Origin of the sequence: Streptomyces sp. WMMC940, assembly GCF_027460265.1 — a bacterium.
Classification (GTDB): domain Bacteria; phylum Actinomycetota; class Actinomycetes; order Streptomycetales; family Streptomycetaceae; genus Streptomyces.
On the sequence record NZ_JAPZBC010000001.1, the window covers coordinates 3,472,164 to 3,529,834 of the forward strand.

General features: G+C 72.3%; 44 protein-coding genes and 1 pseudogene (2 of these 45 cut by a window edge). 14 read left to right on the plus strand and 31 right to left on the minus strand.

Features of this window, described 5'->3' with window-relative positions; genetic code table 11:
- Positions 1–6,394, minus strand: partial view of a polymorphic toxin-type HINT domain-containing protein gene (locus tag O7595_RS15205; protein ID WP_269729227.1) — the 5' portion only. It extends 434 nt beyond the left edge of the window; the window shows 6,394 of its 6,828 coding nt (coding positions 1–6,394); it begins with the start codon at positions 6,392–6,394; its stop codon lies beyond the left edge, outside the window.
- A gap of 760 nt (positions 6,395–7,154) precedes the next feature.
- Between O7595_RS15205 and O7595_RS15210 the strand changes: the two genes are divergently transcribed.
- Positions 7,155–10,499: a DNRLRE domain-containing protein gene (locus O7595_RS15210; RefSeq protein WP_269729228.1), complete on the plus strand. Its 3,345-nt coding sequence runs from the start codon at positions 7,155–7,157 to the stop codon at positions 10,497–10,499.
- 121 nt (positions 10,500–10,620) lie between these two features.
- On the opposite strand, the gene O7595_RS15215 is transcribed toward O7595_RS15210, so the two are convergent.
- From O7595_RS15215 to O7595_RS15225, 3 genes are all read right to left on the minus strand, one after another.
- Complete coding sequence (locus O7595_RS15215) at positions 10,621–11,271, minus strand: hypothetical protein (protein ID WP_269732495.1); 651 nt, start codon at positions 11,269–11,271, stop codon at positions 10,621–10,623.
- A gap of 386 nt (positions 11,272–11,657) precedes the next feature.
- Positions 11,658–12,338, minus strand: a complete 681-nt coding sequence (locus O7595_RS15220) for a GntR family transcriptional regulator (RefSeq protein WP_269729229.1) — start codon at positions 12,336–12,338, stop codon at positions 11,658–11,660.
- Between the two features lie 293 nt (positions 12,339–12,631).
- The gene (locus O7595_RS15225) at positions 12,632–13,993 is read right to left on the minus strand and encodes an aspartate aminotransferase family protein (RefSeq protein WP_269729230.1); all 1,362 of its coding nucleotides are present in this window, start codon (positions 13,991–13,993) and stop codon (positions 12,632–12,634) included.
- 180 nt (positions 13,994–14,173) lie between these two features.
- Between O7595_RS15225 and O7595_RS15230 the strand changes: the two genes are divergently transcribed.
- From O7595_RS15230 to O7595_RS15240, 3 genes are all read left to right on the plus strand, one after another.
- Positions 14,174–14,824 carry a DJ-1/PfpI family protein gene (locus O7595_RS15230; protein ID WP_269729231.1) on the plus strand — a complete coding sequence of 217 codons (651 nt, stop codon included), beginning with the start codon at positions 14,174–14,176 and terminating at the stop codon, positions 14,822–14,824.
- A gap of 230 nt (positions 14,825–15,054) precedes the next feature.
- A complete protein-coding gene (locus O7595_RS15235; RefSeq protein ID WP_269729232.1) occupies positions 15,055–15,528 on the plus strand; it encodes a MarR family winged helix-turn-helix transcriptional regulator in 474 nt (157 codons plus the stop codon).
- Between the two features lie 521 nt (positions 15,529–16,049).
- On the plus strand, positions 16,050–17,975 hold the full coding sequence (locus O7595_RS15240; RefSeq protein ID WP_269729233.1) for a serine/threonine-protein kinase: 1,926 nt from the start codon (positions 16,050–16,052) through the stop codon (positions 17,973–17,975).
- Positions 17,976–18,174: 199 nt separating this feature from the next.
- Here the strand turns inward: O7595_RS15240 and O7595_RS15245 are convergent, their stop codons facing one another.
- Both O7595_RS15245 and O7595_RS15250 read right to left on the minus strand, forming a co-directional pair.
- On the minus strand, positions 18,175–19,302 hold the full coding sequence (locus O7595_RS15245) for a CapA family protein (RefSeq protein WP_269729234.1): 1,128 nt from the start codon (positions 19,300–19,302) through the stop codon (positions 18,175–18,177).
- Between the two features lie 165 nt (positions 19,303–19,467).
- Positions 19,468–19,848, minus strand: coding sequence for a hypothetical protein (locus tag O7595_RS15250; protein WP_269732496.1), 381 nt, complete (start codon positions 19,846–19,848; stop codon positions 19,468–19,470).
- Between the two features lie 182 nt (positions 19,849–20,030).
- Here O7595_RS15250 and O7595_RS15255 point away from each other — a divergent pair, with 182 nt between their 5' ends.
- Positions 20,031–20,867 carry a helix-turn-helix domain-containing protein gene (locus O7595_RS15255; RefSeq protein WP_269729235.1) on the plus strand — a complete coding sequence of 279 codons (837 nt, stop codon included), beginning with the start codon at positions 20,031–20,033 and terminating at the stop codon, positions 20,865–20,867.
- Positions 20,864–21,106: a DUF397 domain-containing protein gene (locus tag O7595_RS15260; protein WP_269729236.1), complete on the plus strand. Its 243-nt coding sequence runs from the start codon at positions 20,864–20,866 to the stop codon at positions 21,104–21,106. Before O7595_RS15255 ends, O7595_RS15260 begins: the two co-directional genes overlap by 4 nt.
- A gap of 17 nt (positions 21,107–21,123) precedes the next feature.
- Here the strand turns inward: O7595_RS15260 and O7595_RS15265 are convergent, their stop codons facing one another.
- The 3 genes from O7595_RS15265 to O7595_RS15275 all read right to left on the minus strand — a co-directional run bounded on the left by O7595_RS15265 (position 21,124) and on the right by O7595_RS15275 (position 25,862).
- Positions 21,124–22,902, minus strand: coding sequence for a serine/threonine-protein kinase (locus O7595_RS15265; RefSeq protein ID WP_269729237.1), 1,779 nt, complete (start codon positions 22,900–22,902; stop codon positions 21,124–21,126).
- A gap of 192 nt (positions 22,903–23,094) precedes the next feature.
- Entirely contained in the window at positions 23,095–24,639 is a 1,545-nt protein-coding gene (locus O7595_RS15270; protein ID WP_269729238.1) for a hypothetical protein, read from the minus strand.
- A 338-nt stretch (positions 24,640–24,977) separates the two neighbouring features.
- Positions 24,978–25,862 carry a glycoside hydrolase family 19 protein gene (locus tag O7595_RS15275; protein ID WP_269729239.1) on the minus strand — a complete coding sequence of 295 codons (885 nt, stop codon included), beginning with the start codon at positions 25,860–25,862 and terminating at the stop codon, positions 24,978–24,980.
- A 520-nt stretch (positions 25,863–26,382) separates the two neighbouring features.
- On the opposite strand from O7595_RS15275, the gene O7595_RS15280 reads away from it, so the two are divergent.
- The gene (locus tag O7595_RS15280; protein WP_269729240.1) at positions 26,383–27,588 is read left to right on the plus strand and encodes an MFS transporter; all 1,206 of its coding nucleotides are present in this window, start codon (positions 26,383–26,385) and stop codon (positions 27,586–27,588) included.
- Positions 27,589–27,954: 366 nt separating this feature from the next.
- Here the strand turns inward: O7595_RS15280 and O7595_RS15285 are convergent, their stop codons facing one another.
- Positions 27,955–29,238: an adenylosuccinate synthase gene (locus tag O7595_RS15285; protein ID WP_269729241.1), complete on the minus strand. Its 1,284-nt coding sequence runs from the start codon at positions 29,236–29,238 to the stop codon at positions 27,955–27,957.
- A gap of 141 nt (positions 29,239–29,379) precedes the next feature.
- Between O7595_RS15285 and O7595_RS15290 the strand changes: the two genes are divergently transcribed.
- Positions 29,380–30,225, plus strand: a complete 846-nt coding sequence (locus O7595_RS15290) for a diacylglycerol kinase (RefSeq protein WP_269729242.1) — start codon at positions 29,380–29,382, stop codon at positions 30,223–30,225.
- A gap of 114 nt (positions 30,226–30,339) precedes the next feature.
- Here the strand turns inward: O7595_RS15290 and O7595_RS15295 are convergent, their stop codons facing one another.
- Positions 30,340–30,837, minus strand: coding sequence for a GbsR/MarR family transcriptional regulator (locus O7595_RS15295; protein ID WP_269729243.1), 498 nt, complete (start codon positions 30,835–30,837; stop codon positions 30,340–30,342).
- A gap of 93 nt (positions 30,838–30,930) precedes the next feature.
- Here O7595_RS15295 and O7595_RS15300 point away from each other — a divergent pair, with 93 nt between their 5' ends.
- The 3 genes from O7595_RS15300 to O7595_RS15310 all read left to right on the plus strand — a co-directional run bounded on the left by O7595_RS15300 (position 30,931) and on the right by O7595_RS15310 (position 34,062).
- Positions 30,931–31,908: an ABC transporter ATP-binding protein gene (locus O7595_RS15300; protein ID WP_269729244.1), complete on the plus strand. Its 978-nt coding sequence runs from the start codon at positions 30,931–30,933 to the stop codon at positions 31,906–31,908.
- Complete coding sequence (locus O7595_RS15305) at positions 31,905–33,566, plus strand: ABC transporter permease (RefSeq protein WP_269729245.1); 1,662 nt, start codon at positions 31,905–31,907, stop codon at positions 33,564–33,566. Before O7595_RS15300 ends, O7595_RS15305 begins: the two co-directional genes overlap by 4 nt.
- A gap of 169 nt (positions 33,567–33,735) precedes the next feature.
- The gene (locus tag O7595_RS15310) at positions 33,736–34,062 is read left to right on the plus strand and encodes a hypothetical protein (RefSeq protein WP_269729246.1); all 327 of its coding nucleotides are present in this window, start codon (positions 33,736–33,738) and stop codon (positions 34,060–34,062) included.
- Positions 34,063–34,083: 21 nt separating this feature from the next.
- Here O7595_RS15310 and O7595_RS15315 read toward each other — a convergent pair whose 3' ends face one another.
- The 17 genes from O7595_RS15315 to O7595_RS15395 all read right to left on the minus strand — a co-directional run bounded on the left by O7595_RS15315 (position 34,084) and on the right by O7595_RS15395 (position 52,116).
- The gene (locus O7595_RS15315; protein WP_269729247.1) at positions 34,084–35,292 is read right to left on the minus strand and encodes a cytochrome P450; all 1,209 of its coding nucleotides are present in this window, start codon (positions 35,290–35,292) and stop codon (positions 34,084–34,086) included.
- Between the two features lie 305 nt (positions 35,293–35,597).
- On the minus strand, positions 35,598–36,257 hold the full coding sequence (locus O7595_RS15320; RefSeq protein ID WP_269729248.1) for a response regulator: 660 nt from the start codon (positions 36,255–36,257) through the stop codon (positions 35,598–35,600).
- Entirely contained in the window at positions 36,254–37,633 is a 1,380-nt protein-coding gene (locus O7595_RS15325) for a histidine kinase (RefSeq protein ID WP_443071626.1), read from the minus strand. Before O7595_RS15325 ends, O7595_RS15320 begins: the two co-directional genes overlap by 4 nt.
- A gap of 94 nt (positions 37,634–37,727) precedes the next feature.
- Positions 37,728–38,576 (minus strand): NmrA family NAD(P)-binding protein, encoded by an 849-nt coding sequence (locus O7595_RS15330; RefSeq protein WP_269729249.1) that lies wholly within the window; start codon positions 38,574–38,576, stop codon positions 37,728–37,730.
- Between the two features lie 99 nt (positions 38,577–38,675).
- Positions 38,676–39,575, minus strand: coding sequence for an alpha/beta hydrolase family protein (locus tag O7595_RS15335; protein WP_269729250.1), 900 nt, complete (start codon positions 39,573–39,575; stop codon positions 38,676–38,678).
- Between the two features lie 76 nt (positions 39,576–39,651).
- Positions 39,652–40,869, minus strand: a complete 1,218-nt coding sequence (gene kynU / locus O7595_RS15340) for a kynureninase (protein ID WP_269729251.1) — start codon at positions 40,867–40,869, stop codon at positions 39,652–39,654.
- Positions 40,862–41,707 carry a tryptophan 2,3-dioxygenase gene (locus O7595_RS15345; protein ID WP_269729252.1) on the minus strand — a complete coding sequence of 282 codons (846 nt, stop codon included), beginning with the start codon at positions 41,705–41,707 and terminating at the stop codon, positions 40,862–40,864. The genes kynU and O7595_RS15345 overlap by 8 nt, the downstream gene beginning before the upstream one ends.
- 165 nt (positions 41,708–41,872) lie before the next feature.
- Entirely contained in the window at positions 41,873–42,286 is a 414-nt protein-coding gene (locus O7595_RS15350; RefSeq protein WP_093653824.1) for a DUF3151 domain-containing protein, read from the minus strand.
- Positions 42,287–42,547: 261 nt separating this feature from the next.
- Positions 42,548–44,026, minus strand: coding sequence for an MFS transporter (locus O7595_RS15355; protein WP_269729253.1), 1,479 nt, complete (start codon positions 44,024–44,026; stop codon positions 42,548–42,550).
- Between the two features lie 172 nt (positions 44,027–44,198).
- Positions 44,199–45,362 carry a MalY/PatB family protein gene (locus tag O7595_RS15360; protein ID WP_269729254.1) on the minus strand — a complete coding sequence of 388 codons (1,164 nt, stop codon included), beginning with the start codon at positions 45,360–45,362 and terminating at the stop codon, positions 44,199–44,201.
- A 100-nt stretch (positions 45,363–45,462) separates the two neighbouring features.
- Positions 45,463–46,485: a class II fructose-bisphosphate aldolase gene (gene fbaA, locus O7595_RS15365; RefSeq protein ID WP_269729255.1), complete on the minus strand. Its 1,023-nt coding sequence runs from the start codon at positions 46,483–46,485 to the stop codon at positions 45,463–45,465.
- 177 nt (positions 46,486–46,662) lie between these two features.
- Entirely contained in the window at positions 46,663–47,202 is a 540-nt protein-coding gene (pyrE, locus tag O7595_RS15370; RefSeq protein WP_269729256.1) for an orotate phosphoribosyltransferase, read from the minus strand.
- Positions 47,203–47,403: 201 nt separating this feature from the next.
- Complete coding sequence (locus O7595_RS15375) at positions 47,404–48,210, minus strand: aldose epimerase family protein (RefSeq protein WP_269729257.1); 807 nt, start codon at positions 48,208–48,210, stop codon at positions 47,404–47,406.
- Between the two features lie 65 nt (positions 48,211–48,275).
- Positions 48,276–49,325 carry an SRPBCC family protein gene (locus tag O7595_RS15380; protein ID WP_269729258.1) on the minus strand — a complete coding sequence of 350 codons (1,050 nt, stop codon included), beginning with the start codon at positions 49,323–49,325 and terminating at the stop codon, positions 48,276–48,278.
- Between the two features lie 70 nt (positions 49,326–49,395).
- The gene (locus tag O7595_RS15385; RefSeq protein ID WP_269729259.1) at positions 49,396–50,928 is read right to left on the minus strand and encodes a polyamine aminopropyltransferase; all 1,533 of its coding nucleotides are present in this window, start codon (positions 50,926–50,928) and stop codon (positions 49,396–49,398) included.
- Positions 50,929–51,012: 84 nt separating this feature from the next.
- Positions 51,013–51,531: a DUF2617 family protein gene (locus tag O7595_RS15390; protein WP_269729260.1), complete on the minus strand. Its 519-nt coding sequence runs from the start codon at positions 51,529–51,531 to the stop codon at positions 51,013–51,015.
- Between the two features lie 369 nt (positions 51,532–51,900).
- Entirely contained in the window at positions 51,901–52,116 is a 216-nt protein-coding gene (locus tag O7595_RS15395; protein ID WP_269729261.1) for a hypothetical protein, read from the minus strand.
- A 124-nt stretch (positions 52,117–52,240) separates the two neighbouring features.
- On the opposite strand from O7595_RS15395, the gene O7595_RS15400 reads away from it, so the two are divergent.
- Positions 52,241–53,434 carry a pyridoxal phosphate-dependent aminotransferase gene (locus tag O7595_RS15400; protein ID WP_269729262.1) on the plus strand — a complete coding sequence of 398 codons (1,194 nt, stop codon included), beginning with the start codon at positions 52,241–52,243 and terminating at the stop codon, positions 53,432–53,434.
- Positions 53,435–53,529: 95 nt separating this feature from the next.
- Here the strand turns inward: O7595_RS15400 and O7595_RS15405 are convergent, their stop codons facing one another.
- On the minus strand, positions 53,530–54,084 hold the full coding sequence (locus O7595_RS15405) for a Uma2 family endonuclease (RefSeq protein ID WP_269729263.1): 555 nt from the start codon (positions 54,082–54,084) through the stop codon (positions 53,530–53,532).
- A 147-nt stretch (positions 54,085–54,231) separates the two neighbouring features.
- On the opposite strand from O7595_RS15405, the pseudogene O7595_RS33855 reads away from it, so the two are divergent.
- A pseudogene (locus tag O7595_RS33855) lies at positions 54,232–54,330 on the plus strand (aminotransferase class I/II-fold pyridoxal phosphate-dependent enzyme); the annotation flags it as partial.
- 337 nt (positions 54,331–54,667) lie between these two features.
- A complete protein-coding gene (locus O7595_RS15410) occupies positions 54,668–55,843 on the plus strand; it encodes a hypothetical protein (RefSeq protein WP_269732498.1) in 1,176 nt (391 codons plus the stop codon).
- Positions 55,844–55,910: 67 nt separating this feature from the next.
- Here O7595_RS15410 and O7595_RS15415 read toward each other — a convergent pair whose 3' ends face one another.
- Positions 55,911–56,456 carry a YbjN domain-containing protein gene (locus O7595_RS15415; protein ID WP_269729264.1) on the minus strand — a complete coding sequence of 182 codons (546 nt, stop codon included), beginning with the start codon at positions 56,454–56,456 and terminating at the stop codon, positions 55,911–55,913.
- A gap of 77 nt (positions 56,457–56,533) precedes the next feature.
- Positions 56,534–57,671, minus strand: partial view of an ATP-dependent chaperone ClpB gene (gene clpB, locus O7595_RS15420; protein ID WP_269729265.1) — the 3' end only. It continues 1,454 nt past the right edge of the window; the window shows 1,138 of its 2,592 coding nt (coding positions 1,455–2,592); its start codon lies off the right edge, out of view; it ends in the stop codon at positions 56,534–56,536.

Here is a 57,671-nt window from a genome sequence, read left to right on the forward strand (position 1 = left end):
GGGTGGCCGTGACAGAGACCGTGGAGCCGTCGTCCGTGCGCAGGGTCATGCCCGGCTCGAGGTCCCCGGCATCGAGCCAGGCCTGTTCCGACTCGGACCAGAAGGGGTGATGGTCCGTCGTGACGATGACCTCTGCGCCGTCTTCCGTGGAGACCGTCAGGTCCACGTAGGACTTGTCGTCCTCCGTCAGGATCGTGGCGGTGACCGTCTTGAGTGCCGTCTGGCCTGATACGGGGTCGGTGGCAACAACCGTGTCGCCGATTTCCAGATCCTCGATGGGCTTGGTCGCCCCGTCTTCCATCAGGACCTCGGTGCCCGCGACGAAGCTGTGCTTGCGAGCGATGCAGGGAGGGGCAGACATGATCCAGTCAAGGAACTTGCCGCCCTTACGGCTGGCAGCAACGCCGTCTCCGAACACGGGGACCAGGGCGACCAGGCTCCAGCCGGCCTCGCTCCAGTTGCCCTCGGTGGCATAGAGGACGGCGTTGCCGACGTCGGCTGCGGCTCCGAGCCCGGGTGCGAAACCGGCCGCGTCGAGGGCGCGATGGGCCTCGGCCCTGTCCCAGTCCCTCTCCTGCTTCGGAACCCACTGGCAGCCGACGTCGTCCTTTCGGCTCGCGCACTTCATCTGCTCCTGCTGGACCCTGGCGTGTCTCTCGTTGACGCCGCCGCCGTACCTGGTCTTGACCGTGACCGTGGTGCGCCTGTTGTGACCCGTCGTGATCTGCGTCTTCGTGGAGTTGTAGATCCATGTGCCGTTGGGGCCCATGGTCATGTAGTCCCGGGTGTAGCCCCCCTTTCCATCGCTGCAGCCGTGCTCACAGTCGGTGGCGGGGCGCAGACCCGTGGGGTCGGAGTACGACACCGGACTGCCGTTGGCGTAGGTGTACCCGTTCATCTGCATCGGGTCGGTGATGTCGATGAGCGGGTCCGCGCTGATGAAGCGGCCGGTGGTGGAGTCGTACTCGCGGGCGCCGATGTGGGTCAGGCCCGTGGCGGGGTCGTCGATGCCGACGCCCAGGTAGGTGTGGCGGTCGGGCCAGTTGGCGGGCTCGGTGCCGCGGGGGTTGCCGTACGGGTCGTACTTGCGGCGCAGGATTCCCTGGCCGGCGGTCTGGTCGACGGAGTTCGTGGCCGTGTTGTGGTGGTCGGTGAGCAGGACGGTCAGCTTGTGGCCCGTGGTCTTGCCGCCCGTGGTGCGGACCGTGGTCGGGGCGCCCGGGTGGCTGTAGTAGCGGCGGGCGTCCATGGCCTGGCCGGAGGTGTTGACGGTGATCTCGGCTTCGCCGAGGTAGAGGGTGCGGGTGGTGCCGTCGTCCTCGATCAGGCGGTTGCCCGACGCGTCGTACAGATAGGTGACGTTGGGTGTGCCGTTGTTGTCCGTGTCGACCGATGTGAGCTTGTTTCGGCGGTCCCACGTCAGGGCCTGGGTGTCGCCGCCGATCACCCGCTGGGTGGTGTTGCCGAAGCTGTCGTAGGCGTAGGTCTGCTGCGAGTCCACCGTCGAGCCGGGCTCGCGCACGGTCGACTCGACCTTGGTGAGGGTGTGGGGCTGGACCGTGGGTGCGGGCTGGGAGCCGCCGATGGTGGTGCCGTGGGTGTAGGTGTGGACGTCGTCCAGGTCCGGGTCGGCGAGGTCGTGGACGGTCATCCGCGTGCGGTTGCCGATCGCGTCGAACGCGTACGACTGCCAGTAGCCGCCGCCGTCGACGCCCGGGGACAGCTCGGCGCGGTCAGGGCCCGAGCCCTGTGCGCCCGAGGCGGTCGGGCAGCCCGTGGTGCCCGTCCAGGCGTGGACCAGGCGGCCCATCGGGTCGTAGGCGAAGCACTGGCGGTCCACGCGTGACGACGACTGGGTGTCGGTGATCGAGGTGATGTTGCCGACGGTGTCGTAGCCGTACGTCAGTGCCGAGATCCGGGACGGGTTGAGCGTCTCGCGATCCGTGACCGACTGGTGGATGCGGCCGGTGTTGGCGTTGTAGATGTTGGTCGTCCACACACGCCGCGGCGCCTCCCCGGAGACCGTGCGCAGCACCTCTCCGTAGGGGCTGTAGCGGGTGTCGGCCGTGTACCAGGCGAGTCCCGACGTGGTGACCGGCGCGCCCTCGCCGTTGTAGCGGGTGATCACCTTCTCCGCCGCCAGACCACCGGGCGTCGCCGGGAGCTGGACCGACTGGAGCCTGCCCGTCTCGGTGTAGGAGTGGGTGTAGGCGTAGGTGCCCGCCAGGCCCGTCGTCACCGACGTCGACGGGACCGTGGTCTTCGAGCCCGTCGGCCGGTACTCGCTGTCGTAGCCGGTCACCTCGCTCGTGAACGCGGCACCGCTGTGGTAGCGGGTGGAGGCGACCGGGTGGCCCTTGGCTCCCGGCAGCGAGTCGAACGTCCACTTGGCCACGAGGGGCCCGGTCGGTGAATCGTCGCGGAGCTCGGTCTGCCGGCCGAGGACGTCGTAGAGCGTGTGCTGCTCGCGGCCCTGGCCGTCCTTCGACCAGACCCGCTGGTCGAGGGCGTTGTAGCCGAACGTCGCCGATCCCATGTCCGGGTCCGTCGACGCCGTGAGCCGGCCGCGCGCGTCGTAGGTGTACGTCCAGTCGTTGCCCTCGGCGTCCGTGACCTGGGCGAGCTTGCCGCGCGGGTCGTACACGTACGAGGTGTCGGTCTCGGTCGTGAGGTCGGTCGCGGTGTAGTGCTGGATCAGGGAGGTCCGGCCCAGCGCGTCCGTCCAGGTCTTCGCCGCGCGGCTCCCCGACAGCGGCGCCGTGCCGTCGGCAGACATGCCCGTGCGGGTCAGCGTCCAGTCACCGGAGTACTGGACCGTGGCCGAGTGCTGCGGCACGTCCTCGTGGAGCGTCGTCGTGCGGATCGCCCGGCCGAGGCCGTCGTACGCGGTCTCCGTGGAGTTGGGCACCTCGAACACGGTTTGCGGGAAGAAGAGCAACGCCTCCGGCTCGCCCTCCGCGAGGTAGCCGTTGTTGGTCTGGCGGACCGTGCCGCCCGCGTTGTGCAGGGTGTCGGTGACGATCCGGCCGCCGCCGAGCGCCTCCGCCTGGGTCTGGCGCGGGCGCAGCAGACCGTCGTAGATCGCGACCGTGTCCTCGTACGTGCCGTTGTCGCGCAGGGTGCGGGTGGTGACGGCCGGCGGCTTGTTGTCCGCGATCTGGTACGTGAAGAGTGCCGACGCGCTGTCCGTGCCCTGGGTGCGCGACGGGGTCCAGACACCGCTGACTCGGCCGAGGTTGTCGTAACTGCTGCTGGTCTTGCGGCCGTTGGGGTCGGTGACGGACAGCACGGTGCCGCGGGCCGGATCCGAGACCGAGGTGGAGGCGTGTCCGAGCGCGTTGGTGACGGTGACCTCGAAGGCCGGGCCGGTGACGGGGCCGTAGGCGGTGGTGGTGGAGTTGCCCGCGGCATCGGTGACCTTGGTGACGCGGCCCAGCGCGTCGTACGTCGTCCGCCGGGAGGTGATCCAGCCGGTTCCGGCGGCGTCGACCGTGTCGGCCTGGAACGGCAGGCCCTTGACCGGGTTGGTACCGAAGGCACCCAGCGCGTCGTACGAAGTCCGGACGTCGGAGACGACCTGGTCGCCGGTCGCGGAAGCCGCCGCGGCGCAGTCGCCCACCGTCGTGCGGGACCGCTCGGGCAGGCCGATCAGATGCTTGCCGATGTTGTGGACGTACGAGGTCGTCGCGCACGTCCGGTCGCCCGTGGTCCAGCCGCCCGAGCCGTTGGGGGTGAGGCTGCGGGTGTGCGTGGTGACCGGGAGGTCGTGGGTGGACTCGTACGTCGTCGTCGCCCGTACCGTCCGGGTGGCACCACCGCTGACCGTCTGGATCGAGTCCGTCCGGGTCGTGCCCGTGCGGTACGCCTCCAGCGCCGGCAGGCCCTCCCGTGCCCGGGAGGCGGTCTTCCTGCTGTACGGCCAGGTCAGTTCGCGCGCGACGACGCTGCCACCCGCCTTGGTGTAGGTGACGGTCTCCGCGACCCGGCCCTGGTGGGCGGGCAGGTCCTCGCCCAGGGTCTCGGTGCCCGTGGAGTCCTTCACGGTGACCGCGGGGCGGCCGGCGTCGCCGGACATGCCGCGGAAGTAGCGGGTTCGGGTCTGGGACTGCTCGGTCGCGTCGGACTGGCCCGCGTTGGCGGTGACGCCCTTCTTCACGACCACGCCGGCGTAGCCGCGCCACTGGTCGTACGTGCGCAGCTCCGGCTTGGTGAACTCGTCGGTGCCCTTGGCCCAGGCGGCGCCGCCCTCGTAGGTGTAGGTGGTGACGACGTCGGGCTGCCGCGCGACCCGGTCCTTCTCGGTGACGCTGTCGACGACGTACTTGTTGAACCACTCCAGTGGCGGTGTCTCCAGGTCCGGGTCGGGCGACCAGTGGACCGGGAAGCAGCGGGAGGTGTTGACGGAGGGGGCGGGGTGGGTGGTGCCGACGGGGCACGGGTCGGAGTAGTCGACGTATATCTCGGCACCCGTCTCCGTGCGGATCGTCTCCACCCGCAGCCGGTCGAAGTCCGGGGTCTGGTCGGTGGTTCCCTTCGCGACGCGGTTGGGCATGTCGACGACGTTCGCCAGGAACGAGACCGGCGGGAGCGAGCTGCTCAGCTGGTTGCCGGCCTCGTCCCGGGCGGTGCCGTAGCCGGTGCGGGTGATCGACTCCAGCCAGAGCGGCGGGTGGGTGTCGGTGCGCTGCTTGGGGAACGACTGGTGCAGGTTCCAGCGGTCGACCAGGGACATCGACGTCGTGCCGGGAGTGCGCTGGCCGTAGGTGGTCACCGCCGTCAGCCGCATCCGGCTCCAGAAGGTGGGGGCGGAGATGTAGCAGTTGGCGGCGCCGACCTTGCAGTGCAGCGTGGAGGGGGTGTCCCACCAGGGCTGCTTGTCCTCGTAGTTCTTGGATTCGAACTCGGTGTCCGAGCAGTCCGTGGCGCCTTCCCTGATGCAGCGCTCGTCGGCGGTGAAGACGACCTTGCCGGCGGGGGTGCCGGTCAGGTTGTCGGAGCGCAGTCCGTAGAGGATCTGGGTCGGATGGCCGCCGCGGACGTAGGGGACCGGCTGCTTGAACTTCTCGTTCTGGGCGTAGCGGTTGACCTCCTGCTTCCAGTCGATGATCATCGCGTTGCCGTGGACGTCCTCGACGTAGTCGAGGTTCCAGCGCCAGGCCTGGGTGCAGGAGGAGTCGGCGTACGCGGTGGCGTGGCACGGTTCGCCGTCGTGGTTGCCGAAGACCGGGACGGTGAAGGCGGAGTTGGTGGCCGTGGCCCGCCCCGGCAGGGCGTTGCGGCCGAACCAGTAGCGGGTGCCGTCGCGGGTGGTGACGACCCAGTACTCACCGTCGTACTCGCCGGTCTGGGACGCCTTCGCGCTGCCGTTCTTGGCCTTGTACTCGACCCTGGCGCCGTCGTCGTTGGCGGCGACCCATGCGCCACTGGCGTCGTCGTGGACCAGCTCGGTCGACGAGCCGCCGAGCGACATCACGAGGTTCTCGCTCGCCCAGCACAGGTCGGACTTCTTCTTGTTGGCGGTGTTGTCGTTGTTCGGGCTGTTCTTCCGGTCTTCCGGGCAGGACCGGTAGCGGCGCTCGACGAAGCCGGGGTGGTAGTCCCAGCCGTCACCGACCCAGGATGCCTGGCCGTTGGCGACCGAGGTACGGCCGTCGACCGACTGGGAGGAGTAGGTGAACGCGACCTTGGGCGCGGGACCGGCCGGCGGCGACGGGACGGTGAGCGGGTACGTCCAGGAGAACCCGCCGCCGCTGCCGCCCGCGGTCCAGGTGCCGGTCGCGGACAGCGGGGTCGCCTTGTAGGTGCCACCCGCGCCCGAGGCGGAGTCGGTGGCCGCGAGGACGACGGGGCCGCCGCCGGCCTGGGTGGACAGGCCCTGTGCCTGGCTCGCGGCGGGATCGACGGTGGCTCGGACGGTCTCGGTGGAAGGGTCGTTCTCGCTCGGGACGACGACCGCGGTGGTGCACTCCTCCAACTCGGGCGTGGTGAGGAAGCACTCGGGGAGCTGGGTGAGCCGGAGGCGGGAGGACCACTCGGTGCCGTACAGGTCCTCGAAGGTGCCGTAGTCCAGTTCGATGTCGACGGGGGTGGAGCCGGTACCGGGGGGCGTGACGGTGATGATCGCGCCGTCGACGTCGGCCGCTTCGGTGGTGGTGCGGGGTTCGACCTCGACGTCCCAGGTGCCGCTGGGGGCGGGCGGGTCGGGCTCGGTCTCGGTCGGGGACGCCTGGCCGATGCGGACGGGCAGCGTACCGGCCTGGACGAGTTCTCCGCCCGCGCCGTCGAGGGGAACGGCGGCGTTTCCGCCGGCCGGGGGCGCGATGTCGGTGGGGTTGTACTCGGCCGGGGGCTCCACGGGGTCGCCGGACCAGGCCGTGTTCTCGTCGATCCTCACCGCGTCCGGGTCCGCGGGGGCGTCCTGCTGGAGTGCGACCAGGGTGGGGCCGTTGCGCGGGTCACCCGGCGGGATGGCCCAGGCCTGGGCCGGCAGCAGCGTCGCGACGAGGACGGCCGAGAGTGCGATTCCGGTGCCGCGGGGGGCGGAGGTGCGGCGTCGTGCCGAGCGCCTTCGCGTGAAAGGCGAAACACGCGCATGAGGCCGGCTCCCTCTTCCGGGCAGGCGAAACGTACGTCCCGAATCGGACGAGGACATGGAACCCCCCACTTCCACTGCGCGCCGGAACGGACAGCACGGGCACAGGGAATCGACAAATAGCCCGGCGATTGTGCAGGTGGACTGCACGCAAAATCCACAACAGCCGGTCGCGTGTGACCTCAATCACGATCATGAAAGGATGGATTGCCGACTGAAGGGAATTGACGGCGCACCAACTGTCGAATGGTCGGTACCCGGCAGCAGGACGCCATACGGGATATACCGGCGAAAGCATTCCAGAGAGCACCCGAGGGCCATGGGCAATGTCCTGGGATGCCCTCTTTTCAGGGCAACCGGATCAGGCAGGACAGCTGCTCACAGGCCCACTGCTCACCGAGTGGACGCATCCGGCGGGCCTGCGGTTCCGCCGACCCCGACACCGTCCGGGCGGTGACGAAAACGTGAGGATGAGTCATGCTCTGCTGCGCACACATCTGCACAGAGCAGGAGTTCCGAGGGCAGCTCAGCCATCCAGGCGCCCGCGGGGGGAAAGGAAACGATGGACGCCTCGAAGAACGTGGAGAGTACGGAGAATTCTCCACCGCAGAAGGAAGCGCGGACCGAGGAGACACGCACGGGGAACGTGCCGAACGACGACGCGAATTCCATCGAACTACCCCTTGGCAGCGCCGAATTGAAGCAGCGTCGTAAGCGGCGTGGATACGCCGTACTGGCCGCCGTGCTCGCCGCCGCCATCGCCGTGCCCGCGGGTGTGCAGCTCACCGGCGAACGCGGGCAGGAGCCCTCGCCGCGCGCCGGGCGTGACGCCGCCCGTCAGCACCCCGTCGAAGCCGCCGAGGCGGTTCGGGAGGCGCGGCGCACCGGCAAGGACGTCGAGGTCACCGCCCGGCACACCCCGGACTCCACCACCTGGGCCCGGCCCGACGGGCTGCTGAGGACCCGAACGTACAGCGACACGATCCGGGCCAGGGTCGGCGGCGAGTGGAAGCCGGTCGACACGACCCTGCACCGCGTGGACGGCGGCTACGCGCCCAGGGCCGTCAACGACCCGCTGCTGTTCAGCGCGGGCAGCGCGGAACGCCCCGGGGGCAGGGGCGGCGCTGGAGAAGAGGACGACGGCGGGCGGGCCTCGCGCGCGACCTGGCGGACGTCTCTGGCCGAGGTGGGAGCCCTCAGGACCGCGCCCTCGGACAGCGCCTGGACCGACCTGGTCCGCATGAGCACCGGCGGCCACGACCTCGTCGTGCGCTGGCCCGGTCCGCTGCCCGAGCCCCTGGTGAACGGCCCCCGCGCGCTGTACCAGAACGTGCGCCCCGGCATCGACCTGCTGCTCACCGCGCGGGACGGCGGCTACTCGCACGTCCTCGTCGTCCACACCCGGCAGGCCGCGCAGGACCCGCTGCTGGACCGGCTCGACTACCGGCTCTCCTCCCCCAGCCTGAACTTCACTCTCGACGACGCCACGGACGTCGTCAGTGCCCGTGACAGCGCGGGCAAGGAGATCGCCTCCTCCCCGACCCCGTACATCTGGGACTCCGCCGGGGCCGTCAGGGCCACCATCGGCGAGCCCGTACCGGCGCCCGATCCGGCGGTGGGCTCCACGGCACTCGCCCTGCCGGGTCTCGCCGGGCCGCAGCCCGGGAGCCACGACGGTGTCCTCGACGCGAGCCTCGGTGACGACGGCGTGCTCGGCCTCGACGTGGACGAGAAGCTGCTCGCCGATCCGGAGACGGTCTACCCGGTGTTCATCGACCCCTCCTTCAAGGGGCGGAAGAAGAACTGGACGCTGCTGTACGCGAAATACCCCAGCTCCAGCTTCTACAACGGGCAGAACTTCAACGACGGCACCAACGACGCGCGCGTCGGCTACGAGTCGACCACGGGCGGGCTCTCCCGCTCCGTCTTCACCTTCGAGTACGGCTCGACCCTGCACGGGACGAAGGTCCAGTCGGCGACCTTCCGCGCGCTGCAGACGTACTCCTGGGGCTGCTCGTCCCGTCAGTACAACCTCTACCTCACCGGTGCGATCTCCAGCTCCAGCACCTGGAACAAGCAGCCGAGCTGGACGCGCTTGCTGTCGAGCCAGACCAACGGGCACGGCTACAAGTCGGGCTCCTGCCCGGACAAGTGGGTCGCCATGGACATCAAGTCCGCGGCCCAGGAGGCGTCCGACAAGAAGTGGACGGCGCTCACCCTGGGGCTGCGCGCCGCGAACGAGAGCGACACCAACGCCTGGAAGAAGTTCCAGGCCAACGGGGAGAGCTCCCCGTACGTCGAGGTCGTCTACAACCGGGCCCCGAACGAGCCGACGGGTTCGCTCATGAAGACCTCCCCGGGCGGCACGTGCGACACCGCCTCGCCCTTCCTGTCGATCGGCAAGCAGGACATCACATTCAGCTCCTCGGCCTCCGACGCCGACGGGAACCTCAAGTACCTGCACCTGAAGGTCTGGCGCACGGGATACGCGAGCAGCCCGCTGCACGACGCGGACCACGCCACGAACAGCACCGGCGCCATGACGCCGTACACCATCCCGTGGTCCAGTTTCACGCACGGCGCGACGTACACCTGGTCGGTGTACTCGAAGGACGCCGAGGGGGCCACCTCCGCGTGGGGGCCTCCGTACACGACCGCGCTCTGCCAGTTCACCGTCGACCACTCGGCACCGAACAGCCCGGGCGTCTCTTCCGCCGCCTTCCCGCCCCCGGGCGACGACGGCAGCACCTGGAGCACGGCCGCCTTCGGCACGGCTGGGCAGTTCGTCTTCACGCCCAACGGACCGGCGACCAGCGTGAAGGAGTACCAGTACAGCTTCAACACGGCCTTCGACAAGAAGGCCCTGCCCGACGCGGCCAACGGCGGCCAGGCGGTCGTCACGCTCCAGCCGCCGCACGCCGGCCCCAGCGTGCTCTACGTACGCAGCGCCGACAGCGTCGGCAACCTCTCCGGGGCCACGAAATACCTGTTCAACGTGCGACCGAGCCCTCAGCTGGACGCCGCCGGGGACGTCACGGGCGACCAGGTGCCGGACGTGTACACCATCGACCCGTCGGGCAATCTCCTCCTGTACGCCAAGACCCAGGGCACCGACCGCCTCCACTTCTCGATGGCGGCCGCGTACTCGGCGGCCGGGGAATCCGCCGCACTGCTCGACGACGGGTACTGGACTGATGCGCTGATCACACACAACGGGGACTGGCTGCCCGGCGACGGAGTCCAGGATCTCGTCGCCCGGATGCCGGACGGGAAGCTCTACGTCTACCCCGGTGACGGATACGGCGGCTTCGACGTCGGGCAGCGCCGGGAGATGCTGCTGCCGGGCGGCGCGCCGGCCACCGGGACGCTCACCCAGATCCTCTCCGTCGGTGACGCCACCGGCGACGGACGCCCCGACCTGCTCGCCACGGCCGGCAGCGGCCTGTGGGCCTTCACCGGATACACGGGGGCGAGCTTCAGCGGCGTCACCCAGCTCAGCGGGGACGACTGGTCGCAGCGGGACCTCGTGCAGGTCGACGACGTCAGGGGCGGTGCGGGGCTGGATCTCGTCTACCGGACCGACACCACCGGCAGGATCTACCTGCGGCAGGGCAAGCTCGTCGGCGCCGGGACCGATCTGTCCTCGTTCGCCGTGCAGACGGCCGCCGAGGGCGGGGTCGACTTCCTCTACGGCAGCGCGGGGTGGCACTCGGACGAGGTGCCGTTCGTCCTCGGCACTCCCGATGTGACCGGCGACGGCGTACCCGACGTCTGGGCCGTACGGTCGGACGGCAACGCCTCGGTGTATCTCGGGAGCGGCACCGTCCGGCTCAGTTCCACCGCGATGTTCAACGTCATCAGCACCAGTGTCGGGACCAGCTGGAGCGGTCACACCGCCATCGGCTGACCCGCCGTACGCGAAGAGGGCGGCTCGCGCACACGGTGCGCGGGCCGCCCTCGTGTGCGCGGGGTGCCGTGGCAACGCGGGCCGTGGGCGCGGGCGCTCGGGCGGATGCGCGGATGCGCGGTCAGCTGAAGATGATCATCGAGCCCTGCCCCAGGCTCCGGGTCGCCGCCGCGTGCAGCCCCAGCCAGACATGGCGTTCACGGGCGAACGGGTTGTCGTCGTGGGGGATGGGGCCCGCCGGCTCCTCCAGGGAGGTGGGGCGGGTGGGCGGGGCCGGGGCGGACGGGGGGTTGGCGGGGTCGATGCCGATGGACGGGGCCACGTACTCGAGTTCGCGCAGCAGGCCCTGGGAGGAGCCCAGCGGGCCGCCGCCGGCGAGGAGTTCCTCGTTGGACAGGGGCTCGGGGAAGTCGACGGGGACGTAGGCGCCGGCGTGGTCGTAGTGCCACACCAGATGGGACTGCTGGGCCGTGGACTCGAACATCTCCAGCAGCTGCTCGTAGTCGCCGCCCAGTTCGTCGACGGGCGTCACCGCCAGCCCGCAGAGCTGGAGGAGGTACGCCCGGCGCAGGAAGTGCAGGGCGTCGTAGTCGAAGCCGGCGACCGGGGCGACGTCGCCCGAGAGGCCCGGCATGTAGGCGAAGACGGGAACGTTGGGCAGACCGGCCTCGGTGAGGGCCTTGTCGTACGAGGCGATCTCCTCGGCGAAGGGGTTGTCGGGGCTGTGGCACAGCACATCGACGAGGGGGACCAGCCAGAGGTCACAGGCCAAGACGGGCTCGCTCTCCATCGGAGTCGTAGCAGGTTGTGCGATGGTCGGGACAGCGTAGTGCTACTAGCACATCGCGCACAGTCAGCCGTCGCCGACGACGGCCCGGCCCGGGTGGCGGCACCGGTCCGGGGGGCTGCAGGTCACATACCCATCCTCGGACGGTCCGCGCGCCCCGGGGCCCGCGAGTTCCCGCCGGCGCCCGGCCCGCGGCCCGCGGGTGCCCCTGGGGGCGGGTCCTCCGCGGGCACCACTGCCGCTCCGGGTCCTCCGCCGGTGCCGCTTCCGGCCTCTTCGGGTCCTCCGTCCGCGCCCGCACCAGCGGTCCCGGTCGCCCGTGCGTTCCACCGTCCTCGCCGGGGCCGCGGTACCCGCCGGTCCCGCCGTTCTCACCCCGCACGCCGCTCCAGACGCTCCGCCCAGCGCAGGGCGAGGTCGTCGTCCACCGCGATCAGTGCCCGGGCGCCCGCGGCGTCGCCGCGGGCGATCGCGTCGACGAGCTGCTCGTGGCCGCTCCAAAGCCAGTCCCCGAACTCGGGGTCGGCCCGAAGCCGGGGCACGGCGAAGGCCCAGGACTGCACGCGGAGCCGGTCGAGGAACTCGGCGATGTAGCGGTTGGTGACGAGGGCGCCCAGCTCACGCCAGAACCGCAGGTCGTAGCCGATGAGGACGGTCAGGTCCCCGCAGCGGGCGGCCCGTGCCGCCTCCTCCGCGCGGCGGCGCACGGAGACCAGGGCCGCGCCCGTCGCCGGCTGGGCGCGGGGGACGCCGCCCTCCCGGAAGATGCCGTCCACGATGAGCGAGCGGGCCTCGATCATGCCGCGGAAGTCCTCGACGGAGAAGCGGTGCACCTGGAAGCCGCGGTGCTGGTCGGAGTCGAGCAGGCCCTGTCCCGCGAGGTCCACGAGGGCCTCGCGGACGGGCGTGGCGGAGACGCCGTACTGCTCGGCGATCTGCTTGACCGTGAACTCCTGTCCGGCACGCAGTCGTCCGGCCAGCACTTCGTCCCGCAACGCGCCGGCGATCTGCTGCCGCAGGGTGTTGCGGGTGACGGCTCCGCTCGCGGGCATGATGTCGGTCCCCTCCGTCCGGTTGCGGACACCTTAAGCCCCGTGACGGCCCCGCCCCGGCCCACGTCGTCCCGGGGCCCGCCCAGGAGGCACCGCACTCTCCCGGGTCCCGCGCGAGCCCGACCTCCCGGGCGAGGCCCCGGGTCCCGCGACCGTCCGCCCCGGACGGGTCGACCGGCGCCCTCCGCCCGGTCCCGGCGCAGGCGGAAGGGCCGAGGCCCCCCGGCCCCGGCCCCGTGACGGGGCGCACGGGCCCCGGCCGCGTCGGACGGCGTGTCCGGTCGGCTGCCGCGTCAGACGGTGTGCTCGTCGGCGACGGTGAGTGCGGCGTCGAGGGCGGCGAGGCCCTCCTTGGCCTCGGCCTCGGTGATGTTGCAGGCGGGGACGGCGTGGGTGCGGTTCATGTTGATGAAGGGCCACAGGCCGTTCTTCTTGCAGGCGGCGCCGAACGCGGCCATCGGGGCGGCCGCTTCGCCGGTCGCGTTGTAGGGCACCAGCGGTTCCCGGGTCTCCCGGTTGCGCACCAGGTCCAGGGCCCAGAACGCGCCCAGGCCGCGCACCTCGCCGACGGAGGGGTGGCGTTCGGCGAGTTCGCGCAGGCCGGGGCCGAGGACCTGCTCGCCGATGCGGGCGGCGTGCTCGACGACCTGCTCGTCCTCCATCACCCGGATCGTGGCGACGGCGGCGGCGCAGGCGAGCGGGTGGCCGGAGTAGGTGAGGCCGCCGGGGTAGGGGCGCTTGTCGAAGGTCGCCGCGATCTCGGCGGAGATGGCGACGCCGCCGAGCGGCACATAGCCGGAGTTCACGCCCTTGGCGAAGGTCATCAGATCGGGCACGACGTCGTAGTGCCGGGCGGCGAACCAGGCGCCGGTGCGCCCGAAGCCCGCCATGACCTCGTCGAGGACGAACACGATGCCGTACCGGTCGCAGATCTCGCGGACGCCCGCGAGGTAACCGGGCGGCGGGGTCATGATGCCCGCGGTGCCGGGGATGGTCTCCAGCACGATCGCCGCGATGGTCTGCGGGCCCTCGAAGGCGATCGTGTCCTCCAGGTGCTGCAGCGCCCGCGCACACTCCTCCGCCTCGGTGGCGGCGTAGAACGGCGACCGGTACAGGAACGGCGCCCAGAAGTGGACGACACCGGCGGAGGCGGTGTCGGAGGCCCAGCGGCGCGGGTCCCCGGTGAGGTTGATCGCGGTGGAGGTGGCGCCGTGGTAGGAGCGGTACGCGGCGAGGACCTTCGCCCGGCCGGTGTGCAGCCGGGCCATGCGCACCGCGTTCTCGACCGCCTCGGCGCCGCCGTTGGTGAAGAAGATCTTGTCCAGGTCGCCGGGGGTGCGCTCGGCTATCAGGCGTGCGGCCTCGGAGCGGACGTCGACGGCGAACGCCGGGGCGAAGGTGGCCAGCCGACCGGCCTGTTCCTGGATCGCCTCGACGACCCTCGGGTGCTGGTAGCCGATGTTGGTGTAGACGAGGCCGCTGGTGAAGTCGAGGTAGCGGTTGCCGTCGTAGTCCCAGAAGTACGAACCCTCCGCGCCCGCCACGGCGAGCGGGTCGATCAGGCCCTGGGCGGACCACGAATGGAAGACGTGGGCACGGTCGGCAGCCTTCACGGCCGCGCCGGCCTGCGGGTCGGGTTCGACATGAGGGGTCATACGGCCAGGTTAGGGAGGCGCGGCTCGGGGCCGACATGGCCACCTTGTATGGCCTCGGCCACTTTCATGGGCAAGGTGTCGCGGCACGGAACACCCACCTGGGCATTTGACAGCACGCTGTCGTTATGACAGTCTACTGTCATCGGGGAGAACTCCAACCGCAGGGCCAGGGAGGCCGGCATGACCGCCGACACGTCATCCGCCAGCAGCACCACCGCCGTCGCCGAGACCGCGCCGGCCGGGCGGGCGGTCCACGTCGCCGTCTACGACACGTTCGCCGACTGGGAGACGGGGCACGCGACCGCCTGGCTCGCCCGCGCCGGCCACACCGTGCGCACGGTCGGCCCCGACACGGACAAGCCGGTCACCACGATCGGCGGCCTGCGCATCCAGCCCGACCTGGGCCTCGACACCCTGCGGCCCGAGGACAGCGAGTTGCTCATCCTCACCGGGGCCGACCTGTGGGACACGGACGACGAGCTGGCGCCGTTCGCCCGCAAGGCGCGGGAGTTCCTGGACGCGGGAGTGCCCGTCGCCGCGATCTGCGGGGCCACGGCCGGACTGGCCCGCGAGGGCCTGCTGGACGACCGGAAGCACACCAGCGCCGTCTCGTTCTACCTGGCCGCCACGGGCTATGAGGGCGGCGAGTACTACGTCGACTCCGACGCCGTGACCGACGGCGACCTGATCACTGCCGGCCCGACCGAACCGGTGGCGTTCGCCCGCGAAGTGCTCGGCAGGCTGGGGGCGTTCGAGGGCGGCAAGCTCGACGCCTGGTACCGGCTGTTCCACGACTCCGACCCGGAGGCGTTCGAGGAGCTCAACGCATGACGGGCGGCAGACGCGACGGTGCGGGCCGCGGCCCGCACCACGCACCGGCCCCTGCGGGCGACGAGCGGATACGGGTGCCTCGGGGGCCTGCCGACGCCCCGGCACCCGGGCCGGCACAGGGGCCGGGCGGCAGCCCGGACCATGGACCGCGCAACGGGCAGGACCGCGAAACGGCCGTCGCACCCGCCCGGGAGCCGGCTCCGAAACGGTCGGCCGGGGAGAGGCAGGAGATGCTCAGCACCGCCGCCATCAGCGTCTTCCGGCTCAACGGACAGTTCCTCGGCGTCGCGGAGGAACTGGCCCGCCCGGCCGGGCTGACCTCCGCCTGGTGGCAGGTCCTCGGTGCCGTGCTGCCCGAGCCGCTTCCGGTCGCCGGGATCGCCCGGACCATGGGCATCACCCGGCAGAGCGTGCAGCGGATCGCGGATCTGCTCGTCGGCAAGGGCCTCGCCGAGTACGTACCGAACCCGGCGCACCGCCGCGCCAAGCTGCTCCGGCCCACCGACGAGGGCCGGGCGGCGATCGACAGGATCAACCCCGGGCACGCCGAGTTCGCCGGGCGTCTCGCGGACCGGCTCGGCGACGAGCGGTTCACGGAGACGGTGCGAGTGCTGGAGCGGCTCTCCGCCGCGATGGAGGCACTGGCATCCGACGGGCGGCAGGAGACCGCGGGCGCGGACGGGGCCGCGGGGGCGAGCCGCTGACGCGCCCTCCGCGCCCGGCCGACACCCCGCGCCCCGACGGGCGCCCCGGCCCCCGGAACCCGCACGCCTGATCCCGGCGCCGGCTCCACGTCCCGGCGTCCGTCGATCCGTCGATCCGTCGATCCGTCCGATTGCCCATCGGGCATGCCGTGCCACGGGCGTCGTCGCATGCCGTACCGCGGACCGTCGTGGCGTCTTCGTCCGTCCACCGCCCGCCCGGACACCGGCCGTCCGCCGCCTGCCCGTCCGGGAACCGGCGGGACGGTCGCGGGTGTCTCCTCACGCAGGTGCCCCACGCAGGTGTCCCTTCGAGCGGCCCCCTCCTGGCGTGGAAGGGTCGCAACAGGTCGGAACGCGGGCGGGATCCGGCCTGATCCCGGCGGGAACGCGGTTGCCTGTGGGCGCCGGCCCGGGGCGCACTATTCTCGTGCGATCGGGCACGCGCACAGATCCGTACGCGCGCGCACGTACACGCACACGTGCGGGTACGTCCACGTATGTCGGGGGAGGGGCGCTCGGCCATGGAGCAGCTGGCATCCGGAGATCCGCGCCGCATCGGGGCGTACCGACTGCTGGCCCGTCTGGGCGCCGGCGGCATGGGACAGGTCTATCTGGCCCGCTCCGACCGGGGCCGTACGGTCGCCGTCAAACTGGTACGGCGGGAGCTCGCCGAGCAGGAGGAGTTCCGCAGCCGGTTCCGGCAGGAGGTCGCGGCCGCCCGCCGAGTCGGCGGGGCCTGGACGGCTCCGGTGCTGGACGCGGACACCGAGGCCGAGGTGCCCTGGGTGGCGACGGGCTATGTCGCCGGGCCGTCCCTCCACTCCGTGATCTCCGGCGGACAGGGCGGCCCGGCCCACGGCCCGCTGCCCGAGCACTCCGTACGCACCCTCGCCGCCGGACTGGCCCGTGCGCTCACGGACATCCACAGCGCGGGCATCGTGCACCGCGACCTGAAGCCGTCCAACGTCCTGATCACCATCGACGGGCCCCGGGTCATCGACTTCGGCATCGCCCGCGCCCTGGAGACCGTCGCGGACGGCGGGCTCACCCGCACCGGAGCGCTGGTCGGCTCGCCCGGGTTCATGGCCCCCGAACAGGTCCGGGGCGACCGCATCACCCCGGCCTGCGACGTGTTCTGCCTGGGCTCGGTCCTTGCCTACGCGGCCGGCGGGCGGCTGCCGTTCGGCTCCGCGGACAGCGGCGTCCACGCGCAGATGTTCCGCATCGCCGAGGAGGAGCCGGATCTGTCCGGCGTCCCGGAATCGCTGCGGGAGCTGATACGGGACTGCCTCCACAAGGAGCCCGGGGCCCGGCCCACGCTGGAACTGATCCGGGAACGCGCCGGGGGTGTGTCGAAGGACTCCAGCGTGCCGTGGCTCCCGGGCGCCCTCATCGCCCAACTCGGCAGCCACGCCGTGAAACTGCTGGAGGTCGAGCACCCGGAGAGCTTCACGGACGCCACGGGGGCAGGCCCCGCGGCAGGGGCGCCGGCGCCCGGATCCGGTCCGCACGCCCCGGGCGCCGCGCAACCCCCGCCCGCACCGGGCCCCGCCGCACACGGTGTCGCGGCACAGGGCTCCCCGGCGCAGTTCCCCGTCGACGGCGCGCGGGCCGCCGCGGGCGGCACACCACCGCCCGGTGACCTGTCCGCCGCCTCGGGCCGACCGGGCGCCGCCCCGGGCGCGCCGGGTGTGCACGCCCTTCCCACGATGGCCGGCCCTCCGACGCCTCCCCCGGGCCCGGCGCCCACCCCGGCCCCGTCACCGCCTCCCGGATGGGCGGCGCACCACCCGGCGCCCGTCCCGCACACCCTGCACTCCGCAGCCCCTCCGTACGGCACCTACCCGCAGTACGGCCCGCCGTCCGTGCCCGGGGCGCAGCGCGGTGACAGACGGGGCACGGTGGCCCTCGTCGCCGTGGCGGTGGTGGTCGCGGTGGCGGCCGGCAGCTCGGTCTACGCGCTCATGAACGGAGAGCACACGAGCTCCCCCGCCGCACCGGGCCCGTCGACGTCGGCGCCCCGCTCGCCCGGCACCTCCGGGGGCAGCGGCGGGCCGACCGCCGATGACACGCCCGCGACGACGGAGTCCTCCCCCACCGCACGCGCCGGCACCGTGCCGGAGGAGTACACAGGCACCTGGCAGGCCGAGTTCACGACCGCGGACGGCAGCACCAACACGCGGATCATGACCATCACCAGCGGCTCCGCCGGCGACACCGTCATGACGCTGACCGGGCGCGGCGCCAACTACGACTGCCGCTGGTCCGCCACCCTGCGCGCCTCCGGCCCTCCCCTCGAACTCGGCCCCACGCAGGTCACCTTCGGCGACCGCCGTAGCTGCTCGCCGGGCCAGTGGAGCCGTCTCGACATGCCCGACGACCGGACGATCGTCCGCGAGCTGGTCGGCTCGGGCGGAGCACCGCTGACGTACACGAAGGTGGACTGAGCCCGAGGCAGACCCTGGGCGGGCCGGGCAGGGCCGACACGGGCGGAGCACCATCGGCGCCCACCCGAACGGGCCGGGGCGGGCCGGGCACGGCCGCCACCGGCGGAGCACCACCGGCGCCCACCCGAACGGGCCGGGGCGGGCCGGGCACGGCCGCCACCGGCGGAGCACCACCGGCGCCCACCCGTACGGGCCGGGCTCAGCGGCGGTTCCAGCGGAGGGCGAGGGTCCCGTCCCCGCCGAGCTCGGGCTCCACCTGGGTGCCGAACGCGCGCCCGGCCCTGCTCAGCACCTCGCACAGCCAGCCGGAGTCCGACGGCGACGCATGGTGGAGGGTCATCCGCCGCGCCTGCATCGGCACGATCCGCAGGGCCGCCAGCTCGCCGGTCTCCGCGTCCAGCGTGGGGAAGTACAGCAGCCGCAGGTCGTCGCGGTAGCGCTCGTAGCCCGTGATGCCCTCGTAGTCGTCGATGAGGTCGCCGCAGCCGTACAGGATGAGTTTGCCGTGGTGGACCTGGATCGGCCGGGGGTGGTGGGAGGAGTGCCCGTGGACGAGGTCCACGCCGCCCTCGACGAGCCGGTGGGCGAAGCTGCTCTGGCTCTGCGACACCCCATAGCCCCAGTTCGAGCCCCAGTGGATCGACACGACCGCGAGATCGCCGGGCTCGCGCACCTCCCGCAGCCGCCGGACGAGCGTGTCGGCGCTGCGGACCGACAGGTCGGGCACGTAGTCGACGCCCGGCCGTTCCTCGGCGGCCGCCCAGCGCGAGGGGACCCCGGCCGACGCCATCCCGCACGAAAGGACCAGCACCCGGCCCCCGCTCCGGGTGGGGACCGCGACCGGCCGCTGGGCCTCGGCCCGGTCCCGTCCGGCCCCGGCAGGCCCGAGACCGGCGCGGCCGAGCACGTCCACGGTCTCCTCCAGGCCGCGCCGCCCGAAGTCCAGCACGTGGTTGTTGGCGAGCGCGCACACGTCGGGCCGTGCGGCCGCCAGGAACGGCAGGTTGTCCGGGTGCATCCGGTACGTCACCGCCTTGCCCGAGGCGAAGTCGTCGCTGGTGGTGACGCTGCTCTCCAGGTCGATCACACGGACGTCCGGGTCGAACCGGTCCAGCACGCCGAGCGCCGCGCCCCAGGGCCAGGTGTAGTCGACGGGGCGCGGGATCGTCCCGTTCACCGCCTCCGCGAGCGCCACGTAGTCCCGGGCGTCCCGGATGTAGCTCTCCCGCAGGGCGGGATCACCGGGGTGCGGAAGGATCTGGTCGACACCCCGGCCAGGCATGACGTCGCCGCAGACGAACAGCGTCACGAGATCCCGGCCGTTCATGCGGCAATCTTCCCATGCATGACCGTTTTGTACGGGTGCACGGGCGCATGGGAAGGGCCGCCGGCCTCAATCTCGTCACACTCCGCAGCCGGGACAGCCCGCCGGCACGAGCGCCGGAGAGCCCCCGGCGACCCCGGTCCGCAGGCCGCCGCCGCGGGGACGCTGTCAACCCAGCAGCTCACCGGCCGCCGTGCGCAGCAGCAGCGGGTGCACGAAGCGGTCGTCCGCGACGGGCGGGACGCGCCAGGCCAGCGGCCAGGTCGGCCCGTCGAGCGCCGGGACGGGTACGTAACCGAAGCCGCCCGCAGCCGAGTTGTAACGGGTCACCCCGCGCGGCCACGAACGGTGGGCCGTACTGCCCACCGGAAGGAGGAAGTAGACGCCGCGGCAGCCGTTCGCCTCGGTGACGATGGGACCGGGGTCGCCGCCCGTCATACGGTCCAGGAGATCGGCCAGTCGGCGTCCGTCGTCGCCGTCGACGCGTACGGCGTCGAAATGCACGCCCGCCTTGCGGAGCCGGAATCCGGAGACCGGGATCCAGTCCATTTCCACTCGTCGATTATCCGTATTCACGGCGACATTGTGATGCCACCCGGATAGCGTTCTCCATAGCCTTGCGAGGCAGGTCGAACACCCTTTGACCTGCGCGAACCTGCCTTGATCAAGGTCGAATTCGGCGGGGACGGATGGAGACCGGTTGAGTCCGGTTGAGTCGAACGGTGATCGCAATGGCGCGAGCGGAGAACAAGCAATTGGCGGGTCCGACGGCACGGCTCGTGGCGGACGTCGCCCGCAAGTTACGCGTACGGAAAGGCTGGACGCAGGAGCAGCTCGGGAAGGAGATCGGCTTCACGGGTTCGGCGGTGAGCGCGATGGAGACGGGCGCGCAGCCGGCGAGCGACGCGATGCTGGTGCAGCTGGAGCGGGTACTCGGGGACGGAATGGACATCTTCGAGCAGGCCAGGACGTACGTACGGCTGGAGAAGTACCCGGCGCAGTTCAAGGACTACGCGCTGCTGGAGCAGAAGGCGGTAGGACTCCATCTGTACGCGACGCTCGTGGTGCACGGGCTGTTCCAGACGGAGGAGTACGCGCGGGCGCTGATCGGCGGCGGGTATCCGCCGCTGCCGGAGCAGCGGGTGGAGGAGCTGGTCGAGGCGCGGTTGGCACGGCGGGCGCTGTTCGAGCGGGAGCCGGTGGCGCTGATCGAGGTGGTGCTGGAGGAGTCGGTGTTACGGCGGGTGATCGGCGGCCATGAGGTCATGCGTGGCCAGATGCGGCACCTTGCGGAGTGCGCGCGGCGGCGTAACGTGACGTTGCAGGTGCTGCCGCTGGAGGCGGGGCTGGGCGGGGAACACGCGGGTGACAACGGCGGGATGACCCTGGTGGAGACCCCGGAGCACGATCACCTGGTCTATCTGGAGATCCAGTTCGAGAGTCTGCTGATCAAGGACCCCGCAAAGGTGAGTACATACGGTCAGCGGTATGCGAAGATCCGGGCACAGGCCCTGGGCCCTCGTGAATCGCTGGGCCTCATCGAGCAGTTGGCAGGAGACCAGAGATGACCGACAGCCTGCGCTGGATCAAGTCGAGCTACAGCGACAGCAGCGGCGGAGAGTGCATCGAAGTGGCCTTCGACTGGCACAAGTCCTCCTACAGCAGCGACTACACCGGCGCCTGCGTCGAGGTCGCCGCCTGCCCCCACGCCGTCCACATCCGCGACTCCAAGGACCCCGAGGGCCCGGTCTTCACCGTGGCCCCCGGCGCCTGGGCCGCGTTCGTCGGCCACGCCGCCGGGGCGTAGCCACAAGGCCGGGCCGGTCAGTCCTGGGCCGGCATCACCCGGGTCACCTTGCCCTTCAGATCGGCGTCCAGATAGCCGGTGACGTGGTCGTCGGCGAGATAGACGGCCAGTCCCAGCGGGGTGCCGAAGGTGTCGTCGGCGGGGCGGACCAGGACGTAACGCAATGTCGGCCGCTTCACGTTCAGGTCCTTCTCCGCCCGCTTCAGCAGGGCGGGGACGACGTCCCAGTCGAAGTCGTCCAGGCTGAACGGGCGGTCGCCGCCGATCAGGGAGCTGCTGATGATGCCCTTCTGGACGCCCTGGCCCGGGCGGTAGGTGTAGCTGTCGTACTTGGTGTCGCTGCCCTTGACCATGATCTCCGCGGACACGTAGTCCGCGTAGACGGTGAAGTCGGCCGCGCGGTCCGTCCCGGTCGCGGCCTTGATCTCCTTCACCGCCGTCCGGATGCCGTCCGGGGTCAGCAGATCGGTCTTGGCGTCGGCCTCGGACGCCGGTGCCGACGCCGCAGGGGCCGCCTCGGGCGGTGCGGACGTCGCGCCCTTCGTCGCGGTCGCGGCGGGGCCGGGTGAACTCGCCGCCTTCTCGCCGCCGTTGCCGCCGCCGTCCGGCAGCAGGGTCCACACCAGGACGCCTGCCAGCACGGTCGCGACGGCGGACGCGGCGATCGCGACCCGGCCCTTCACACGGCCGCCCGGTCCCGGCGGCGTCTGCCGTGTGGGGCCCGCCGGGTAGGGGGTCGACGGCACGACCGGACCCGGCACGGCGCCGTGCGGAGCCGACGGCCCGAAGCCCATCGGCGGCCCGAAGCCCGCCGGCGGTCCGAACCCGGCCGGAGCTGCGTTCGGTGCGGCCGTCTGCCCCGGCGGAGGTGACGGCCGGTACGAGGTGGTGCCGCCCGCCCCGTCCGGGGCAGACGGAACACTCGGCGGCCTCCGCGGGCCGGTGGCCGTGTCCCGGCCCTCGGCCGCTTCCGCGAGCATCCGGTCGGCGGTCTCCGCGTCCGCCCGGCCGGCCGGGTCCTTGACGAGCACGGCGCTCAGGAAACCGGTCAGCGATCCCGCCTGGACGGGCGGCGGAAGCTCCTCGCTGAGGAGCGCCGCCAGCGTCGCGAGGGTGCTGCCCCTGCGCAGCGGGTGACGCCCCTCGACGGCGACGTACAGCATCATCGCCAGCGACCACAGATCGGAACCCGGGCCGCCCTCGGCGCCGGAGATGCGCTCGGGCGCCATGTAGTCGGGCGTGCCGATGACGGACCCGGTCGCGGTCAGCGCCGTGGACTCCCTGATGGCCGCGATACCGAAGTCGGTGAGGACGGGACGTCCGTCGGGGCGCATCAGGACGTTGGCGGGCTTCACGTCCCGGTGCTGGATGCCGACGTCGTGCGCGGCGCACAGCGCGGCCAGCACCTCGCGGCCGAGACGGGCGGCCTCGGCGGGGTCCAGCGGCCCCTTCTCCAGCCGGTCATGAAGTGATCCGCCGGTCACCAGCTCCATGACGAGCCACGGGTAGGTGTGCTCCCCGCCGTCCACCACATGGTGGATGGTCACCACATTGGGGTGGTCGACGCGGGCGAGCGCCCGTGCCTCGCGCAGCACCCGGGCCCGGAGCATCGCCGCGCCCTGCGGGTCGTACTCGGCGAGACCCGGATCGGGCGGCCGTACCTCCTTGAGCGCCACGGCCCGGTCCAGGACCAGATCGCGCGCCCGCCACACCATGCCCATACCGCCGCCGCCGAGCCGCGCCTCCAGCTCGAAGCGCCCGTCTATGACCCGTCTGCCGGATTCCCCGTCGCTCATGGCCGGGAGCCTACGAGATGCGGGCGACACGGCCCCGCGCAGGTGGCTCCGACGCCTCCGGCCCGGAGCGTGCCACGCCGGCGTCGCGCTCCGGCCGCCACCCGCACCTGTGCCCGCCCCGGCGGGAAAGCCGGGGCGGGCGGTGGGTGCCGGTGAGGCCGGTGGGGCCGGCCCCCGGCGATGCGTGGTGTGTCAGCCGAAGCAGTCGGGGACGGGGTTGGTGCTGCCCTCGCAGTTGGTCGGGACGTTGTCGATGATGCGGACCTTGCCGTGGGTGACGACCGTGCCCTCGTTGTCCACACCGCCCGCGGGCTCGTCGGAGATGTTCTTCGTCACCTTGGAGTCGGTGAGGACGAGGCGGCCGAACTCGTTGACGAAGATGCCGCCTCCTCGGCCGTCCTCGCCCGGCGCCTGGTTGCCGGCGATCTTCGTCTTGCGGATGGCGACCTCCACCTCCACCTCCTCCTCGTCGTCCGGGAGGATGTCGATGCCGCCACCGCGCGCGGCCGAGCCGTCACCGAGGCTGGTGTTGCCGGTGATCTCACTGTCCTCGATCACGGTCTCGTCGTCGACCTGGAGACCACCGCCCTGGGTGGCCGCCGTGTTGTCGTGGATGTTGGACCCGCGTACGTGGAGCCCGCCATCCTCGTGGTCGATACCGCCACCGGTACCGTCGTCGGTGTTGAAGGCGATGACGGACTTCACCACCTCGGTCACGCCGCCGTCCGACTCGACACCGCCGCCGATGTTGTGGCGGAACTCGCTCTTCACGATCGTCGAGGTCCCGCCCACGTTCTCGACGGCGCCGTCGTCGCCGATGTTGCCGTAGAACTTGGCCGAGTCGACCTTGAGCTTGCCGTTGAAGTTGAGGATGGCGGAGCCCTCGTCGGCGGAGTTTCCCTCGAAGGTGCTCTTGACGACCTTGGTGATGCCCGCGTTGTAGACGGCTCCGCCGTCGTCTCCGTCCGCGGGGTCGATACTGTCGACGGTGTTCCTGTCGAGGGCGACCATCTCCAGGTGCAGGCGTCCCGCGGGGTCGACCAGGATGGCACCGCCGTTCTCGTCCGGGGCGGACTTGCCTCGGGTGAGGACGAGGTGGCTGAGCTTCAGGTCGCCACCGGCTCCGACCTGGAAGAAGCGGAACTGGTCGGCGTTGGCGGCCCGCTGGATGGTGGAGCCGTTGCCGTGGATGCTGATCGGCTGGATGATCTCCGGCAGGCCGTTGCCGTCCTGATTGGCGGTCAGCGTGTACGTGCACTGCTTCGCCAGGCGGAGTGAACCACCGCTGTTCTGGTTCAGGTCGACGATCGCCGCGATCAGGTCGTTCGGGTCGCACTCGACGTTCCGCTCGCCGTGGCGCCCACGGCCCTCGCCGTCGGCCTTCTCCTGGTCGCCGTCGGCCTTCTCGTGTTCACCGGAGACCTCGCCACCCGCGTCGCGACCGCCGGAGCCGTCGTCACCCGCGTCGCGGCCGCCGTAGCCCTCGCCGTCGGCCTTCTCGTGCTCACCGGAGACCTCGCCACCCGCGTCGCGACCGCCGGAGCCGTCGTCACCCGCGTCGCGGCCGCCGCCCTCGTCCCCCTCGGGGGCGTAGCCCTTCTCCTCGTCCCCGTCCGCCTTGTCCTCCGCGACCGCAGCACGTGCGTTCGTCTCGTCCGCACCCGCCTGCACCGCAGCCGCGATGGTCGTCGTACCCACCACCGCGGCGACCCCGGCCGCCGCGGCGACAGCAGCCATCCGGTGACGGCTCAACACCGCCGACTTCCCACGACGGGGGACACCCGCGCCACCCGTGCCCTGAGATTCAGACATCCGATGCAGCTCACTTTCTCTGTGACAGGCCGTCACGCCCCTACCGGAGGGACGCAGATGCCTCACATCGGAACACAGAAAATGTGATAAACAGCTCAATGCCGTCACATAGGCGTGCCAATTGCTCAGAAGGGGTGAAAGGTGAAGCCGGCCGCGCACCGACCGCTGCGGCGAAACGGGCGCACCCACCGGGCCGCCCCACGGGCCGGGAACGACGGAGCGGGCGGCACAGGCCGCCCGCTCCCGCCGATCCGCCGAACGCGTCAGCAGTACAGGTTGCCGCCCGTCGGCACGCCCAGGATCTGGGTGAAGCGCTGGTAGTTGTTCACACGGCTCTGGACCTGCGCCGGGTTCCTGCCGTCGCACTCCAGGGAGCCGTTGATCGAGCGGATCGAGTGGCCGAAGCCGGCCTGGTTGACCATGGCGTTGTGGCCGGTCATCGTGCCGGGCCCGCTCTGGGTGTTCCAGTACCAGAGACCGGTCTTCCAGGCGACGGCGGACTCCCGCTCGACGCGCCAGGGGTTGCCCAGCAGGTCGATGCCGAGGGCGTCACCGGCGGCCTTGTAGTTGAAGTTCCAGCTGAGCTGGATCGGGCCGCGGCCGTAGTACGCGGCCTGGCCCGCCGGGCAGCCGTAGGGCTGGCTGCGGTCGCAGTAGTGCGGGTAGTTGGCGGTGTTCTGCTCGACGATGTGGACCAGGCCGCCCGTCTCGTGCGCCACGTTGGCGAGGAAGGCAGCGGCCTCCTGCTTCCGGACCGTGTCGCTGCCGGTCTTGGCGAAGGCCGGGTACGCGCTCATCGCCGCGGTCAGCCCGCTGTACGTGTAGAAGGAATTCCGGTTCGGGAACATCTGGTTGAACTGCGCCTCGCTGACGACGAAGCCCGAGGGGTCCGGGTTCGGGTTGCCGCCACCGCCGCCGCAGGCGCCCCGGTCGGCCCAGACCTCGGCGGAGCCGGGGGTCTCGTTCTGGGTCCACCACTTGGCCTGCCAGTTCCGGCCGTTGTGGGACGCGGTCATACCGCCGGTGTAGACGGACGAGGAGTTCCAGGCCGCGGCGCACGCGGCCGCGGACGCGGTCGAGGGGACGAGGACCGTGAGTCCGAGCACCGCCACGAAGGCGGCGAGCAGGGTGATGATCCGACGCGACAACGTTATCGTCCTTTCCCTGTGGGGGCTGTGGGGGCTGTGGGGCGAGGGAGGAACGCGGGACGGGAGTCCCAAGTCGTGTCGCCCTATGGCGTGTTGAGCACTGAACAGGCAATGGTCTGAACCTGTCAAGGTCTAGACCAAGACCGGCCCGGGAATGGCCTGAACCCCCGCCTCCGCCCTACCGCGGGGGGCACCGGGGCATACGGAAAGGGGTTGGCGGCCTCGAGGCCACGGTCCGTGCGGCACCGCCCCGTCGCGCACGGGCACGGTTCCGCAGGGCGGGGACCCCGCGCGGCGCGCGGGGGCCGTCCGATCGTGCGTCATCGCCCACCCGGGCGGGTCGGTCGGTCAGGGCGACCCCGGGGAAACACCGGCCCGCGCAGCGCCGTCCCGTGCCAGACTCGGGCACATGAGCCGACGACATTGACGCACGACAGCAGGTCCTGGAACGGGCAGTCGCGGACCGCCGCGGCGGGTGGCACCCGGCGTCCCCGTCCGTTCCGCAGAAGGACCACCATCCATGCCCGTCATTTCGTCCTGCCCGCCCCCGCTCCGGCCCGGTGTGCGCCGGCTCGAGCGAACGCTCTACCTCTACGCGGGACTCGAGGACTTCGTCCTGCTCTACCCCGTCTACGCACTGCTCTTCGCAGGGCACGGCCTGGACACCGCGCGGATCTCGTCCCTGTTCGCCCTCTGGTCACTGACCGGACTGCTGGTCGAGGTCCCGTCGGGTGTCTGGGCCGACGTCGTGTCCCGCAGGCTGCTGGCCGTCACCGGGCCGCTGCTCACCGCTGCCGGGTTCGCCCTGTGGGTCCTGTTCCCCTCGTACGGCGCGTACGCCGCCGGGTTCGTGCTGTGGGGGGCCGGGGGCTCGCTCCGCTCGGGGGCCATGGAGGCCCTGGTGCACGACGAGCTCGAACGGCTCGGTGCCGCTTCACGTTACGGCCGGGTCATGGGGCGCACCGCCGCCGTGAGCATGGCCGCGACCGCCGCGGCCACCGCGGTGGCTGCGCCGGCCTTCGCCCGGGGTGGCGAGCCGCTGGTCGGTGCGGCCAGTGTCGCCGCCTGTCTGCTGTGCGCCGCCGTGGGCGCGTTGCTGCCCGAACACCGGGAGTCCGCCGGACGCGGCGCGCGGCGGCGCACCCGCCGTGGGGCGTACACGGCGGCCCTGCGGGCGGGGATCACCGAGGTGCGCGGCAGCCGTCGGGTGCGGCACGCACTGCTGCTGTCCGTCGTCGTCACCTCGGTCTGGGGCGCGCTCGACGAGTACGTACCGCTGCTGGCCGCCGCCACCGGTGTCGCGACGGCGACGGTCCCGCTGCTGGTCCTCGTGGTCTGGGTCGGGGTGACGGTCGGTTCGCTGCTGGTGGGCCCGGGTGAGCGACTCTCCGGGCGGGCGCTCGGGGCCGCCGTCGCGGCGGGCGCCGCAGCGCTCACCGCGGGTGCGCTGAGCGGTGGCCCCCGCGGGTTCGTCCTGGTGGGGGCGGCGTTCCTGGTCTTCCAGCTGACCGATGTGCTGGCCGACGCCCGGCTGCAGAAGGCGATCACCGGCCCGAGCCGGGCCACCGTGACCTCCCTCGCGGGTCTCGGGACCGGACTCACCACACTGCTGGTCTACGGGACGTACGCGGGGCTGTCCGCGCACGCGCCGCACGGCACCGTGTTCGCGCTGCTCGCCCTGCCGTACCTGGCGGTCGCCGCGGCGCTCGGCAGGACACGGACGTGAGGCGGGAAACGGACGTGAAGCGGGACAGGGACGTGAGGCGGGGGACGGACGTAAGGCCCGGGAAACGGTCGTGAGGCGGGAAACGGACGTGGGCCCCGGGGGACGCGGGCCGGGGAACGGGCGCGGAGGCCGTGGTTCGGTCGCAGCCGCGGCCCCAGGGGGAGACCGGGTGCCGGGGTGGAAGCCGCGGGCCGGGGGAGGCCGGGGCCGAAGGCGGGTGGAAGCCGGGCCGGGTGCCGGGTGGAAGCCGCGGGCGGGAGGCAGGGCGCGCGAAGGCGAACGGCCCGCGGCCGGTGAGCACTCGGCTCACCGCCACGGGCCGTGGGAAGGGCGACGGCCCGCGGGGGATCCCGCGGGCCCGGGGACCTACAGGAACGAGTTGATCTCGATCGTCTCGTCACGGCCCGGGCCGACGCCGATCGCGGAGATCGGGGCCCCGGACATCTCCTCCAGCGCCTTCACGTAACCCTGCGCGTTCTTCGGCAGGTCGGCGAAGGACTTGGCCTTGGTGATGTCCTCGGACCAGCCCGGCAGGTACTCGTAGACCGGCTTCGCGTGGTGGAAGTCGGTCTGCGAGTACGGCAGCTCCTCGACCCGCCTGCCGTCGATCTCGTACGCGACGCAGACCGGGATCTGCTCCCAGCCGGTCAGCACGTCGAGCTTGGTGAGGAAGAAGTCGGTCAGTCCGTTGACGCGGGTCGCGTAGCGGGCGATGACCGCGTCGAACCAGCCGCAGCGGCGGTCGCGGCCGGTGGTGACACCGCGCTCACCGCCGATGCGGCGCAGCGCCTCGCCGTCCTCGTCGAACAGTTCGGTCGGGAACGGGCCGGCGCCGACACGGGTCGTGTAGGCCTTGAGGATCCCGATGACCCGGCTGATCTTCGTCGGGCCCACGCCCGCGCCCGTGCAGGCGCCGCCCGCCGTCGGGTTCGAGGAGGTGACGAAGGGATACGTGCCGTGGTCCACGTCCAGCAGCGTGCCCTGGCCGCCCTCGAAGAGGACGACCTTGCCGTCGTCGAGCGCGTTGTTCAGGATGAGCGTGGTGTCGGCGACGTACGGCCGGATCTGGTCGGCGAAGCCCAGCATCTCCTGGACGACGCGGTCCGTCTCGATGGCACGGCGGTTGAAGACCTTGGCCAGGAGCTGGTTCTTCTGCTCCAGCGCCGCCTCGACCTTCTGCGTCAGGATCGACTCGTCGTACAGGTCCTGGACCCGGATGCCGACTCGGTTGATCTTGTCGGCGTACGTCGGGCCGATGCCGCGGCCGGTGGTGCCGATCTTGCGCTTACCCAGGAACCGTTCCGTCACCTTGTCGAGCGTGACGTTGTACGAGGTGATCAGATGGGCGTTTCCGCTGATCAGAAGCTTGGACGTGTCGACGCCACGCTCGTTCAGCCCGCTCAGCTCGGAGAGCAGGACCGCCGGGTCGACGACGACTCCGTTGCCGATGACCGGGGTGCATCCCGGCGAGAGGATTCCGGAAGGGAGGAGGTGGAGCGCATACTTCTGGTCACCGACCACCACGGTGTGGCCGGCGTTGTTACCACCCTGGTAACGCACCACGTAATCCACGGATCCACCGAGGAGGTCGGTGGCCTTTCCCTTGCCTTCGTCACCCCACTGAGCACCGAGCAGCACAAGTGCGGGCACAGGCGTACACCCCTTCCGGGCGGGGCATGTCCATGGTCGGGGGCCTGAGCCGCCAACCGGTGTGCCCCGGAATAGACGAAGCCCCTGGCGCAATAGCGCAAGGGGCTCTTGCACAAAGATGCTACCCGAGGAAGGACCGAGGTGTCGGCTCCCGACCAGCTCCTGGTGGTCATCGACCCGGTCGCCCGCCGTTTCGACGGCGAGTCCGTTCGTATCGCGAAGGATGTGCTGTGTGCCGGGTCGGCGGCGAAAATCTGCCTGCCCGACGGGCCCGAGGAGTTTTCCCGCGCCCTCGCCCGAAGGGGCTCCCGGCGCCCTGTCGTGATCGGTGACGACCGCGCGCTGCTGCGCGCCGTGGGCTCGCTGCACCGGGCGCGGGAGCTCGCCGACGAGGCCCTGTCGCTGGTCCCGGTCGGGGCCGGCGCGTCCGTGGAAGTGGCCCGGTCGCTGGGCGTGCCGACCGGCGCGGTGGCGGCAGCCCGGGCGGTCCTCGACGGAGCCGCCCACCACCTGGATCTGCTCGCCGACGACAGTGACGGGGTGGTGCTGGCCGATCTGCGCATCCCGGCGGGTCCTGCCGCCGCGGCCGCGGGGGCGCCGGGGCGGACCGGCTCGGTGTGGCACACCTGCCGCTCCCTGGTGCGCACGTTCGTCCGTCCTGTTCCGCCGGCACCTCCCGGCGTACGGACCGGCGTACGGACGCACCGGCTGCGGGTGGAGGCGGACGGAGTGGTGCTGAGCGATCTGGACGAGCCGGTCGAGGACGTACGCGTCCGCGCGGCCGACGGCGCCGCGGAGGTGACCGTGCACCGCAGATCCGACCCGGGGCCCATACGGAGCCTGGCGAAGGTCGTCACCGTCTCGGGTGCCGACTTCCGCTACCGCGCCGACGCCCTCGTCGCCGGACCGGTCCGGCGACGCACCTGGACCCTGCGGCCCAGGGCATGGTCGCTGACCCTGCCGGCGCCGGGGGCCGTCGCGGAGTGAGAGCGGGAGAGGTGAAGGCCGCGGGTGGGGAACCGGAGCGCCGCCCGGCGGGGCGCACCCGTGCGCGCTCCGGACCGGGGAGCGCCGGGTCGCCGTGAGAACCGGGAACCCGCGTCAGGGCCGGCCGAACATCCGCTCGCGGTGCTCCCGCCAGCGCTCCATCATCGCCGTGAGCTCGACCTGGACGAAGTCGAAGAACGCGACGGTCTCCTCGAGCCGGCGGCCCGCCGGCGTCTCGGCGCCGAGGCTCGTCACCCCTTCTCGCAGGGATTCCGACCAGCGTTTCAGGACGGCGTCGCGGTTGGTGAGCGCCTCGTACCACTGGTCGCTGTGGACCCGGTAGCGCTCGCGGCGGGAACCGGGCTCCCGTTCCCGCGAAACCATGTGCTGCTGCGCCAAATAGCGCACGGCACCGGACACCGCCGCAGGGCTGACCTGCAGTTGCTCTCCGAGCTCGGCGGAGGTCAGCGCTCCGGAGTCGGAGGAGAGCAGAGCGGCGAAGACCCTGGCCGGCATGCGCGTCATGCCGGCCTCGACGAGCTGGGCCGCGAATCGTTCCACGAAGAGCGAGACCGCCTCCGCGTCCCTGGCCTTCCCGGTCATCGGCGTCATCCCCGGATCATCTCCCCTGTTCAGGAACCCGGATCCGAGTTTATACGCTTCCTTAACTTCACAAATTTCTGAAGATAGCTTAGCTTCTGAATCATGACGAAGGCCATCAGCGTCGCCGGACTGCACAAGTCGTTCGGCCGGGCACACGCACTGGACGGCCTCGACCTGTCGGTCGGGACCGGTGAGGTCCACGGCTTCCTCGGACCCAACGGCGCCGGGAAGTCCACCACCATCCGCATCCTGCTGGGACTGCTGCGTGCCGACTCCGGCGCCGCCCGGCTGCTGGGCATGGACCCCTGGAAGGACGCCGTCGAACTGCACCGCCGGATCGCCTACGTACCCGGCGACGTGACGCTCTGGCGCAACCTCTCCGGCGGAGAGGTCATCGACCTCTACGGCAGGCTGCGCGGCGGGCTCGACAGGGCGCGCCGGAACCGGCTGACCGAGCGGTTCGAACTCGACCCCACCAAGAAGGGGCGCACGTACTCCAAGGGCAACCGGCAGAAGGTGGCCCTGGTCGCCGCGTTCGCCTCCGAGGTCGACGTGCTGATCCTCGACGAACCGACGAGCGGGCTCGACCCGCTGATGGAGGGGGTCTTCCAGAGCTGCGTCGCCGAGGAACGCGACCGCGGCCGGACGGTCCTGCTCTCGAGCCATGTGCTCAGCGAGGTCGAGGCGCTGTGCGACCGGGTCAGCATCATCCGCAAGGGGCGGACGGTGGAGAGCGGTTCACTCGCCGACCTGAGGCACCTCACCCGCACCAGCGTCAGCGCCGATCTCGCGGGCGCGCCCGACGGGCTCGCGCGGCTGCCCGGGGTGCACGAACTCGACGTCCAGGGCCCGGCGGCCGCCTCCGAAGGTGCCGGGTGCCGGGTCCGCTTCCAGGTCGACACCGACAAGCTGGACGCGGTGCTGCGCTCCCTCACCGGCGCCGGTGTGCGGTCGCTCACCAGCACCCCGCCCACACTGGAGGAGTTGTTCCTCCGGCACTACGAGGACGACGTGCGCGGAAGCGAGCCGGACGACAGCGGCGGACGCGGCACCCGTGCGGAAGGGGCGATGGTGCGATGACCGCGGCCGCGGAGACCCGTGCGGCGCACGCGCCCCGGCGGGGCGGCGGACCGGGCACCGGAAGCCGGCCGCTCGCCGGCACGGGCACCCTGCTCCGGCTGGCGCTCCGCCGGGACCGGATCGTGCTGCCCGTCTGGGTACTGGTGGTCGCAGGGATGGTCGTCAGCGGTGTCGGCTCCTTGCAGGCGCTGTACGACACCCAGGCCGAACGGGCCGGACTCGCCGCGTCGATGGCCGCGAACGGCTCGCTGCGCAGCCTCTACGGTCCGGTGTTCGGTGACAGCACCGGGGCGCTGGTCGCCTGGCGCTTCGGGACGTTCGCGGCCGTGCTGGCCGCGGTGATGAGCCTGATCGTCGTGGTGCGCCACACCCGCGAGGAGGAGGAGACGGGCCGTCAGGAACTGCTGTCCTCGGCCATGGTGGGCCGGCGCGCCCCGCTGACGGCCGCGCTGCTCACCGCGGGTCTCGCCAATGCCGCGGTCGCACTGCTGATCACGGCCGGACTGGCCCGGCTGGGATCCGCCGGCGCGCTCGCCCTCGGCCTCGCGGTCGGCGGCACCGGCATGGTGTTCGCCACGACGGCGGCGATCGTCGCCCAGCTCACGGAGAGCGCCCGGCTCGCCAAGGGAGCGACGGCTGCCGTGCTGGGCGTCGCGTTCGTCCTGCGCGCCGCCGGCGACGCGGGCACGGCGGGCGCCCCCGTCCGGGGCGGCCTCGGCGGTGGATCGTCCCTGCTGACCTGGCTGTCCCCCGTGGGCTGGGCCGAGAACGTCCGGGCCTACGCGGACGAGCGCTGGTGGGTGCTGCTGCTGATGCTCACCGCGGCGGTCGCACTGGGGGCCGCCGCGTACGCCCTGGCCGGGCGCAGGGACGTCGGCATGGGCTTCCTGGCCACCCGACCGGGGCCCGCCGAAGGGCGGATCACCACCGCGGGCGGGCTCGCGTGGCGGCTCCAGCGCGCCACCTGGGCGGGCTGGGCGGCCGGCTTCCTGCTCACCGGGATCGTCTTCGGCGGCATGGCCGACGGTGCGGCGGACCTGGTCGGCGACAACGAGCAGGCCAAGCAGATCTTCGAGCGGATGGGCGGGCAGACGGCGCTCACCGACGCGTTCCTCGCCGCGATGGTCGGCATGTTCGGGCTGGTCGCCGCCCTGTACGCGGTCGGGGCCGTGCTCCGCATGCACGGCGAGGAGACCTCCCGGCGCGCGGAACCGGTCCTCGCGAACGCGGTCGGCAGGACCGCCTGGGCCGCCGGTCATCTGGCCGTCGCCTTCGGCGGCACCGTGCTGGTCATGCTGCTCGCCGGGGCGGGCCTGGCCCTCGGCCACGGCGGGGACCTGCTCCCGATCGCGGGCGCCGCGCTCGCCCAGGTGCCGGCCGTGTGGACGCTCGCGGGCGTGGCGCTGCTGCTGTACGGGGCCGTCCCCAGGGCCGCGACGGCGGGCTGGGCCGTGGCGGGGCTGTGCCTCGCCCTCGGCTGGGTCGGCCCCGCGCTCGGCCTCCCCCGGGCCGTGCTGAACCTCTCGCCCTTCGGTCACCTGCCGAAGCTCCCCGGACCGCGGATGGACTGGCCGCCGGTGCTGCTCCTGACGGCGCTCGCGGTGTCTCTGGTGGCCGCCGGACTCGCGGCCTTCCGCCGCCGGGACCTGCAGACCTGACGGGCACCGCCCACGGGCCCGGAGACCCACCGGCAGGAAGGACCCCACGGGCCGGAACCCCGGTGACCCGGAACCCCGCCGGCCCCGCCCACGGCGGAGCGGCGGGCGCCGAGGCCCTCCCGCACCGGTCTCCGGAACCATCGGGGACGCTGCCGCGTCCGTGGCAGTCATGAGGGAAGAGACGAAGGGCTCCGCGGGCTGCCTCCTCGCGGCCGGGGGCGCGGCCACCGCGCTGCTCGCCTGGGCACCGCTGGCCAGGATCAACATCGACGGCGGATTCGCGCAGTGGCACCGGGACCTGAGCGTGCTCTACGTCGACCTCCCGCTGATCGCCCTCGGCGGTGCACTGCTGCCGCTCGCCGTCTGGGCCGCCGGTCTGCGGTGGCTGCACCGCCCCTGGCTCGCCGCGGTGGCCGCGGTGACCGTGCTCGCCCTCGGTGTCTGGGGCCTGACCAGCTGGTGGATGCCGTACGAGCGACCGGAGTTCGTCTACTGAGACCGCGCGCACGGGAGCACCTCACAACTCCACGCGCAGCTCCCGCAGCCCTCTGATCACGTACCCCGGCTTCCACTCCGGTTCCGCCGCGAGCCGCATCGTCGGTGCCTGCCGCAGCAGTTCGCCGAAGGAGGCGGCCAGCTCGACCCGGGCCAGGGGAGCGCCCAGGCAGTAGTGGATTCCGGCTCCGAAAGTGATGTGCGGGTTGTCGGCGCGGCCGAGGTCGAGGTCGCCGGGGCGCTCGAAGCGGGCCGGGTCCCGGTTGGCCGAGCCGAAGAGCAGGGCCAGCTCCGAGCCGCGCGGGACGACCGTGCCGCCGATCTCGATGTCGTCGAGCACCCAGCGTTCGAACATCTGCAGCGGGGTGTCGTACCGCATCAGCTCTTCCACGGCTGTGGACAGCAGCGCGTGGTCGGCCCGCAGACGTGCCAGTTCCCCGGGGTGGCGGAACAGCGTCCACCAGCCGTTCGCGGTGGTGTTGACGGTCGCCTCGTGCCCCGCGTTGAGCAGCAGCACGCAGGTGGACACCAGCTCCTGCTCGCTGAGCGTCTCCCCCTCGTCGTGCGCCGAGACCAGCGCCGAGACGAGGTCCTCGCCCGGCTCGGCGCGGCGCGCGGCGATCAGCTCCCTCAGGTACGCGGAGAACTCCACCGAGGCCCGGACGGCACGCGCCGCGGTCTCCTCGGACGGGTTCAGCTCGAACATCCCGCAGATGTCCGCGGACCAGGGCCGCAGAAGGCCGCGGTCGGACTCCGGTATCCCGAGCATCTCCGCGATGACCGCGACCGGCAGCGGCTCGGCGACCTCCGCCAACAGGTCGCCACCGCCGTTCTTCGCCAGCCGGGCCACCAACCCGGCGGCCAGTCGGCGCACGGTCGGCTCCAGCGCCTGCACGGTGCGCGGGGTGAATGCCTTGGTCACCAGCCGCCGGATCCGTGTGGGGTCGGGCGCCTCCAGGTCCAGCAGCCCGTTGTCGTTCAGCGTGTGGAAGGGCTCGTGCCCGGGCGGCGGGGGCATGCGCCCGAACTCCTCGTGGGTGAAGCGGTGCAGATACGTCCGGCCGAGCCGGCGGTCCCGCAGCAGCGCGGACACCTCGGCGTGGTGCGGCACGAGCCACTGCCTGGTCGGCTCGAACCAGTGCACCCGCCCCCGGTCGCGGAGTTCCGCGTACGCGGGGTACGGGTCCGCGGTGAAGGCGGGCGACCAGGGAGCGAACTCGGCAGCATCCATACGCGGACGCTAGCCGCCCGCGGCGAGGTCCGGGAGGGGTCCCCGGGTGGTTCGATGAGGGCGTCACCGTGCGTGCCGCCCCGACCTCACCGGGCCATCGGCGGCACACACCGTCCCGGAGCACCGATCCTGTCCACACCCCTCGCGGAGGCCCCGTCGTCCTGCTGCTGCTCCTCGTGCTCGCCCGCGCGGTGATCAGCTGGGAGTTCCAGCCCACCCGGCTCGGCGACGATCCTCGTGCTCGCCCGCGCGGTGATCAGGCCCTTCGGCCTGCCGGAAGCGGCCGTGGCCGCCGGCGGCGGCCGTCAGCCCGGTGTGACCAGCCTCGCCTCGTAGGCGAACACCGCCGCCTGCGTCCGGTCGCGCAGCCCCAGCTTCACCAGGATCCTGCTGACATGGGTCTTGATCGTGGACTCCGCGACGACGAGGTGCGAGGCGATCTCCGCGTTCGACAGGCCCTGCGCGATCAGGACGAGGACCTCCGTCTCACGTTCGGTCAGCTCGCCGATCCGGGCGAGGGCGGGCGTCCTGGGCGCCGCCGAGATCCGGGAGAACTCCGTGATCAGCCTGCGGGTGACGGTCGGCGCGAGCAGGGCCTCGCCTGCCGCCACCACCCGCACCCCGTCGGCCAGTTGGCGGGCGGAGGCGTCCTTCAGCAGGAAGCCGGAGGCACCGGCGCGCAGTGCCTGGTACACGTACTCGTCCAGGTCGAAGGTCGTCAGCACGAGCACCTTCGCCTCGCTGTCGGCCGCGACGATCTCCCGGGTGGCCTCGATGCCGTTGAGCTCGGGCATGCGGATGTCCATCAGGACCACGTCGGGGCGCAGCGCGTCGACCTGCGCGACCGCCTCGCGGCCGTTGACCGCCTCGCCGATCACCTCGATGTCGGGCATGGCGTTCAGCAGGACGGAGAAGCCCTCGCGGACCATCGCCTGGTCGTCGACGATGAGGACGCGAATGGTCATGCGGTCTCGTCCTTCGCGACGGGGACGAACACGGCGACCTCGTAGCCGCCGTCCTCCGTGGGGCCGGTGGTCATCTCGCCGTTGAGCATGGAGACGCGCTCGCGCATCCCCGTGAGGCCGTGGCCCGTTCCGGTGGAGAGGGGCGGGCGGAGCCCTCGCTCGGGGGAGCCGGCGGGATGACGCGCGGGTTTCACCAGGCCGCGGACCGGGCCGTTGACGACGCGGACGCCGAGCCCGCCGAGGACGTACGACACCTCGACCTTCGCGGAGGCGCCCGGCGCGTGGCGCAGAGCGTTGCTCAGGGCCTCCTGGACGATGCGGTACGCCGAGAGCTCGACGCCCGGGGGAAGCTGCCGGACCGCTCCGGTGACCGCGAGACCGACCTCGAGGCCGGCGTCCCGGACGTTCCCCAGCAGCCCGTCGAGATCGGCGAGGGTCGGCTGGGGCGCGTCGGGGGCCTCGTAGTCCTCCGCCCGTACGACACCGAGGACGCGGCGCAGTTCGGTGAGCGCGGCCACGGCGTTCTCCCTGATCGTCACGAACGCCTGCTCGAGCTCGGGCGGCGGGTTCTCCACGCGGTAGGGAGCGGCCTCCGCCTGGATGGCGACGACCGACATGTGGTGGGCGACCACGTCGTGCAGTTCGCGGGCGATGGTGGTGCGCTCCTCCAGCAGGGTGCGCCGGTCGCGCTCGACGGCGGTGACGCTCTGCTGGGCGGCGACCTCGCGCTCCGCGTCCCTGCGGACCTGTGCCAGTGACACGACGAGCAGCGCGACGGCGGCGACGAACATCAGCGGTGCGGTGGCGCCGGGGTAGCCGCGGCCGAGGACGGACTCGGCGAACAGGCCGTACGCCCCGGTCAGCAGCCACATCCAGAAGGCGGCCCGCGGCCGGGTCCGTGCCGCGACGACGGTCAGCACGGCGAGATGGGAGGCGATGGTGGCCGGGGCCCACGGCCACTCGCCCCAGGTTCCGGCGAGGACCGCGAGGAACGGTGTCGTGGCGAGCGAGGCCCAGAAGGCCAGCACCGGACGGACCAGCGTCATCAGCACCGTGGCCGCGGGAACCGCCGTGAGGACGAGGAGGACGAGGCCGAAGGCGCCGGAGGTGGTGGAGGCACCGATGAGCAGCACCAGCAGGGCGCCGGCCGCGACGACCGCGTGCGGGGTCCAGGCGGCGTACCGGCGGATCCGCGCCGGCAGCCGCCGGATCACCGGTCCGTCGCCCGCCAGCGGAGCCAGCGGCCGGTACGCGAAGGCGTCGTGGAAGAGGTCCTGCCGCAGCCCGCCGAGCGCGCCCATGGCCAGGCGGAACTCGGGGCTGCGGCTGTCGGCTTCGGTGCGCGGTATGCGCTGCGTGGTCGGCGTGTCGGTCACGTCAGCAAAGGTACGGCCGGAGTACGGACGCGGTCGTCACCTGTGGTGGGGATACTTCCGCGTCCGTCCCAGGTACTACTCGGGTCCTCCCAGGTCAGGCGCGGAACGCGGGCGCGTGCTCGGCGGCCCACTCGGCGAAGGTCCGCGCCGGGCGGCCGGTGACCCTCCGCACGGTGTCGACGACGGTCCGGCCCTCGGGCGGAGTGTTGCCGTACACGTCGAGCAGGAAGTCGACCACGTCCTGCGGCAGACCGGCGGCCCGCCACCTGGAGACGGCCTCGTCCGGGGTGAGTTCCGTCAGGGCGATGTCCCTGCCCCGGGCCTTCGCGAGCGTGTCCACCTTGTCCTGCAGGCTCAGCACCTCGGGCCCGGTGATCAGGTACGTCTCCCGGTCGTGGCCCTCCTCGGTGAGGGCGACCGCGGCGACGGCGCCGATGTCGGCCTCGTGGACCATGGCGCTGAGTCGATCGGTGAACGGTTCGCCGACCGTGTCCTCGGCACGGATCCCCTCGGCCCACTCCAGCGCGTTCGCCATGAACTCGACCGGCATCAGCACCGTCCAGGCGAGGCCGCTCTTCTGCACGGCGTCCTGGAGCGGGGTGTCACCACCGCCGTTCAGCACGGTGATCCGCCCCACCCCGGCCTCACGGGCGAGTGCGACGATCTCCGGTCCGGTCTCCAGCGGAGCCATGTACTCCCCGCCGAAGGTGATGAGGTGCAGTCCGGTGACGCCCTCCAGGGCCGGTGCCAGGCCGTCCGGATCGGTGAGGTCGCCGTGGACCGCCTCGGCGCCCGCCGGCAGCGAGGCGCGGGCCCGGCCGGGGTCGCGGGTCAGGGCGCGGACCGTGTGCCCCCGGTCGAGCAGTTCGGCGACGACCTGGCGGCCGACCGTCCCGGTGGCTCCGGCGACGAGGATCTTCTGGGGGTGCGTGGGGTTCGTCATGTGCCCACCGTAGGAAGGCTTGCGGACACCTTCTGTCCGCAACTCTTCCGCGCACCGCACCCGCCGGCGATCCGCCTCGCCGGGCCTGGGCGGAAGCCGTCACCAGGCGAGCTGCGCGATCTCCTCCGCCACCACCGCGCAGGCGTCCGCCGACGGGTCGATGAGCGGGAAGTGGCCGACGTCCCCGAGCAGGGTGAGACCGACCGTCTCGCCCGCCTTCGCGGCCGCGTCGACGAAGGACTCGGCGACGGCCTGCGGCACGACGGTGTCCTCGCGGCCCTGGACGACGGCCGTGGCGATCCCGGTGGGCAGCAGCACGGCCGGATCCGCGGAGCCCGCGCGCGCCTCGAACTCCGCCTCCCCGCCGAGGAGCTGGTGCACCGCGCCGCCGCAGACGTCCAGCTCGGCCGCCCGCCCCAGGTCTGCGATCGGCGCCAGCGCGACGACTCCGCGCAAGAGCGGCTCGGCCGGGAGCCGCCAGGGCGAGCCCGCCGGCAGTACGTGCCGGGCGGCCGCCCACAGCGCCAGATGCCCGCCCGCCGAATGGCCGGTGAGGACCGTGCGCCTCGGGTCGGCCTGCGGCAGCGCCGTGCGGGCCAGTTCCGGCAGCGCGTCCAGCGCCGCCGCGACGTCGTCGAACGTCTCCGGCCAGCGACCGGCGGCCGGCCCGCCGCCGTCCTGGTCGCCGCCGCCCTGCTCCCCGCGCTGCTGGGGCAGCGACGCGCCCCTGCGGTACTCCACGTTCGCCACGGCGAAACCGCGCCGCGCCAGGAAGTCCGCGAACGGGGTGATGTGCCGCCGGTCGTACGGCGCCCGCCACGCTCCGCCGTGCAGCACCACCACCAGCGGCGCCGGCTCCCGGCCGTCGCGCGGCGCGTAGAAGTCGACGACCTGGTCCGGGTGTTCGCCGTACGCCGCCGAGGCGTCCGGGGCGACGGCCGGGTGCGACAGGGCCGAGGCCTCCTCGGCGGCGTCGCGAGCTGCGGCGGGGTCCGGCATGCTGCTCCAACCTTTCGGTGAGGGGGCCGAGTCGGCCTGGCCAGCCGGGACGGTACCAGGCCGTCGGCCCCCGTGATCAGCCGCCGGCCGGGACGTCCACCGCGGTCAGGACCTCGGCGAGGACCCGTGCCGCGCGCTCGGTGTCCGCGAAGCCGACGTACAGCGGGGTGAAGCCGAAGCGCAGCACGTCGGGACGGCGCAGATCGCCGACCACGCCGCGGGCGATCAGGGACTCCATGACCGCGGATGCGTCGGGGCAGGCCAGCGCCACCTGGCTGCCCCGCTCGGCGTGCGCGGCCGGGGTGAGCGGGGTGACCCGGCCGCGCGGCACGTACGCCTCGACGCACTCGAGGAAGAAGTCGGTGAGGGCGAGGCTCTTGGCCCGTACCGCCTCCACCGTGACCCCGTCCCACACGTCGAGCGCCGCCTCCAGTGCCAGCATCGAGAGGATGTCGGGCGTGCCGACCCGGCCGCGCACCGCGCCCTCGGCCGGCGCGTAGCCGCGGGTCATCCCGAAGGGGTCGGCGTGCGAGTTCCAGCCGGGCAGCGGCGAGTCGAAGCGGTCCTGGTGGCGCTCGGCCACGTACAGGTACGCGGGCGAACCGGGTCCGCCGTTGAGGTACTTGTACGTACAGCCGACCGCGAGGTCCACCCCGTGCTCGTCGAGGCCGACGGGCAGCGCGCCCGCGCTATGGCACAGGTCCCAGACCGCGAGGGCGCCCCGCTCGTGCAGTGCGGCCGTGATCCCGGGCAGGTCGTGGAGACGGCCGGTGCGGTAGTCGACGTGGTTCACCAGCGCGGCGGCCGTGCGCGGGCCCACCGCGTCCGCCACGTCGGCGGGGTCGACGACGACGGTCCGGCGGCCCGTGAGCCGGGCGGCCGACTCGGCGATGTACCCGTCGGTGGGGAAGGTGGTGGCGTCGACGAGGATCTCGTCCCGGCCCTCGGGCGCCATCCGCACCGCCGCGACCACGGCCTTGAAGACGTTCACGCTGGTGGAGTCGCCGACCACGATCTGACCGGGCGCGGCACCGACGAGCGGGGCTATCCGCTCACCGATCCGCTGCGGCGCGGTCCACCAGCCGCTCTCGTCCCAGGAGCGGATGCGCAGTTCGCCCCACTGCCTGCCGATGACGTCGGCCATCCGGTCCTGGACGTGGCGCGGCAGGGCGCCGAGCGAGTTCCCGTCCAGGTAGACCGCGCCGTCGTCGAGCGCGAACAACTCACGCCGCTTGGCCAGTCCGTCCGCCGCGTCCAGCTCCGCGGCCCGCTCGGTGAGTCGCGTCTCAGACATGGCTGCGCGCCGTCCACAGCTCGGGGAACACGTTCTTGGCCGCCCGCTTCTCCAGCCAGGCGACGCCGGCGGAGCCACCGGTGCCGGCCTTGGCGCCCATGGCGCGCCGGGTGGCGACGAGGTGGTCGTTGCGCCAGCGCCACACCAGCTCACCGACGTCGGTCAGCGCCTCGCCGAGGCGGACGAGCTCGGCGTCCTGGTCCTCGTTCGCGTAGACCTCCGCCCACACCCGCTCGACCTCGGGCGACGGCTCGTAGCGCTGCGACAGGTCGCGGTCGAGGACGGACTGCGGCACGGGCAGGCCGCGGCGGGCGAGCAGCCGGAGCACCTCGTCGTAGAGGCTCGGCTCGTGCAGGGCCTTCTCCAGCTCGGCGTGGACGCGCGGGGCGCCGCGGTGGGGCACCAGCATGGACGCGGACTTCTCGCCGAGCAGGAACTCCATCCGCCGGTACATCGCGGACTGGAAGCCGGAACCCTCGCCGAGGGCGCTGCGGTAGGCGTTGAACTGCACGGGGGTGAGCTGCGCGAGCGGCCGCCAGGAGGCGTTGAGCGCGTCCAGCTCCCGCACGGAGCGCTTCAGCGCGTCCATCGCGACGGGCACCTCGTCGCGGCGCAGCGCCCGGGAGGTGGTCTCCCACTCGTGGACGATGACGGTGAACCAGAGCTCCATCACCTGGGTGGTCACCAGGAACACCATCTCGCCGGGATCGTCGGAGAGGGGATGCTGGAGGTGGGTGAGGACGTCCGCCTGGACGTAGTCCTCGTACGGGGTCGTGCCGGCGAAGTCGAGGTTCGGGGTGACCGAACCCGCTCCGGAGGCATCGGGAAATTGCGACATTCGCCGTCTCCTGACACATGTGTCCGGGTAGCGGTCCGCTCCTTCCGTTCGTGGTCTCGGAGCCCCGGTCCCCTGCGCGCATCATAAACACGGGTCCCGCCGGTGACGCGAGGGGCGGGTGCCCGGTCAGGGCACCCGCCCCTCGTGGGGATCGGACCGGCGGGATCATCCCAGGGTGTCGGCCGCCGTCTCGGACGAGTCGCGCAGGAACGTGCTGCAGCGCTCGTATTCGTCCTGCTCGCCGATCGCCTGAGCGGCGCGGGCGAGCGCGTGCAGGGCACGCAGGAAGCCGCGATTCGGCTCGTGCTCCCACGGCACCGGGCCGTGCCCCTTCCAGCCGCTGCGGCGCAGCGCGTCCAGGCCCCGGTGGTATCCCGTACGCGCGTACGCGTACGACTCGACGACCCGCCCGGCCTCGAACGCCTCGTCGGCGAGCTGGGCCCAGGCGAGCGAGGAGGTCGGGTACTTCGCGGCGACGTCGGCGGAGGCCGTGCCGTTCGCGAGCATCTCCCGCGGCTCGGGGTCGTCGGGCAGGTGGGTGGGGGGCGGTCCCCCCAGCAGGTTCTCGTGGATGGCCATGGCTTCAGTGTCACAGGTCGCAGGCGAATCCGTGGAGCCGGTGCCCGCTTGCGCCGGGGCCGGCCGTGGTAGTCCCCGGCCGGGTGTGGGACGCACCGGGCCGGGGGCCGTGACGTGCGACGAAGCAGGTGTGTGGCAGGAACGCGGGGAGACGGCGGGCACAGACGCCGGGATACGACGAAGCAGGGGCCGCAGGGGTGAGGCGGTGGCGGCCGGCAGGGCCGGGGGCGGTCGTCAGCGGCCGTGGACCCCGCCACGGCGTCATCCGGGTCGTCGATCCGACCGGCCGCACCCGGTGCCCCCGCGCCCCGGCTCGGGCTTCGGCTCCAGAGGTGGCGCGCCGACACCGCAGTGCACCCTGCATGCGGCATGGCCGGGCACCTCCGCCGGCCGCCGCACCATGGCCCACGCCAGCACCGCGCCCACCACGAGGATCAGCGCGCACAGGGGCATCGCCCGGGCGAAGGCCGCCGCGAACTGCTCCGGGATCCGGTACGCCTCCGGCCCCATCCCGGCCAGCATCGGCAGCGCGGCCACCGCGAGCAGCCCCGCGGCCCGGGCCGCTGCGTTGTTGACGCCGCTGGCGATCCCGGCCCGCGCGGTGTCCACGGACGCCAGCACGGTCGCGGTCAGCGGGGCCACCAGGATCACCATCCCCAGGCCCAGCACCAGCAGAGCGGGCAGCACATCGGTGAAGTAGGCGGCGTCGGGCCCGACACGCAGCATCAACAGCATCCCGGCCGCGCACAGCAGCGACCCGACGGTGAGCGGGATGCGCGGGCCGATCCGCTCGCCCAGCTGGCCGGCCCGTGCGGAGAGCAGCAGCATCAGCACGGTGGTGGGCAGCAGCGCGGTACCGGCGGCCAGGGCCGAGTAGCCCGATACGACCTGGAGTTGCAGGGCGGTGAGGAAGAAGAAGCCGCTGAACCCCGCGTACACGCACACGGTCACCAGATTCACCGCCGTGAACAGCCGGGAGCGGAAGATCGACACCGGCAGCATCGGATTCTTCCGGCGCTGTTCCAGCCGGACGAACACGGCACCCGTCAGCACGCCCGCGACGCCGGTCCCCCACGAGCCGTCGATCAGCGCGTACGTCACCAGCGCGAGGCCGATCGCCCCCAGCGCCGCGCCCAGCACGTCGAACCGTCCGTGCGCCGCGGGGTCCCTCGACTCGGGGACATGGCGCATCGCGACGGGCACGCACAGGGCGGCCAGCGGCACGTTCAGCAGGAAGACCCACCGCCAGCCGGGGCCGTCGACGAGCCATCCGCCGACGAACGGCCCGACCGCCGCGCCGACCCCGCCGAAGCCGGACCACAGCCCCACGGCCCTGGCCCGGTCGTCCGGGTGGAAGCTCGCCTGGATCAGCGCGAGCGAACCCGGGGTGAGCAGCGCCCCGCCGACGCCCTGCAGCGCCCGGGAGACGATCAGCACACCGGCGTTGGGAGCCAGTCCGCAGGCGAGCGACGCCAGGGCGAACCACACCACCCCGACGAGGAACACCCGCCGGCGCCCGTACCGGTCCCCCAGCGCCCCGCCCAGCAGGATCAACCCGGCGAGGGTGAGCATGTAGGCGTTGACGGTCCACTGGAGTTGGGCGAGATCGGCGTCGAGGTCCTCACCGATGTGGGGCAGGGCGACATTGACGACGGTGGAGTCGAGCATGGCCATGCTGGACCCGAGGACGGTCGTCAGGACGATCCAGCGCCCGGTGGCCGACGCGAGCCTGATGTCCATAGGGCGAATCATTCCGCCCGACGGGTCTCGCGGCGACCCGGCCGCGGGTCACGGAACCGCGGCCGGGCGGCTCGACACAGGGCCCGGGCGGGGTAGCCGGAGACCAGGGCAGGGGCGGACCGGGGGGCTCGGATCGCTCCGGTCCCGGGCGGGCCCACGACCGGGCGCGGCGTCAGGTCAGCCGCGTCAGGGCCCGCACCAGCGCGTCGGCGCCCGCCTCCGCCTTGGACCGGGGGCAGCCCAGATTGAGGCGGACGAAGCCGTCCGCCCCGTACACCCCGCCCGGCATGATCGCGACGCGTTCCCGCTCGACCAGCTCCCGCTGCAGCGCCGCGTCGTCCACGCCCAGCGCCCGGAGGTCGACCCACGCCAGGTACCCCGCCTGCGGCGGCCCCCAGCCGAGGACGGGGAAGGCCGACCGCAGTCGCTCCTCCAGCATCGCCAGGTTCCCCGCCACATAGCCGCGGGCGGCGTCCAGCCATCCGGCCCCGTCCCGGTACGCGGCGATGTGCGCCGTCAGCGAGAGCACGGCCGGCGAGGCGAGCCCCTCACCCGTCTCCAACCGCCGGACGAACGCCGCACGCTCCCCGGGGTCACCGATGATCCCGTAGGAGCCGGTCAGCGCCGGGAAGTTGAACGCCTTCGACGCCGAGGTGACCAGGGCCCACCGTCCCCGGCCGTCCGCGAAACGCGTCCACGGCAGATGCCGGTGCCCGTCGTGCACGAAGTCCGCGTGGATCTCGTCCGAGATCACGGCGACCCCGTGCGTCTCCGCCAGCAAGGAGAACCCCTTCAGTTCGTCCTCGGTCCACACCCGTCCGGTGGGGTTGTGGGGCGAACAGAGGATCAACACCTTGGTGTCCGCCCGGGCGAGCTCCCGTTCCATGCCCGCCCCGTCGCCCACCGCGACCCCCCGGAGCTGCCGCCCGAGGCCCATGACCGCCTTGCGGAAGCCGTCGTACGTGGGGGTGTGGACGACGACGCCGTCCCCCGGCTCCGTCCACATCCGCAGCAGCTGTGACACCTGGTTGAGGACCGACGGTGCGTACACGATCCGCTCCGGATCGAGCGGGGTGTCGTGCCGCCGCGCGTACCAGCCGCGTATCGCCTCGCGGAACGCGCCGAGCCGCCAGTCGGTGTACCCGAAGACCCCGTGCGCGAGGCGCTGGCGCAGCGCGTCCAGCACCGGCGGCGGCGACGCGAAGTCCATGTCGGAGATGGTGAACGGCAGCAGTCCGTCCACGCCGAACCGGTCGGCGGCACCGTCCCACTGCACGCTGGCGGTGCCGCGCCGGTCGACGAGGGTGTCGAAGTCGTACGGAGCGTGGTGCGTCAACGTCGGATCCCTCCGGACAGGACGAAGGCCCGGCACCGTTCGCCGGTACCGGGCCTCACGTCGGCTGGGTCTCGTGCCGCTCGCCTCGGCCTGCCGCCGGTTACTTCATCCGGTTGCCGGCGGCGCGCAGCACCTGGCAGGCCTCGAGGACACGCTTCGACATGCCCGCCTCCGCCGCCTTGCCCCAGGTGCGCGGGTCGTAGGTCTTCTTGGAACCGACCTCGCCGTCGACCTTCAGCACACCGTCGTAGTTCTTGAACATGTGGTCCGCGACGGGGCGGGTGAAGGCGTACTGGGTGTCGGTGTCGAGGTTCATCTTGACGACGCCGTTCTCCAGCGCGACCGCGATCTCCTCGGCCGTGGACCCGGAGCCGCCGTGGAAGACGAAGTCGAACGGCTCGGACTTGCCGTACTTGGCGCCGACACCCTCCTGGAGCTCCTTCAGCAGCTCGGGACGGAGCACGACATTGCCCGGCTTGTAGACGCCGTGGACATTGCCGAAGGACGCGGCCAGCAGGTAGCGGCCCTTCTCGCCCAGGCCGAGCGCCTCGGCGGTGCGGATGGCGTCCTCGACGGTGGTGTAGAGCTCGTCGTTGATCTCGTGCGAGACACCGTCCTCCTCGCCGCCGGTCGGGGTGATCTCGACCTCGAGGACGATCTTGGCGGCGGCCGCACGGGCCAGCAGCTCCTGGGCGACGGACAGGTTGTCGGCGAGGGTCTCGGCCGAGCCGTCCCACATGTGCGACTGGAAGAGCGGGTTCTGTCCCTGGGCGACACGCTGCTCGGAGATGGCCAGGAGCGGGCGGACGTAGCCGTCCAGCTTGTCCTTCGGGCAGTGGTCGGTGTGCAGGGCGATGTTGACCGGGTACTTGTCGGCCACGATGTGGGCGAACTCGGCCAGGGCCACGGCCCCGGTCACCATGTCCTTGTTGTACTGGCCACCCAGGAACTCCGCACCACCGGTGGAGATCTGGACGATGCCGTCGCTCTCGGCCTCCGCGAAACCGCGCAGCGCAGCGTGCAGGGTCTGGGACGAGGTGACGTTGATGGCCGGGTAGGCGAACTTGCCTGCCTTCGCCCGGTCGAGCATCTCGTTGTAGACCTCGGGGGTTGCGATGGGCATCTGTCCGCTCCTTGTGATGTGCGGTTTGCGTTGCTTGGCACCCTGACCTGGGGGCGACGTCATCGTCGCACCTATCTTTCCAGACGCCCATGGGGGCTCAGGGAACAAGGGGCGGGACGTTTCACGTGAAACGTCCCGCCCTTTGCGATAAGCGCAGGTCAGCTCCGGCAGCCGGAATCAGGCGAGACCGAGGTCCTGCAGTTCGAATCCGGTCAGATAGGGCAGCCCGGCCTCGGAGATCGCCCCTGCGGCACCGCGATCCACGATCGTGGCCACGGCGACGACCTCGCCGCCGGCCTCGCGAACGGCCTCGACCGCGGTGAGCGGCGAACCACCGGTCGTGGAGGTGTCCTCGACGACGAGGCAGCGGCGGCCCTTGACGTCCGCGCCCTCGATACGCCGCTGCATCCCGTGCGTCTTCTGTGCCTTCCGCACGACGAACGCGTCCAGACGCCCGCCGCGGGCGGCGGAGGCGTGGAGCATGGCGGACGCGACGGGGTCGGCGCCCAGCGTCAGACCGCCGACGCAGTCGAAGTCCAGGTCCTTGGTCAGATCGAGCATGACCTGGCCGACCATGGGCGCGGCCTCGCCGTCCAGCGTGATCCGGCGAAGGTCGATGTAGTAGTCGGCCTCACGACCCGAGGAGAGGGTCACCCTGCCGTGCACCACGGCCTTGTCCTTGATCTGCTGGAGCAGCTCAGCACGTACGTCAGTCATGGCCATGAGCTTAGGCCCTGCCCTGCCGCCCCGGCCGGAGACCGCCTCCGGCGCCCGCCGCCGGATCTCGGCGGCCGCCACGCCCGGAACCCCCTCGCGCCGCAGCTCCCGCGCCGGCATCGCCTCCGCACCCCGCCCGGGCCGCCCGGTACCGGCCGGGGGCCGCGACGTCCTGCACGGGGCGCCGCCGTTGGTGGCGCATCAGGCACTGGCGAGCCGTCGCCACGACCAGGTCGTCGCGATCTCGAGGGGGTCGATCGGGGTGACCAGGCGGGGGTGCGTGTTGAGGCCGTTCGGCGGGCCGGACTGCGGCTCCACGCAGACCGCCTCCTCCTGCTCGTCGTAGACGACCACCCACTCCGTTCGGCTCTTCACCGTCAGTTCCAGCTGTTCCGGCCAGGTGAGGGTGACGTCGACACCGTCCTCCATGCCGAAGCAGTCGTCCCAGGGGCCGGGCGTCGGCCCGATCCGCCGGCCGGTGGGCAGGTGGTCGGAACCGCGCTCCTCCTGCCAGTCGGCGATGAAGTCGAGCCGGGCCCCCTTGGCGTCGGGGAAGGCGTGGCGCATGAACCACGGGTGCCAGCCGGCCTGGGCGGGGAACGAGTCGTCGTACGTCTCGACGCCGAGCTGGAGCGTCAGCGAGTCCTCGCTCAGCTCGAACGTCTGGGTGACGAGCCCCGTGTACGGCCAGGGTTCGCCGAGTTCGTAGGTGAAGACGGCCTCGGTGGGGCCGGTGCGGGCGGTCCGCCACGCGGTGTTCCGGCCGGTGCCGTGGATGGCGTGCGGCGGGTCGTTGACGGGTAGCTGGTGCTCCACGCCGCCGTTGCGGAAGCGACCGTTCTCGGTACGGCCGCACCAGGGAACCATCGGGAAGCAGCCGTATCGCTCGCCCTGCCGCAGCACCTCGGTGCCCGCGATGCGCAGGCTGCTGATGCGGCAGCCGTTGCGCGGAGTGACGGTCAACTCGACGTCGCCGGCGGTGAGCCGGACGTTCTCTTCGCTACTCACACCCCGACCCTACTGGCGACCGGCCGGGGGCGCCCGTGTCGCATGGGCCGGTCGAGGGCCCTCAGCTACCTGCGGCGGCGCAGTGCCCGTCCGACGACGACGGCGGAGGCGATGGCGAGCGCGGCGGCGGGGGCGACCCAGCGCAGCGTGTTCCCGGCGGTGCTGGGCTGGGGTGCGGGGACGGGTGCGTACCGGCCGCGCGGCGGCGCGTGGTCCACCTCCTCCGCACTGCGGCCGATCATGGTCCGGCGGGCGTGGGCCGCTTCGGCGGGCGGTTCGTCGTCCTCGCCGAACACCTCGTCGGCCAGGGGGTCCAGCGACGAGGGGGGAACATCGACCCCGAACAGGGGCGCGTTCTCGTCCTCGCCGTCCGCCGCGTCCTCGAGCGCTCCGCTCGCGTCGGCGGAAGCCGCCGCGGGGCCACCGCCCGGGGCGGGGGGCGCGGTATCGGCCGTCGCGTCCGGCCGCCCGGCCGCATCGGCACTTCCGGCCGTCGCATCGGCATCACCGCCGGCATCGGCTTCCGCATCGGCAACGGCTTCGGCATCGGCATCGGCGGCCGGGGCGGTCCGGTCGGCCGCCCCGGAGTCGCTCACGGGTGCGGCTCCGGCTGCGGGCGCACTGCCGGACTCGTCCGGGCCGTCATGCGCCGCGTCCTCGTCCGCTGCGGCCGCCCCACGCGCCTCGTCCTCCGTCGTGGCACCCAGGGACGACGCGAAACGGTCGAGCAGCCGGATCGCGGCCTGTTCGGCCGTTCCGGGGGCCGCCTCGGCGAGACGGCCGTCCGCATGGGCCGTTCCGGTGAAGACGAGCGCGGTGCCGCCCTCCGCCTCGGTGAGCCGGAGGGTCAGGGCCAGCTTGGCCGAGCCATGGCCACGGGCCTCCGTGCCCTCGCCCTCGACGGCGAAGCCGCCGTCCCGTTCGGAGATCCGGAGCGCACCCCGGTAGGTGATCGTGTGACCGCCCACACGGACCTTCAGGCGGCCCGCGAGAGGGCCCGCCGACGCGTCGGCGTCCTGCTGGAGCCCCGGGACGCACCGGGCGACCCGCGCGGGGTCGGCCAGCGTCCGCCGAAGCCTGTTTGCCGGTACCGGAACGAACACCTCATGCTCCATGGGAACCGAGCCTACTCAGCCCCGGCCCGACGGGAGCCCTTCTGTGCGGAACCGGCACAGTCCACGGCCCTCACTCGGCGTACCGCGGGCGCAGCAGCGTCGACGGTGGGACGTCCCGGGGGCGCTCGTCCTCGACGCCGAGCACCCCGGGCCCGAGGGCCGGTGGGGCGGCCCGAGCCGCGGGGACCGCGAGGACGAAGCCGCGGTCGGGGCGGCCCGGGGCGCGGTACGGCCGGGTCGTGAAGCCCGCGGCACGGATCGTGGACTCGACCGTCCAGTACGCGTGCGGGTGCGCCCCCACCGCTCCCGCGTGCACGGCGAGCCGTCCACCGTCCGCGAGGACCCCCGCGGCGAGCCCGTAGAACTCCTGCGAGTACAGCTTGGTGCTGGGCGTGACGCCCGGGTCGGGCAGGTCCGAGACCACCACGTCGTACGTGTGGCGGGGGGTCGTGGAGCCCCTCAGCCAGCGGAAGGCGTCCGCGTACACGACCTTCAGCCGCGGGTCCCGGTACACATGGCCGTTCAGCGCGGAGAGCGCCGGGTCCGTGCGTGCCAGCCGCACCATCCCAGGGTCGAGTTCGACCACGGTGACCGAGCGCACCCCCGGGTGGCGCAGCACCTCGCGCGCCGCCATCCCGTCGCCGCCGCCGAGGATCAGCACCCGCGCGTGCGGGCCCCGGCGCATCGCGGGACCCACCAGCGCCCGGTGGTGCCGGTCCCCGTCCCCGCCGCTCATCTGCAGCCTGCCGTCCAGGAACAGGTCGACCGGCCCGTCCTCCGCGCCGGTCAGGACGACCTCCTGCACCCCGGTGTGCACGGCCACCCGCACCGGCTCGCCGTACACGGCCCGCCGCGCCGCGGCCTCGAAGTCGGCGACGAGCGCCGTGGCGGTGGCCAGCACGGCCAGGACGGTCAGATTCGCCCCGAGCAGCCACCACCTCGACCGTGGCGAGATGTCCCGCCGGAACAGCCACAGCACCAGCGCCCCGCCCGCCACCGCGTTCACCGCGCCCGTGAGCAGCGCACCGGTCAGCTGGCCGAGCCACGGCAGCAGCAGGAACGGGAACGCGAGACCGCCGACGAGCGCGCCGACGTAGTCGGCCGCGAAGAGGTCGGCGACCGTGCCCGCGGCGTCCTCCTCGCCCCGGCCGTCGCGCCGGGACGCCCGCTGGATCAGGCTCATCAGCAGCGGGATCTCGGCGCCGATCAGCACCCCGATCGCGAGTGAGAAGGCCACCAGCGCGTAGCGGGCCTCGCCCAGCCAGGCGAACGCCGCGTACAGCACCAGGGCCGAGCAGCCTCCGATCAGCGCGAGCGCCGCCTCCACCAGTCCGAAGCCGACGGCGGCGTGGCAGCGCAGCCGCTTGGCGAGGAGCGAGCCGACACCCATCGCGAAGACCATGACGGAGAGGACGACGGACGCCTGGGTGACGGAGTCGCCGATCAAGTACGAGGCGAGGGCGACCAGCTCCAGCTCGTACACCAGACCGCAGGCGGCACAGACGAAGACCACGAGGAGGACGAGGAACCGGCCCGCGTCCGGGCGGACGGGCGGTGGCCCCGCCCCGCCCCGCACCGGTGCTGACACAGGCTGGTCGATCATGCCGTAACGCTACGTCACTCATCCATGCCGAACTGTCACCCACACGGGTGCAACTGCCCCGAAATGCCGTGGTGACGGTTGGAATCAGCGCCGGACGGGCACGCGCGCGCCGACATGGGTACGGGTCACCACCAGCTGCCCCTCCTGCGGGTACGCGTGCCAGGTCCGCCACCGCATCTGGCCGTCCACCTCCTGGGCGACCATCGCCGTGAACGCGTGCGGCGAGCCGGGGAACGTGCCGGCCAGTCCGTGCGGATGGTCGGCCACCAGCGCCAGCAACTCCTGCGCACGCCCCGCGAAGGAGCCCTCGGACAACGTCTCGACACGCGCGGCGAACTCGTACTCCCAGCGCCCGAGCCGCCGTGCCACGCCCAGCGGCAGCGGCGTGCTGCGGCCGGGCATGCACGCCACCGTCTCGGAGCAGGTGCCGTGCTCCCCTTCGAGCAGCACCTGGTGCGAGGCGCCCAGAAGTCTCAACTGCAGCTTGGTGCCGGCCAGTTCCAGATCGAGCTCGGCCAGCGCGGGCAGCGGCTCCCGGCCCAGCGCCCAGGCCAGATCGGCCGCGCGGGTGTCGGTATAGGAGGTCTTCAGGGTCGTGAGCATGGGTCGGCTCCGCAAACACGCGTGACGGGTGGACCGGGGCGCCCCGGAGGCAGCACAGGGAGGGTGGGGGATCTGCCGACTCGGGTCCACAGACGGTCCGAGGGCTGGATGTTCTCAACAGCGAGGGAACCATGAAGTGCGCGGCGTCCACAGTGCTTTTACCCAACTTGACGTGCATTCCATCCCCTGGGGGGCCTTACGGTTCAACTGTTCAACAGAAACCCATGGAGGAAGTGCACAACAACGGCGGATAAGTGCATCGCCCGTCAACAGGAAGGCGCCCGGCGGGAGTTCGCTCCGCCCGGGCGCCCCCGGTCCGGCGGGCCGAGCTGCCCCGTGTCAGCCGCCCCACCGTCGTACGGGTGGTGATCAGTTGCCGCCTCCGCAGCCACCGCCACCGCCGCCGCACGAGGACCCTCCGCCACAGGACGAGCCCCCGCCGCAGGAGGAACCGCCGCTTCCGCCGGCCCACCAGCTGTTTCCGCCACCTCCGCGGCGCGAGCGCCCCCCGCGTCTGCCGTTCGACGCCGCCACCACGAGCCCGATGACGACGATCACCCCGATGGCGATCACGAGTCCGATCATTGACCTCACCTTCCTTCGTCCCCCCGAAGCGAGGCTGCTTCCGGCGTGCCTGGGGAATGCCCCCGGCCCGCACGGCCCAAAGCGGACTTGAGCTAGTCCAGAGGTTCCGCGCAGGATGGCCGGCATGACAGCTCCAGGACGTGCACCGGGCCCCCGGCCGCTGCTCAACCGCCGCCTCGCCGAGTTCGGGACGACGATCTTCGCCGAGATGTCCGCGCTGGCCGTGCGCACCGGCTCCATCAACCTCGGCCAGGGCTTCCCGGACACCGACGGCCCCGAGGTGGTGCGGGAGGCGGCGGTGCGCGCGCTGCGCGACGGCCGCGGCAACCAGTACCCACCCGGCCCCGGCGTGCCCGAGCTGCGCACCGCGATCGCCGCCCACCAGCGGGACCGGTACGGCCTCGGGTACGACCCCGACACCGAGGTGCTGGTCACCGCCGGCGCCACCGAGGCGATCGCGGCCTCGCTGCTCGCCCTCGTCGAACCCGGCGACGAGGTGATCGCCCTGGAGCCGTACTACGACTCGTACGCCGCCTGCATCGCCATGGCGGGCGGTACCCGCGTGCCCGTCACCCTCCGGCCCCGGGACGGGGCCTACGCGCTGGACCTGGACGAACTGCGCGACGCCGTCACCGACCGCACCCGCGTCATCCTGCTGAACACCCCCCACAACCCGACCGGCACCGTCCTCACCCGTGACGAACTCGCGGCCGTCGCGGAACTGGCGGTCGAGCGCGATCTGCTGGTCGTCACCGACGAGGTGTACGAACACCTGGTCTTCGAGGGCGAGCACACGCCGGTCGCGACCTTCCCGGGGATGCGCGGGCGCACCGTGACCATCGGCTCGGCGGGCAAGACGTTCTCGTTCACCGGCTGGAAGGTCGGCTGGGTGACCGCCGCGGCGCCGCTGGTCACGGCGGTCCGCTCGGCCAAGCAGTTCCTCACGTACGTCTCGTCGGGCCCGTTCCAGTACGCGGTCGCCGAGGCGCTCGCGCTCCCGGCCGCGTACTTCGACGGGCTGCGGGAGGACCTGAGGGCCAAGCGGGACCTGCTGAGCTCGGGACTCGCGGCGGCCGGCTTCGAGGTGTACCGGCCCGCCGGGACGTACTTCGTCACCACCGACATCCGGCCGCTCGGGGAGTCGGACGGCTTCGCGTTCTGCCGCGCCCTGCCGGAGCGCTGCGGGGTCGTGGCGATCCCCAACGCGGTCTTCTACGACCACAGGGACGCCGGGGCGCCGTTCGTGCGATTCGCGTTCTGCAAGAGCGCCGACGTCCTGGAGGAGGCCGTCTCCCGACTGAAGGGGCTCGCGCCCTGAACTCACGCCGCCCGGCTCGCTCGTAGCGTGCGGACCCCGGGCCCGCGGCGGCTCCTCGGCGCCGTCCGAGCCACCCGCCGGCTCGGGCTCCCTCGTCAGCGGGCGTCCGCCTCGGGATCCGGGCGCGGGAGTTCGTCGAGGTCAAGGGTGAACGTGCGGCCGTCGGCCAGGGGGATGGGGAGTTTGCCCGTGCCGTACTTGTGGGTGTGTGCGGCGATGTAACCGGTGGCGGTCGGCTGGGTGTGGAGGACGACTTCCTGGGCGTAGGGGTCCACGACCAGGTAGATCGGGATGCCGTAGCGGCCGTACTTCGCGGTGCAGTCGTCGTAGTCCTTGCGTGCGGAGGAGGTCGAGACGACCTCGGAGATCAGCAGGACGTCCTCGAAGCTGTAGCGCTTGCCTTCCTTGCGTGCGTCCTCGCGCAGGATCGCGAGGTCGGGGGCGGAGTTCTCGTCGGCGGGGAAGTCGATGTAGACATCGGAGGTGACCTTCGCGTGACGGCCGAGGGCGAGAGCGGAGTCGATCTGCATCGACCTGATGGTGCTGGAGTGCTCTTCGCTCTGCGGGGTCATGATCACCTTTCCGTCGGCCCCGAACAGGACCGTGTACCCCTTGGGGAACTCGGTGTGCACGATCGCGTCGACGCTCATGGACGGCTCCTTCCCGTGTGTGGTCAGGATACGACGGACAGTGCCGCGTCACCGAGCCCGGCGGTACGGCCCGCAGACCGGTCCGTACAGGTGGTGCGGCCCGCTCACCGCCGGTGCCGGAGATCCGCAGCGGGGCCTGCCGCACGACATAGGGACGCCGGGGCGCCGTCCGTGCGATTCGCGTTCTGCAAGAGCGCCGACGTCCTGGAGGAGGCCGTCTCCCGACTGAAGGGGCTCGCGCCCTGAACTCACGCCGCCCGGCTCGCTCGTAGCGTGCGGACCCCGGGCCCGCGGCGGCTCCTCGGCGCCGTCCCACCCGCCGGCTCGGGCTCCCTCGTCAGCGGGCGTCCGCCTCGGGATCCGGGCGCGGTTCGTCGAGGTCGAACCCCTCGGAACCCGCCCCGAGGGCTGCCCCGCAATCCCTGCGGGACGGCCCTAGCGTCCGGGCCGTCCGCTGTCACGGCGACACGCGTGTCCGACCCGCCCGTGCGGGCGATCCACCCGGGCGGCTGCCAGCGGTCGCGCACCGCGCGCGCACCGCCGAAGGTCGGGGTGACCGCACCCGCGCGCACGGAGGTGCCCCCTGTTCGCCGAGACCTTCGACAAGGCAGCGTCCGCCGACGACCGGTCCCTTTCCCGCCCGCGCGCGGCGCTCCACCGGGCGGCCCCCGCCCTGGGACTGTTCGCGGCCGCGCGGCTGACCGGCACGGTCGTGGTGGCCCTGTGGGCGTGGCACGTCGGCCGGTCGCCGCGGGCGCTGCTCGCCACCTCGTGGGACTCCAAGTGGTACATCGGCATCGCCGCGAACGGCTACGGCCGCACGGTGTACTGGCCGGACGGGGCCGTCCAGTCCGACCTCGCCTTCTTCCCGCTCTACCCGGGACTGATCCGGGCCGTCACGTCCGTGCTGCCGGTCACGGGAGGCACCGCGGGACTGGCGCTGTCGTGGGCCGCGGCGGGCCTGGCGGCATGGGGCATCTACGCGGTCGTCGAGCGGCTCCACGGCCGCGGGCTCGCGACCCTCGTCGTGCTGCTGTGGGGGCTGCTGCCGCACGCGGTCGTCCTGTCCATGGCCTACACCGAGCCGCTGCTCACGGCGTTCGCCGCCTGGTCGCTGTACGCGCTGGTGACCGGCCGCTGGCTGTGGGCCGGAACGCTGGCCGGGCTCGCCGGGCTGACCCGGCCCAACGGCATCGCGGTCGCCGCGGCCGTCTGCGTGGTGGCCGGCTGCGAGCTGTGGAGGCGGCGGGCCACGAGGGGCGGCCGGGCGCCCGTCTGGGCCGCCGCCGCGCTGGCGCCCGCCGGCTGGCTGGGCTACGTGCTGTGGGTCGGGGTGCGCAAGGGCGATGTGCTCGGCGGCTACTTCGCCGTGCAGAGCGGCTGGACCTCGCGCTTCGACATGGGCCTCGGATCCCTGAAGGTCATCCGCAGCATGGTGACCGCACCGACGTTCTTCGGTTTCCCGATGGCGCTGGTGATCGCGGGGGCCGGCGTCCTGCTCTTCGCCCTCTTCGTACTGGACCGGCCGCCGCTGCCGCTGCTGGTGTACACGGGGGTGCTGGTGCTGATCACGGTCGGCGGTTCCGGCTTCTTCGAGTCCAAGCCGCGCTTTCTGCTGCCGGCCTTCCCGCTGCTGCTGCCGCTGGCCGCCGCACTGACAAGAGCCCGGCCCAGGGCGGCGATCACGGTGATCGTCGCCCTGGCCGGGCTCTCGTTCTGCTACGGGACGTACCTGACCGTCGCACCGACGGCGCTGTGAACCCCGCGGGGGTGCACCCACCACCGCCGTGCCCTTGTTCGTCGGGGCGCTCGGACCGCCGGTCCGCTCAGGCGCCGTCGGCGGGCTTCTCGTCCGCCGACTCCCCGGCCGGGGTGAGGCCGAGCTGCTCCACCAGCCACTTGTCGAACTCGATGGCCGCGCGCACCCAGCTGACCGTCGACGAGACGAAGTGCTCGAGGCTGACGCCCGTGCCGATCAGCATCTGGGCCTCGCCGATGAGGCGGACGGTCGTGGGCTGCCCCTCCTCCTCGTGGGTGTGCGTGTAGACCTTCGGCCACAGCGTGCGGCGGTTCCAGTCGTCGACGGCGTCGAGGACCTGGGCCTTGTCCTCGACCGCGTGGGGACGGTCGTAGAACGTCCGCACCGAGAAGACCTGCTGCTCGTTCTCGCCGCGGAACATGAAGTACGTGCGGAACTCCTCCCACGGCGCCGCGAGGTCACCCTCGTCGTCGACGACGTACTTCAGCTCCATCTGGTCGAGGAGCTGCTTGACCAGGTCCTGGTCGGGGACGACCGGGCCCGCCGGTCCTGACGCGGCCTGAGGTTGGGGCTGGCCCCCGAAGTTCGGAATCGAGGACGGGTCGATGCTCACCGGGTGTTTCCCTTCGTACGGATACGGCCATCCTCCCCCATCCCGGGCGGGGGCTGGCAACCCCACCCGGGCGTGGCTCACTGTGCCGGACCCACGATCAGGCCGCCGTCCGCGCGGTCGACGCGGACCGTGTCGCCGTCCTTCACCTCTCCGGCGAGGATCTCCTTGGCGAGCCGGTCGCCGATCGCCGTCTGGACCAGCCGGCGAAGCGGCCGCGCACCGTAGGCCGGGTCGTTGCCCTCGTCGGCCAGCCACTCCAGGGCCTCCGGGGTGACGTCCAGGGTGAGCCGGCGTTCGGCGAGCCGCTTGGCGAGCCGTGCGATCTGGAGCTCGGCGATGTGCGCCAGCTCCTCCTTGTCCAGGGCCGAGAAGACGACGAGATCGTCCAGCCGGTTCAGGAACTCCGGCTTGAACGAGGCCCGTACGACCTCCAGGACCTGCTGCTTCTTCTCCTCCGCGCCGGTCAGCGGCTCCACCAGGTACTGGCTGCCGAGGTTGGAGGTCAGGATCAGGATGGTGTTGCGGAAGTCCACCGTCCGGCCCTGCCCGTCGGTCAGCCGGCCGTCGTCGAGGACCTGCAGCAGGACGTCGAAGACCTCGGGGTGGGCCTTCTCCACCTCGTCGAGCAGCACCACGCTGTACGGGCGGCGGCGGACCGCCTCGGTGAGCTGGCCGCCCTCCTCGTAGCCCACGTACCCGGGCGGGGCACCGACGAGCCGCGCCACGCTGTGCTTCTCGCCGTACTCCGACATGTCGATGCGGACCATGGCGCGCTCGTCGTCGAAGAGGAAGTCCGCGAGTGCCTTGGCCAGCTCGGTCTTGCCGACGCCGGTCGGGCCGAGGAAGAGGAACGAGCCGGTGGGACGGTCGGGATCGGCGACTCCGGCCCGGGAGCGGCGTACGGCGTCGGACACGGCCTGCACGGCCTCGGTCTGGCCGATCAGCCGCCTGCCCAGTTCCTGCTCCATCCGCAGCAGCTTCTGCGTCTCGCCCTCCAGCAGCCGTCCGGCCGGGATGCCGGTCCAGGAGGCGACGACATCGGCGATGTCGTCCGGGCCGACCTCCTCCTTGACCATGGTGTCCTTGGCGGCCTCCTGTCGGGCCTCGGCCTCGCTGGCGGCCTCCAGCTCCCGCTCCAGCGCGGGGATCTCCCCGTACAGCAGCTTGGACGCGGTGTCGAAGTCGCCGTCGCGCTGGGCCCGCTCGGCCTGGCCG

Coding starts and splice junctions, on each gene's coding strand:
- O7595_RS15210 (WP_269729228.1), top strand. CDS start 7,155: ATGGACGCCTCGAAGAACGTGGAGAGTACGGAGAATTCTCCACCGCAG.
- O7595_RS15220 (WP_269729229.1), bottom strand. CDS start 12,338: ATGCCCGCGAGCGGAGCCGTCACCCGCAACACCCTGCGGCAGCAGATC.
- O7595_RS15225 (WP_269729230.1), bottom strand. CDS start 13,993: ATGACCCCTCATGTCGAACCCGACCCGCAGGCCGGCGCGGCCGTGAAG.
- O7595_RS15230 (WP_269729231.1), top strand. CDS start 14,174: ATGACCGCCGACACGTCATCCGCCAGCAGCACCACCGCCGTCGCCGAG.
- O7595_RS15235 (WP_269729232.1), top strand. CDS start 15,055: ATGCTCAGCACCGCCGCCATCAGCGTCTTCCGGCTCAACGGACAGTTC.
- O7595_RS15240 (WP_269729233.1), top strand. CDS start 16,050: ATGGAGCAGCTGGCATCCGGAGATCCGCGCCGCATCGGGGCGTACCGA.
- O7595_RS15245 (WP_269729234.1), bottom strand. CDS start 19,302: ATGAACGGCCGGGATCTCGTGACGCTGTTCGTCTGCGGCGACGTCATG.
- O7595_RS15250 (WP_269732496.1), bottom strand. CDS start 19,848: ATGGACTGGATCCCGGTCTCCGGATTCCGGCTCCGCAAGGCGGGCGTG.
- O7595_RS15255 (WP_269729235.1), top strand. CDS start 20,031: ATGGCGCGAGCGGAGAACAAGCAATTGGCGGGTCCGACGGCACGGCTC.
- O7595_RS15260 (WP_269729236.1), top strand. CDS start 20,864: ATGACCGACAGCCTGCGCTGGATCAAGTCGAGCTACAGCGACAGCAGC.
- O7595_RS15265 (WP_269729237.1), bottom strand. CDS start 22,902: ATGAGCGACGGGGAATCCGGCAGACGGGTCATAGACGGGCGCTTCGAG.
- O7595_RS15270 (WP_269729238.1), bottom strand. CDS start 24,639: ATGGCTGCTGTCGCCGCGGCGGCCGGGGTCGCCGCGGTGGTGGGTACG.
- O7595_RS15280 (WP_269729240.1), top strand. CDS start 26,383: ATGCCCGTCATTTCGTCCTGCCCGCCCCCGCTCCGGCCCGGTGTGCGC.
- O7595_RS15295 (WP_269729243.1), bottom strand. CDS start 30,837: ATGACGCCGATGACCGGGAAGGCCAGGGACGCGGAGGCGGTCTCGCTC.
- O7595_RS15300 (WP_269729244.1), top strand. CDS start 30,931: ATGACGAAGGCCATCAGCGTCGCCGGACTGCACAAGTCGTTCGGCCGG.
- O7595_RS15305 (WP_269729245.1), top strand. CDS start 31,905: ATGACCGCGGCCGCGGAGACCCGTGCGGCGCACGCGCCCCGGCGGGGC.
- O7595_RS15310 (WP_269729246.1), top strand. CDS start 33,736: ATGAGGGAAGAGACGAAGGGCTCCGCGGGCTGCCTCCTCGCGGCCGGG.
- O7595_RS15315 (WP_269729247.1), bottom strand. CDS start 35,292: ATGGATGCTGCCGAGTTCGCTCCCTGGTCGCCCGCCTTCACCGCGGAC.
- O7595_RS15320 (WP_269729248.1), bottom strand. CDS start 36,257: ATGACCATTCGCGTCCTCATCGTCGACGACCAGGCGATGGTCCGCGAG.
- O7595_RS15330 (WP_269729249.1), bottom strand. CDS start 38,576: ATGACGAACCCCACGCACCCCCAGAAGATCCTCGTCGCCGGAGCCACC.
- O7595_RS15335 (WP_269729250.1), bottom strand. CDS start 39,575: ATGCCGGACCCCGCCGCAGCTCGCGACGCCGCCGAGGAGGCCTCGGCC.
- kynU (WP_269729251.1), bottom strand. CDS start 40,869: ATGTCTGAGACGCGACTCACCGAGCGGGCCGCGGAGCTGGACGCGGCG.
- O7595_RS15345 (WP_269729252.1), bottom strand. CDS start 41,707: ATGTCGCAATTTCCCGATGCCTCCGGAGCGGGTTCGGTCACCCCGAAC.
- O7595_RS15350 (WP_093653824.1), bottom strand. CDS start 42,286: ATGGCCATCCACGAGAACCTGCTGGGGGGACCGCCCCCCACCCACCTG.
- O7595_RS15355 (WP_269729253.1), bottom strand. CDS start 44,026: ATGGACATCAGGCTCGCGTCGGCCACCGGGCGCTGGATCGTCCTGACG.
- fbaA (WP_269729255.1), bottom strand. CDS start 46,485: ATGCCCATCGCAACCCCCGAGGTCTACAACGAGATGCTCGACCGGGCG.
- pyrE (WP_269729256.1), bottom strand. CDS start 47,202: ATGACTGACGTACGTGCTGAGCTGCTCCAGCAGATCAAGGACAAGGCC.
- O7595_RS15380 (WP_269729258.1), bottom strand. CDS start 49,325: ATGGAGCATGAGGTGTTCGTTCCGGTACCGGCAAACAGGCTTCGGCGG.
- O7595_RS15385 (WP_269729259.1), bottom strand. CDS start 50,928: ATGATCGACCAGCCTGTGTCAGCACCGGTGCGGGGCGGGGCGGGGCCA.
- O7595_RS15390 (WP_269729260.1), bottom strand. CDS start 51,531: ATGCTCACGACCCTGAAGACCTCCTATACCGACACCCGCGCGGCCGAT.
- O7595_RS15395 (WP_269729261.1), bottom strand. CDS start 52,116: ATGATCGGACTCGTGATCGCCATCGGGGTGATCGTCGTCATCGGGCTC.
- O7595_RS15400 (WP_269729262.1), top strand. CDS start 52,241: ATGACAGCTCCAGGACGTGCACCGGGCCCCCGGCCGCTGCTCAACCGC.
- O7595_RS15405 (WP_269729263.1), bottom strand. CDS start 54,084: ATGAGCGTCGACGCGATCGTGCACACCGAGTTCCCCAAGGGGTACACG.